This window comes from Paraburkholderia sp. A1RI-2L, from assembly GCF_048957375.1.
GTDB lineage: Bacteria > Pseudomonadota > Gammaproteobacteria > Burkholderiales > Burkholderiaceae > Paraburkholderia.
Window position 1 is genome coordinate 1 of record NZ_JARBTA010000008.1, and the last position, 57671, is coordinate 57671.

Annotated in this window: 50 protein-coding genes and 5 pseudogenes; 20 read left to right on the forward strand and 35 right to left on the reverse strand. The window is 61.2% G+C overall.

Annotated elements, in window-relative coordinates:
• From PWP93_RS36760 to tnpA, 7 genes are all read right to left on the reverse strand, one after another.
• Positions 1-418 (reverse strand): hypothetical protein (locus tag PWP93_RS36760; protein WP_421048391.1); only part of this gene is annotated, 418 nt, incomplete at its 3' end.
• Between the two features lie 2 nt (positions 419-420).
• On the reverse strand, positions 421-1614 hold the full coding sequence (locus PWP93_RS36765) for an FAD-binding domain (RefSeq protein ID WP_421029079.1): 1194 nt from the start codon (positions 1612-1614) through the stop codon (positions 421-423).
• 38 nt (positions 1615-1652) lie between these two features.
• On the reverse strand, positions 1653-3281 hold the full coding sequence (gene pgaB, locus PWP93_RS36770) for a poly-beta-1,6-N-acetyl-D-glucosamine N-deacetylase PgaB (protein WP_421029078.1): 1629 nt from the start codon (positions 3279-3281) through the stop codon (positions 1653-1655).
• A gap of 49 nt (positions 3282-3330) precedes the next feature.
• Positions 3331-3717: a hypothetical protein gene (locus PWP93_RS36775; RefSeq protein ID WP_421023123.1), complete on the reverse strand. Its 387-nt coding sequence runs from the start codon at positions 3715-3717 to the stop codon at positions 3331-3333.
• A 28-nt stretch (positions 3718-3745) separates the two neighbouring features.
• The gene (gene tnpC, locus PWP93_RS36780) at positions 3746-5467 is read right to left on the reverse strand and encodes an IS66 family transposase (protein ID WP_421023124.1); all 1722 of its coding nucleotides are present in this window, start codon (positions 5465-5467) and stop codon (positions 3746-3748) included.
• A 51-nt stretch (positions 5468-5518) separates the two neighbouring features.
• Positions 5519-5869, reverse strand: a complete 351-nt coding sequence (gene tnpB / locus PWP93_RS36785) for an IS66 family insertion sequence element accessory protein TnpB (RefSeq protein WP_421023125.1) — start codon at positions 5867-5869, stop codon at positions 5519-5521.
• Complete coding sequence (gene tnpA / locus PWP93_RS36790) at positions 5866-6300, reverse strand: IS66 family insertion sequence element accessory protein TnpA (RefSeq protein ID WP_421023126.1); 435 nt, start codon at positions 6298-6300, stop codon at positions 5866-5868. Before tnpA ends, tnpB begins: the two co-directional genes overlap by 4 nt.
• A 236-nt stretch (positions 6301-6536) precedes the next feature.
• On the opposite strand from tnpA, the gene PWP93_RS36795 reads away from it, so the two are divergent.
• A complete protein-coding gene (locus PWP93_RS36795) occupies positions 6537-6677 on the forward strand; it encodes a PEP-utilizing enzyme (protein WP_421042798.1) in 141 nt (46 codons plus the stop codon).
• A 162-nt stretch (positions 6678-6839) separates the two neighbouring features.
• Positions 6840-7529 carry a CBS domain-containing protein gene (locus PWP93_RS36800; RefSeq protein ID WP_421029077.1) on the forward strand — a complete coding sequence of 230 codons (690 nt, stop codon included), beginning with the start codon at positions 6840-6842 and terminating at the stop codon, positions 7527-7529.
• A 354-nt stretch (positions 7530-7883) separates the two neighbouring features.
• Here PWP93_RS36800 and PWP93_RS36805 read toward each other — a convergent pair whose 3' ends face one another.
• From PWP93_RS36805 to PWP93_RS36895, 19 genes and pseudogenes are all read right to left on the reverse strand, one after another.
• Positions 7884-8129 carry a F0F1 ATP synthase subunit C gene (locus PWP93_RS36805; protein ID WP_421029076.1) on the reverse strand — a complete coding sequence of 82 codons (246 nt, stop codon included), beginning with the start codon at positions 8127-8129 and terminating at the stop codon, positions 7884-7886.
• A gap of 626 nt (positions 8130-8755) precedes the next feature.
• Positions 8756-8956: a BON domain-containing protein gene (locus tag PWP93_RS36810; protein ID WP_421042789.1), complete on the reverse strand. Its 201-nt coding sequence runs from the start codon at positions 8954-8956 to the stop codon at positions 8756-8758.
• Between the two features lie 12 nt (positions 8957-8968).
• Entirely contained in the window at positions 8969-9310 is a 342-nt protein-coding gene (locus PWP93_RS36815; RefSeq protein WP_421029113.1) for a CBS domain-containing protein, read from the reverse strand.
• Positions 9293-9388, reverse strand: a pseudogene (locus PWP93_RS36820) (CBS domain-containing protein); the annotation flags it as partial. The pseudogene PWP93_RS36820 and the gene PWP93_RS36815, both read right to left, overlap by 18 nt.
• A 237-nt stretch (positions 9389-9625) precedes the next feature.
• Positions 9626-10681: a hydrogenase expression/formation protein HypE gene (gene hypE, locus PWP93_RS36825; RefSeq protein ID WP_421029075.1), complete on the reverse strand. Its 1056-nt coding sequence runs from the start codon at positions 10679-10681 to the stop codon at positions 9626-9628.
• Positions 10678-11823, reverse strand: coding sequence for a hydrogenase formation protein HypD (gene hypD, locus PWP93_RS36830; RefSeq protein ID WP_421029074.1), 1146 nt, complete (start codon positions 11821-11823; stop codon positions 10678-10680). Before hypD ends, hypE begins: the two co-directional genes overlap by 4 nt.
• Complete coding sequence (locus PWP93_RS36835) at positions 11820-12062, reverse strand: HypC/HybG/HupF family hydrogenase formation chaperone (protein WP_421029073.1); 243 nt, start codon at positions 12060-12062, stop codon at positions 11820-11822. The genes hypD and PWP93_RS36835 overlap by 4 nt, the downstream gene beginning before the upstream one ends.
• Positions 12062-14392 (reverse strand): carbamoyltransferase HypF, encoded by a 2331-nt coding sequence (gene hypF, locus PWP93_RS36840; RefSeq protein ID WP_421029072.1) that lies wholly within the window; start codon positions 14390-14392, stop codon positions 12062-12064. Before hypF ends, PWP93_RS36835 begins: the two co-directional genes overlap by 1 nt.
• On the reverse strand, positions 14389-14676 hold the full coding sequence (locus tag PWP93_RS36845) for a hydrogenase maturation nickel metallochaperone HypA (RefSeq protein WP_421029071.1): 288 nt from the start codon (positions 14674-14676) through the stop codon (positions 14389-14391). Before PWP93_RS36845 ends, hypF begins: the two co-directional genes overlap by 4 nt.
• Entirely contained in the window at positions 14669-15196 is a 528-nt protein-coding gene (locus tag PWP93_RS36850; RefSeq protein WP_421029070.1) for a hydrogenase maturation protease, read from the reverse strand. The genes PWP93_RS36845 and PWP93_RS36850 overlap by 8 nt, the downstream gene beginning before the upstream one ends.
• The gene (locus PWP93_RS36855) at positions 15193-16488 is read right to left on the reverse strand and encodes a Ni/Fe hydrogenase subunit alpha (RefSeq protein ID WP_421029069.1); all 1296 of its coding nucleotides are present in this window, start codon (positions 16486-16488) and stop codon (positions 15193-15195) included. The genes PWP93_RS36850 and PWP93_RS36855 overlap by 4 nt, the downstream gene beginning before the upstream one ends.
• Positions 16478-17254 (reverse strand): oxidoreductase, encoded by a 777-nt coding sequence (locus tag PWP93_RS36860; protein ID WP_421029068.1) that lies wholly within the window; start codon positions 17252-17254, stop codon positions 16478-16480. Before PWP93_RS36860 ends, PWP93_RS36855 begins: the two co-directional genes overlap by 11 nt.
• A 1-nt stretch (position 17255) precedes the next feature.
• A complete protein-coding gene (locus tag PWP93_RS36865) occupies positions 17256-18116 on the reverse strand; it encodes an FAD/NAD(P)-binding protein (protein WP_421029067.1) in 861 nt (286 codons plus the stop codon).
• Entirely contained in the window at positions 18097-18555 is a 459-nt protein-coding gene (locus PWP93_RS36870; RefSeq protein WP_421029066.1) for a cyclic nucleotide-binding domain-containing protein, read from the reverse strand. Before PWP93_RS36870 ends, PWP93_RS36865 begins: the two co-directional genes overlap by 20 nt.
• Positions 18542-19708 (reverse strand): 4Fe-4S dicluster domain-containing protein, encoded by a 1167-nt coding sequence (locus PWP93_RS36875; protein WP_421029065.1) that lies wholly within the window; start codon positions 19706-19708, stop codon positions 18542-18544. Before PWP93_RS36875 ends, PWP93_RS36870 begins: the two co-directional genes overlap by 14 nt.
• A gap of 97 nt (positions 19709-19805) precedes the next feature.
• Positions 19806-20177 carry an STAS/SEC14 domain-containing protein gene (locus tag PWP93_RS36880; RefSeq protein ID WP_421029064.1) on the reverse strand — a complete coding sequence of 124 codons (372 nt, stop codon included), beginning with the start codon at positions 20175-20177 and terminating at the stop codon, positions 19806-19808.
• 45 nt (positions 20178-20222) lie between these two features.
• A complete protein-coding gene (locus PWP93_RS36885; protein WP_421029063.1) occupies positions 20223-20660 on the reverse strand; it encodes a universal stress protein in 438 nt (145 codons plus the stop codon).
• A 19-nt stretch (positions 20661-20679) separates the two neighbouring features.
• On the reverse strand, positions 20680-21372 hold the full coding sequence (locus tag PWP93_RS36890; protein WP_421029062.1) for a CBS domain-containing protein: 693 nt from the start codon (positions 21370-21372) through the stop codon (positions 20680-20682).
• Positions 21373-21981: 609 nt separating this feature from the next.
• Positions 21982-23043, reverse strand: a pseudogene (locus tag PWP93_RS36895) (IS630 family transposase).
• Positions 23044-23537: 494 nt separating this feature from the next.
• Here PWP93_RS36895 and PWP93_RS36900 point away from each other — a divergent pair.
• Entirely contained in the window at positions 23538-23780 is a 243-nt protein-coding gene (locus PWP93_RS36900; RefSeq protein ID WP_421029061.1) for a hypothetical protein, read from the forward strand.
• 93 nt (positions 23781-23873) lie between these two features.
• Here PWP93_RS36900 and PWP93_RS36905 read toward each other — a convergent pair whose 3' ends face one another.
• A complete protein-coding gene (locus PWP93_RS36905; RefSeq protein WP_421029060.1) occupies positions 23874-24032 on the reverse strand; it encodes a hypothetical protein in 159 nt (52 codons plus the stop codon).
• Between the two features lie 81 nt (positions 24033-24113).
• Here PWP93_RS36905 and PWP93_RS36910 point away from each other — a divergent pair, with 81 nt between their 5' ends.
• From PWP93_RS36910 to PWP93_RS36925, 4 genes are all read left to right on the forward strand, one after another.
• The gene (locus PWP93_RS36910) at positions 24114-25508 is read left to right on the forward strand and encodes a bifunctional enoyl-CoA hydratase/phosphate acetyltransferase (protein ID WP_421029059.1); all 1395 of its coding nucleotides are present in this window, start codon (positions 24114-24116) and stop codon (positions 25506-25508) included.
• Positions 25505-26701 (forward strand): acetate/propionate family kinase, encoded by a 1197-nt coding sequence (locus PWP93_RS36915; RefSeq protein WP_421029058.1) that lies wholly within the window; start codon positions 25505-25507, stop codon positions 26699-26701. Before PWP93_RS36910 ends, PWP93_RS36915 begins: the two co-directional genes overlap by 4 nt.
• A gap of 101 nt (positions 26702-26802) precedes the next feature.
• The gene (locus PWP93_RS36920; protein ID WP_421029057.1) at positions 26803-29271 is read left to right on the forward strand and encodes a plasma-membrane proton-efflux P-type ATPase; all 2469 of its coding nucleotides are present in this window, start codon (positions 26803-26805) and stop codon (positions 29269-29271) included.
• A gap of 346 nt (positions 29272-29617) precedes the next feature.
• Positions 29618-31837 (forward strand): plasma-membrane proton-efflux P-type ATPase, encoded by a 2220-nt coding sequence (locus PWP93_RS36925; protein WP_421048392.1) that lies wholly within the window; start codon positions 29618-29620, stop codon positions 31835-31837.
• Positions 31838-31877: 40 nt separating this feature from the next.
• On the opposite strand, the gene PWP93_RS36930 is transcribed toward PWP93_RS36925, so the two are convergent.
• Positions 31878-33143: an IS256 family transposase gene (locus tag PWP93_RS36930; protein WP_421023143.1), complete on the reverse strand. Its 1266-nt coding sequence runs from the start codon at positions 33141-33143 to the stop codon at positions 31878-31880.
• A gap of 206 nt (positions 33144-33349) precedes the next feature.
• Here PWP93_RS36930 and PWP93_RS36935 point away from each other — a divergent pair, with 206 nt between their 5' ends.
• The 4 genes from PWP93_RS36935 to PWP93_RS36950 all read left to right on the forward strand — a co-directional run bounded on the left by PWP93_RS36935 (position 33350) and on the right by PWP93_RS36950 (position 36411).
• Positions 33350-33532, forward strand: a complete 183-nt coding sequence (locus PWP93_RS36935) for a hypothetical protein (protein ID WP_421048393.1) — start codon at positions 33350-33352, stop codon at positions 33530-33532.
• Positions 33533-33596: 64 nt separating this feature from the next.
• The gene (locus tag PWP93_RS36940) at positions 33597-34715 is read left to right on the forward strand and encodes an alpha/beta fold hydrolase (RefSeq protein ID WP_421029055.1); all 1119 of its coding nucleotides are present in this window, start codon (positions 33597-33599) and stop codon (positions 34713-34715) included.
• A gap of 81 nt (positions 34716-34796) precedes the next feature.
• Positions 34797-35678 (forward strand): ADP-polyphosphate phosphotransferase, encoded by an 882-nt coding sequence (locus tag PWP93_RS36945; RefSeq protein ID WP_421029054.1) that lies wholly within the window; start codon positions 34797-34799, stop codon positions 35676-35678.
• A gap of 181 nt (positions 35679-35859) precedes the next feature.
• Positions 35860-36411 carry a DUF1003 domain-containing protein gene (locus PWP93_RS36950; RefSeq protein ID WP_421029053.1) on the forward strand — a complete coding sequence of 184 codons (552 nt, stop codon included), beginning with the start codon at positions 35860-35862 and terminating at the stop codon, positions 36409-36411.
• Between the two features lie 375 nt (positions 36412-36786).
• On the opposite strand, the gene PWP93_RS36955 is transcribed toward PWP93_RS36950, so the two are convergent.
• Both PWP93_RS36955 and PWP93_RS36960 read right to left on the reverse strand, forming a co-directional pair.
• Positions 36787-37961 (reverse strand): IS3 family transposase gene (locus tag PWP93_RS36955; protein WP_421028881.1). Its coding sequence is split into 2 segments (ribosomal slippage): positions 36787-37712 and positions 37712-37961, totalling 1176 coding nucleotides; the frame shifts between segments, so codons are not numbered across the junction.
• A 247-nt stretch (positions 37962-38208) separates the two neighbouring features.
• Positions 38209-38622, reverse strand: a pseudogene (locus PWP93_RS36960) (transposase); the annotation flags it as partial.
• A gap of 685 nt (positions 38623-39307) precedes the next feature.
• Here PWP93_RS36960 and PWP93_RS36965 point away from each other — a divergent pair.
• Both PWP93_RS36965 and PWP93_RS36970 read left to right on the forward strand, forming a co-directional pair.
• Positions 39308-40300 carry a slipin family protein gene (locus tag PWP93_RS36965; protein WP_421029052.1) on the forward strand — a complete coding sequence of 331 codons (993 nt, stop codon included), beginning with the start codon at positions 39308-39310 and terminating at the stop codon, positions 40298-40300.
• Between the two features lie 45 nt (positions 40301-40345).
• Positions 40346-41359 (forward strand): CorA family divalent cation transporter, encoded by a 1014-nt coding sequence (locus PWP93_RS36970; RefSeq protein WP_421029051.1) that lies wholly within the window; start codon positions 40346-40348, stop codon positions 41357-41359.
• Between the two features lie 983 nt (positions 41360-42342).
• Here PWP93_RS36970 and PWP93_RS36975 read toward each other — a convergent pair.
• Both PWP93_RS36975 and PWP93_RS36980 read right to left on the reverse strand, forming a co-directional pair.
• Complete coding sequence (locus PWP93_RS36975; protein ID WP_421029050.1) at positions 42343-45447, reverse strand: transglycosylase domain-containing protein; 3105 nt, start codon at positions 45445-45447, stop codon at positions 42343-42345.
• Between the two features lie 535 nt (positions 45448-45982).
• Complete coding sequence (locus PWP93_RS36980) at positions 45983-46741, reverse strand: energy transducer TonB (RefSeq protein WP_421029049.1); 759 nt, start codon at positions 46739-46741, stop codon at positions 45983-45985.
• Between the two features lie 282 nt (positions 46742-47023).
• Between PWP93_RS36980 and uppS the strand changes: the two are divergent.
• The 4 genes and pseudogenes from uppS (at position 47024) to petA (ending at position 50373) form a co-directional block, all read left to right on the forward strand.
• Positions 47024-47763: pseudogene (uppS, locus tag PWP93_RS36985) on the forward strand (polyprenyl diphosphate synthase).
• A 222-nt stretch (positions 47764-47985) separates the two neighbouring features.
• Positions 47986-49434 carry a trypsin-like peptidase domain-containing protein gene (locus PWP93_RS36990; protein WP_421029048.1) on the forward strand — a complete coding sequence of 483 codons (1449 nt, stop codon included), beginning with the start codon at positions 47986-47988 and terminating at the stop codon, positions 49432-49434.
• Between the two features lie 51 nt (positions 49435-49485).
• Positions 49486-49677, forward strand: a complete 192-nt coding sequence (locus PWP93_RS36995) for a hypothetical protein (protein ID WP_421029047.1) — start codon at positions 49486-49488, stop codon at positions 49675-49677.
• 75 nt (positions 49678-49752) lie between these two features.
• Positions 49753-50373: a ubiquinol-cytochrome c reductase iron-sulfur subunit gene (petA, locus tag PWP93_RS37000; RefSeq protein WP_421029046.1), complete on the forward strand. Its 621-nt coding sequence runs from the start codon at positions 49753-49755 to the stop codon at positions 50371-50373.
• Positions 50374-50388: 15 nt separating this feature from the next.
• On the opposite strand, the pseudogene PWP93_RS37005 reads toward petA, so the two are convergent.
• The 3 genes and pseudogenes from PWP93_RS37005 to PWP93_RS37015 form a co-directional block, all read right to left on the reverse strand.
• A pseudogene (locus PWP93_RS37005) lies at positions 50389-50631 on the reverse strand (poly-beta-1,6 N-acetyl-D-glucosamine synthase); the annotation flags it as partial.
• A gap of 337 nt (positions 50632-50968) precedes the next feature.
• A complete protein-coding gene (locus PWP93_RS37010) occupies positions 50969-52117 on the reverse strand; it encodes a porin (protein WP_421029045.1) in 1149 nt (382 codons plus the stop codon).
• A 980-nt stretch (positions 52118-53097) separates the two neighbouring features.
• Positions 53098-53418, reverse strand: coding sequence for a hypothetical protein (locus PWP93_RS37015; RefSeq protein ID WP_421029044.1), 321 nt, complete (start codon positions 53416-53418; stop codon positions 53098-53100).
• A gap of 499 nt (positions 53419-53917) precedes the next feature.
• On the opposite strand from PWP93_RS37015, the gene PWP93_RS37020 reads away from it, so the two are divergent.
• Genes PWP93_RS37020 through PWP93_RS37030 form a run of 3 tightly spaced genes read left to right on the forward strand, consistent with a single transcriptional unit; the run spans position 53918 to position 56277 of the window.
• Positions 53918-54214, forward strand: a complete 297-nt coding sequence (locus tag PWP93_RS37020; protein ID WP_421029043.1) for a DUF4148 domain-containing protein — start codon at positions 53918-53920, stop codon at positions 54212-54214.
• 24 nt (positions 54215-54238) lie between these two features.
• A complete protein-coding gene (locus PWP93_RS37025; protein WP_421029042.1) occupies positions 54239-54901 on the forward strand; it encodes a response regulator in 663 nt (220 codons plus the stop codon).
• Complete coding sequence (locus PWP93_RS37030) at positions 54898-56277, forward strand: ATP-binding protein (protein ID WP_421029041.1); 1380 nt, start codon at positions 54898-54900, stop codon at positions 56275-56277. Before PWP93_RS37025 ends, PWP93_RS37030 begins: the two co-directional genes overlap by 4 nt.
• Positions 56278-57671 lie beyond the last annotated feature (1394 nt).

The following is a 57671-nucleotide window of genomic DNA, read 5'->3' on the forward strand; positions in this document are numbered from 1 at the left end:
TACCGCGCTCATCGCGAGCCGCGTCTCGCGTTTTTTTGCACCACCGCTGTACGAGGCATTGTCGGAGCGCTATCTGCGCGAGCCGTGAGTTCGATGCCAACGGCGCGCCTGGACCGATATCAACGGGATTGAAATGAAGCTTGCAGCAACGTGGGAATAAGACAATCGCGAGCGGTTCGTAGCGGCGGCGATGAACCAATACGCCCGCATCAAAATCGAGCGCATCGCCGCCGAACGTGCCCTCGAGGTCACGCACGACAGGAGGAGCGAGCAGTTCAGAAGCAACGTGAGGAATCCCGCCAGTGCACGCAGCGTTCCCAGCGAAGCCCTCGTTCTGATGTCGATCGAACGTAATACGCGCCATCTGCGCGTCGAACGGAAGGACAACGGTGACCGCCGGATGCCAGTCAATTACCAAGGCTAATCGCCAGGAAACAGGAAGCGCTCTCCCAGCATGCGCGGCGCAAGCCACGCGCCAATCTGCGGGACGTTCATCAGGTTCACGACACAATCGCGCAGGAGAAGTCCGATACGGCTGCGCGGCGTGAATGAGCCCGCGAAACGCGCAGCTGCATCCTGCTGGCGCAACATGAAGCCCCGCAGGCGCTGCTCATACGCCGCAAAGGCACGCGCGAAATCCCCGTTTGCGGCGTTCAATTCCTCCGCCAGAACATAGGCGCCAAGCATCGCAAAGGCTGCACCTGCCCCCGCCAACAACGAGGGCCTATGCGCGGCATCCCCCAGCAGCGCTACCCTGCCCCTCGTCCAACGCGGCATGCGAATCTGGCTGACTGCATCGAAATACAGGTCACGCGTGGTATCGAGTTGCGCCAGAATCTCACGTGTTTCCCAACCATCGCAGGCAAAACGCGCATGAAGCCGGGCCTTCTGCGCCGCCAAATCGTGAGCGGTAACGCCGGGCTTCGGGATCTCTGCAAGCACCAGCAGAAATGCGCTTCGGCCTTCGCGCATGGCATATCGGCTGATCTGGCGGCCCGGCCTCGCGAAACTCACATAGGTGGCCTCATCCCGATGCGGATAACCATCGACGATGAACGACGCGGCGATGTAGCCGAGATATCTTTCGAATTGCGCCTCCTTGCCGAACACCAGCTCGCGCACACGAGAATGCAAGCCGTCTGCTCCGATCAGCAGATCAAAGCATCGCTTCTGTCCGCTCGAGAGCTCGACCAGGACGCCTTGCGCGTTCTGGATCATCGAATGAATGGAGACCCCGTACAGCACCTCGACCCGCTCACTGATCGTGTCGTAGATCGTTCGCGCCAGGTCGCCGCGCGGAATGCTAAAAAACCTCCCGCTCAGTGCCTTGCGCAATACGGCCCCGCCAAATCCCGACACTTCGCGTCCCCGCCCGTCGACGAACTTCAGACTGTCAAACTGGTAGGCACGCTCCTGCACCGGTCGCAACAGACCATAGCGCTCGACGATGTCATATCCGGTACCCCACACATCGATCATGTAGCCACCATCGCGGAACGAATTGGCTCGCTCGATAATCGTGGGTTCAAAACCGTACCGCAATAGCCGGTGAGCCAGGGATGGTCCGGCAATTCCCGCGCCACAGATCAGGATTCGGCGGTTCGCTGTCGCCAAGGCTGGCTCTCCTCCTCGTGACTACCGCGTGTCGTACGTCAGTGGTAAAGCGTCCCGCTGGTGCTGGCCTGAAACAGCGCCTTGATGGAATCACGGTTGAGCTGCGATCGTGTTGACAGAACATCGTTGAGCGCAACAGCCTGCGGCAGATCGCGGGCGAAGTTGTCGGGATAGTACCCGTAGCTCACCATCCCGGTCATACGCAAATGACGCATCTGGTTCACGAGACGCCCCGTTGGTATGCGTGCGCCGGTATGGGCGTCGGTGGCTTCGAGCAGGAAGACCGTCCGGTGAGCGCCGTTCGGCACGGACCGCACGTTCTCGCTCAACGAATCGAGCCAATGATCCACCGAAGTGATGCCCTGGCGAGAAGGCATGGCGAGCAGCCCAACATAGTCATACGCGCGGAGGAACGCTTCATAGTTCTGCGCGTAGCGCCGTCCCGCAAGTGGATCGACCAGAGCATCGGGAAATATCGTCCGAACGGTCAGCACCTCGTCGCTGTTCTGGCTATCGAGCACGATTTTCCTGAGCTCCTTTGTGAAGTCGAGCAGATACCGGGTTTTCATGTCGCCCCAACGCTTCGCCAGGTCAGGGTTGAAGCGGATCTGGTCGATACTCTGCGGCAGATCCCAGCGGGCAAGCATCTGTCGCGCATGCTGCCCCGCGTCCTCGTAATCGGTAAGCATCGCGTCCTCGCCAAACAACACGCCGTTGAACGCGGAATACTTGCCCAGGTCCTCGTACAGTTCGCGCACATATGCCCGCGCAGCGGGATCGAAAGGACTGAGCCGCCGCACGCCGGAGGCACCGGGCGGCAGGCGGCTGCCGGTTGCCGCCGTGACGAATTCCACCCGCCTGTCAAGCTTGGCCGGGATCGCGAAGGCGAGCACCGGTAACCACGCGTAGACCTCCACGTGAGCACGCGTGTTCAACTGCCATGCTGCACGAGAGAATAGATCCGAGCGCATCGGCAGGTGCCGGTTTGGAAAGTACACGGCGCGTGCGAACCCGGAACGTCTGGGGTCCGAGTACGCCTGGAGGTATACGGAGCTTGGACGCAATGCGTACATTCGATCGATCAGCTCGCCAAGCTTCTTTTCCTGCACGGCAGGTGAGGGGTCGTACACGTCGTCCAGTGCAACGACGGCAACCCGTTCCACCGGGTTGATTTCCCCGCGGTTCTGCGCGGGTTCGCGCATCGAGCGCTCCAGACCGCCAACGTCGATATCGTACGTCGCCAGAATCCGGCGCAGCCGGTTGAGCGGCACATCACGCGTGTTCGGGCCGTCCTCGAGCGTGAACTGCGTGGGCATGCCAAGATCCGACGCAATAGTGCGCACGGCAAGGTTCTGTGCTCCATAAGGCCAAACCATCGCCCGCACGGAAGCGCCCGTCTGCGCCCTGATTTGCTGCATGCATGTGGCCAGGTCCGACTGCACGCGCGAACGGAATTCGGTGTCCGTTTCGTAGCGCTGCTGATCTTTCAGGTACAGATGCGATGTTGTTGCCGGCAACTCATTGCCTTGCGGATTGGCAATTGCGCCGTGGTGCAGGTCGTGCGTATGTATCCGCCCGAGAATACCCGTGGTAGAGAGTGCGGCCGATTTCGTGGAAACTCCAGTACCGTCGCGCAGAGTGTTTAGCGGCGGCGCCGATTCGTGCATACACGTCAACATCGCACACTGTTAGGAGAACAGTGCGCGCGAAGACGGATTACCGCCGCGGCGCTTCCCGGGCGTCGCAGAAAAAGCTCAGGGTGTCGTCATCCTTGATCTTGACATGCCATTCTCCAACACAGTATTTGGCGTCGGAGAACTTCTCCTGCCATCGGTGTGAGAGCTTGCCGATCCAGGCACGCGCTTGCGATGGCATCTGCGGCGAGGCCGCGATCTGCTGCAGCATCTGCAGATGACCAGGATCTCCCCAGCGAGGGGTGGCTGCAACATGCGCGTTCCAGACAAGCACCACCAATTTGTATATCTCGCGCACCACGGCGATCGGCGTGTCTTCTGTAATGGCCTCGGACAGAAGCGGTTCACCGAAGTCCAGAATCGTCTCGGAGATCTTGCGCTCGGCCTTGCCCGCGTTTGTCTTGTTCATCGTTTCGTTCCGTTGATGCGCGCGCAGTTCAGTGGCGGGTCGCCGGGCACGCAACCGGCAAGGACGATGTCGAGGCCACGCTCGATGTTGATCCGGCCGCTCCAGAGGGCTTCCAGTTGTACGGGGCCAATTCCTCGATCCGGTTAACCGGGTGGTCGTTAATCCGCCCGAGCACGTCGACCAAATAGTCGTACGGGTTCACATCGTTCGCCCGGCAGGTCGCCAGCACGCTGTAGAACACCGCTGCGGCCTTGCCCCCGGACTCGGAGCCGAAAAAGAGATGGTTCTTTCGAGAAATTGCGACCCTGCGGATGGCGCGCTCGATGAGGTTCGAGTCCATCGCCAGGTTGCCATCGTCGACGTAGCGCGTGAGCGCTTCCCAGTTCGACAGCGTATAGGCGATTGCCCGGCCCAGAGCCGATTTGGGCAAGACTTCGCCCGCCCGGGCCTGCAGCCAAAGCTGGTAATCGCGCAAGAGCGGAACCGATTCCTCCAGCCGCACCCGTCTTCGCTCTGACGGATCGGCATCGCGCAGCTTGCGCTCGATGTCGTAGAGCTTGCGGATCCACGCCAGCGCCTGCGCGGCCACGCTCTCGCGGGCTGTCTGGGGCGACTCCTTGCGAAGCTGCCGGTAAATCTTGTAGTACATCCTGCGTGCATGCGCATGACAGGCTACGTGCTGGATCTTGCCACCGCGGAACAGTGCCGCCCAGCCCGAGTAATCGTCGGCCTGCAGGTAGCCCTGGTAGTTTCGCAGCAGCGCCATGGGATGACAGCCAGCGCGGCTCGCCGTGTAGTCGTAGTACACCACCCTGGGAACCGGCACCCACTGGGCATCGCGCAACACCGCTCCCGCACTCGCATAGCCCCACAGCCGCACCGTGCGGGTGCGCTCCAGTTGTTTGCACAACTGTGGAAAGGGTGTGTCGTCGCCGAAAATCACCCGCGCGCTGAGCAATTGCCGCCTGAACGCCTCGTACAGGCACAGCATCAGCTTCGAGAGCCGGATCGTCCAGTCGCTCATCGTGTTGCGCGAAATCCGCAACCCGTGCATCGCGAACTCTTCCTCCAGCCGGTAAAACGGCATGCCCGAGTCGAAGTGCGCCACGATGATGCGCGCAAGCAGCTCCGGGCTTGCATTGCTCTTCATCAGCGGCGACGCCTGGAACGTCACGCCGCGCACCGTCGAGACCCCGTCCTTGACCAGCGCATAGCGCAGGCACGCATGCTCGACGACCGAAATCCGGGCCGGGGTGTACTTGAGCGTGCGCGTGAGCGTCTCGCCGATCACCGTCGCCTGGTCGTACTGCGCCAGTTCCTGTTCCGGCATCGCATGCACGACGCGCTCGCGCGGAAGATCGTCTGGCAGCGCCGGACGGCCCTTGCTGCGGCGCTTGCGCCGGTGCCCCTCCACGGGAATCGACAGATCCGGCTCCTGTGGCGGCAGTGGCGCTTCGTGCTCCTGATCGAAGATATCCAGTTGCCACTCGCTCATGCGCTCGCGGCTCGCCCCGAACATCTCCTGCCGCGCGTTGGCCAGTTTGGCCCGCAGCTCGAGCAGCACCTGCTGCGTCTTCGCCAGCAACTCGCTTTGCCCCTCGACTCGTTCGCGCAGCCGTTCGATCTCGCGCTGCTGCTGCTCGATCGTCGCATCGCGCACGGCAATCTCGCCGAGCAACTCCGGCAGGTTCCATGCCCCCAATGCCATCGGCAAGGGTTGTTTCGCGGCAGGGACGTTGAGCGGTTGCATAGGTCAGCATTATCGCCGCGATTGACCCGCTCATGAGCATATCTTCACGATTCATGCGACCACCGTTGCGTTCACCGCATGCACGCGCCGGCGCACACCGACATCGATTCCTTCAAGCCATGTCGTCAGTTCTGCAAGCGAGATTCCGCGCCGCGCGATCGCTGCGGGATCAGCGAGCGATCCGCTCTCGAAACGCTTGTACATCAGCCAAAAACCTGTGCGGTCGTAAACCAATACCTTGATCTTGTCCCTGCGCCGACCATAGAAGACGAACACGTGTCCACTGAGTGCGTCCTGATCGAACATCGGGCGCACCAGCATCGAAAGTGAATCGATTGACTTGCGCATGTCGATCGGCTCGGCCGCGATGTAAACCTTGACTGCCGTCGAGAGCATCATCATCGCGTTCCCCCGCCAATACGATCGATCATCGCCTGAAGCAAAGGCTCGATCGAATACACCGGAAGTCGCAGCCGAATCCCGTTGCCCAGAATCAACTCCGGTACGTCGCATGCGCTGCCGTTGGCGGTGGCGTTAACGCCGCCATCGACGATCCCAACGCGCACAAAACCTGTCATGGCCTGCGCTATCGCGCCCGTCGCACTTGCGGCGTGCGTGTCGCCGCTTCGCTCAGCTTCGCGCGCACGCACCAGATACCTCGACATCGAGGAACGGGAAATCCCGCTGCGTTTGCAATACGCCAGGATCGACAAGCCGCTCGCCCGATACTCGTCCACGAGCTCCTGCCATGGACGTGTACTCCGATTGGGCCGTTCTCTGCGGGGCAGTGCGTGCGCCGCTGCATCCCCAGACAACCTCTCCGTTTCCTGCATGAATGTTCTCCCGTCGTTGCAATGGGAGAATCGTCCGCCTTCCGCGCCACACACTCAATAATGGGGATTCTCGGGCGGATACTTCTCAACATCGTCAAGGTACGACAGAGCCCATCGCATCCCGGCGCGCGCCACCGGCCTTCGAGAGCTTCCGCCCGAACGATTCGGGACGGTGCTGAAAGCTGGGCGAGAAGATCGCCGTTGGGCTGGCGCACATCATCCGGCACAAGCACAAGCTGGCAGCCTTCCGGCCCGGCGAGGTGCAGGTGGCCGACGCCACGCTACCTGATTGCGAAACACTGATGAAGACTGCGGCAGCGATCGTGACCAGTCGCGGCGGACGCACCTTCCATGCAGTCGTCTGCGGGAAGACATGACCCAAGTCGGCACTCAATCTGATTTCTGTCAAGCTACTTATATCGGCCGGACCTATCATAAAAAATGAATTGGTTCTCATGGCGCGATACCACCGCTCCTCATGATCGATGGATGACAACGATTCATTCCACGCCATGACCTTTGTAAGAGAGGAGACAGCGATGCGTGCAATCGATGTAATGGCTACGGCAGTGGTACTGGCGCGGCCCGACATCACAGTTCAGGAAGCAGCGAAAATGCTGGCCGATCATCACATCAGTGGCATGCCCGTCGTTGACACAGACGGCAAACTGGTAGGCATAGTTACTGAGGGGGATCTGCTGCATCGCACTGAAATCGGCACGGAAATGAAGCGGCGCGGACGGTTGTCGGAATTCTTTGCCTCGACGCGAGAGCTGGCCAGCGAATACGTGAAGGAACACTCGCGGCTCTTAAGCGAGGTGATGACCACCGACGTCGTCACCGCGAAGGAGGAAACACCGCTCGCCGAGATCGCCGAGTTGATGAACCGGCACCGAATCAAGCGTGTCCCTGTGCTGCGGGATGGCAAAGTGACGGGGCTGGTCAGTCGTGCGAACCTCATTCGGGTACTGGCGAGCATTGGGCCCGATTTGCGCCACAGCGTCACCCAGAGTGATTCGGAAATACGCCGCGCGATCCTGAATGAATTGAGCAGGAGCCGCTGGGCACTACAGCCGCAAAACGTCATTGTCACCAATGGCGTTGCACACCTGTGGGGTGTGATTAGGAGTGAAGACGAACGAAACGCCATCCGCGTCGCTGCTGAGAACGTCTCAGGCGTCAAGGAGGTGCAATGTCACTTGGACTATGCGTCCGCGCCACTTTACTAAAGGACGTTTCCGAGGGGCATTGGCATGCGAGCGCAGGTGCACAGCTTCAGTCTGTGCCGCCGCGAGTTGCGTAGCCTTGTGTGCTTCCGTGTCCGCCTGTGCGGCCTGCACTGTTGCCTCGCGCGAAGCGGCAAGCCGCGCTTTTTCGTCGAGCGCGGCGGCCCGCCCAGCCCGCGCTGCGCGGTAGTTCGCCTCGGCATCCACAAGCTGCGCCAGCGTCGCTTTCTGTCTCGACGCAACGATGTCCGCCATGGGCCAGAGCAGGAAGCGCGCGAGGAGCCACACCAGCATAAGCGCATTGAAGGGCCGCGGGGCGCAGCGTCGACCAGTCGATATGCATGGCAAGGCGTTGCCTTACTTGACGAACGGATTGGCGAACAGCAGCAGGAGCGCGATCACGAGGCAGTAAATCGCCATGGTTTCGATCATCGCGAGGCCGACGAACAGTGTGCGCGAAATGGTGCCCGCGGAGTCCGGCTGGCACGCGATGGCGTCCATCGCGGCGGCGACGGCGCGGCCTTCGGCGAGCGCCGGTCCGATGGCGCCAAACGACACGGCGAGCACGGCGGCGGCAATGCTGACGATTTCGCGGAGGCTCATGGTTGTCCTTGTTCATGATGGCTGGGCTCGCCTGCACGCGATCCGCCGCGGCGCCGACGAACGCCATGGCAAGCGGCGCGCGCAAATGAATTGACACCGGTTGCCAGGCACTCAATGGAGCCACCTGGCACCGCCCATGCGGGGGAAAGTTCCCCCTTCGCATATGGCGCCTCATCGCAGTCGCCTCGCGGTGCGGCCGCCACGCGGAACACCCCACGCAATGGCAGATGGGCTATGAACATGTCAGGGAGCCTGAGTCCTGCTAAACAGCTCGTCCAACTCACGGCGTTGCTCATGATGTGCCGATGCGTCAACGCGGTTTCCAGTGTTAGCGATCCGAAAGGGCGAACTGCTGATGATGATCGACCTTCCGCATCGGCGCGTGGAAGAAATCGAGCACGCGGTCCAACTTCACCATTCCGACACAGATATCGGGGGGATGGCCCAAACCGCTCCGCATTCCCATGATGAGAGTTTGCCTCGAACTGCTGCCGGCGGCTACGGCGCGCATGAATTGTCTGGAGCGCGCTGTGGTAAGGGAACGCACCCGGCAAAAACGCACGTCCGCCGGCCACGAGGCAGTTCGCACTGCCTCAAGGCCAATACCGGCTACCACAATCCCCGTTTCATCTCCTCGAGCGGCGGCGTCCCACCAGTGTGGTCTTCTCTACCGACTTGACCCCCGGGATGCTTTCTGCCGCTACGCGCGCTGCCCGTACCTGCTCCGGCGACCACACGTAATAGCCCCAGAGGTGAACCACGCCATTGCGCACAATGATGTTGCGTCCCGGGAATGACAGATGTTGTCCCGACAATTCATCCATCATCCGGGCCCGAATCTACCGGTCGCTGTGCGTCTGGGCGAGCGGCGTCTCTGAAGGCGAAGTCGCGAGCGCCCGCACCAGATCTGCCCGGCTCAGAACCCCGACCACCCTGTTGTCGCGCATGACCGGCATACGCTTGACGTGATGTTTCTCGAGCATGTCAGCGACCTGGTCAAGCGGCGTCGACTCCCCGACCGTGAACAACTCTGTGCTCATCACGTCCCTGAACAAGTGGGTGTGCGCTTTCACATAGTCACTTATGTCGCAGTTCGAAACGAACAGTTCAAGCCACCATGAACGGCGCCGTTTTTGCGTTCCAAGTTCCTGTCGGTGCAGAAAGTCGCCCTCACTGATCATCCCCACCAACTCACCGTTTGAATCAATCACGGGTGCGCCGCTGATCCCATGCTCCATCAGCAATGTTGCCGCCTCCTCGTGCGTCGTGTCTCACCGTCTCACGTCGACAGTTAATCCACCCTTAGCGTAAGCGCCGGGGAACCTGGGGGGGTTGACATACGTCAACGTGGGCGCGTGGGTTATGGAGTGGATCGACGCGCGCATTGGTGCATGCTCCACGCCGTCGCAAATCTCGTCATGATCAACTGCACGACGTCCAGCCGCGAGCTGCGGCAGCGGCAGTGTGTGAATCCTAAGAAAATGGTTCGCTCCCAATCAGCAGATGCGGGGCAACTGCTCACCGCTGAGCATGTCCAGCGCTCGCACCGCGCCAATCGTGCGCAGGCGCACACCCGGATTGCCCTCACCGGCTTCGACGTGGCCGATGATGGTTGCCTGCTGGTCAAACCGCTGGAGGTGTTCGAGCGCGAGCGCTGCGTACTCAGGCGGCACGAGCGCAACAAACCGGCCTTCGTTAGCCACATAGAGCGGATCGAGGCCCAGTATTTCGCACGCGCCGCGTACCGAATCCGAGACCGGAATCACAGACTCGTCAAGTTCGATGGCGACATGTGCGGTATCCGCGATCTCGATCAGTCCGGTGGCGAGTCCTCCGCGGGTCAGGTCACGCAGGCAGTGGATTTCGATCCCGGCGTTGATCAACGCGAGCACGGCGGCGGCAAGCGGCGCGCAATCGCTCGTAATTTCCATCTCGAACCCCAACCCCTCGCGAACCGCCAGAATGGCGACACCATGCCGCCCGATGTCGCCGCTCAGGATCACGGCGTCACCCGGCTGCACCCGTTGCGGCGCAACCGGTGAGCGAGCGCGAATCAGCCCTACGCCGGAGGTGTTCACGTAGAGGCCATCGCCCTTACCCCGCTCGACAACCTTCGTATCCCCCGTTACGATTCGCACACCCGCGGCAACGGCAGCCGTTCGCATTGATTGGACAACGCTGCAAAGCAGGTCGATGCTCAAGCCTTCCTCGATCACGAGGCCCACGCTCAGATACTTCGGCTCGGCACCACACATCGCCAGATCATTGACGGTGCCGTTGATCGCCAGGGTGCCAATGTCTCCGCCCGGGAAGAACAACGGCCGCACCACGTAGGAATCGGTCGTGAACGCAAACTGCTGTCCATCGGCTTCCAGGCCGAGCACGGCACCATCATGCGTAAAATCGTCGGGCGACACAGCAAATGCAGGCCGAAAGATGTCGTCGATCAGACGGTGTGTGAGTCGTCCCCCGCCTCCATGCGCCAGTTCGATGATGCCGCTCGCGATGGCGGGCGCGGGACAGGCCAGCGACGCAAAGGATGGCCCGCTCATATCGATCTCTCCGTGTCGTGGCTTGCGCCGTGATCTGTTTCGCGACCTTCCATTGTCTCTGCACGGCGATAGCGGTAGTAGGCCGCACAAACACCTTCTGAGGACACCATGGTTGCGCCGAGCGGATGCTCCGGTGTGCAGCGCGTGCCGAACGCGGGGCAATCGGCAGGCTTCTTGCGGCCACGCAACAGTTCGGGCGCAATGCACTCCCCGCTGCGCTCGACCGGCATCGTCCGCTGCACGAAACGATCGAACGCATCGAAGCAGCGATAGGCGGGTGCTAGTCCGAGCCCGCTTCGCGCGATCTCGCCCATGCCGCGCCAGTGCTGCGCCTGCACCGCGAACACTTTCTCGATGGCTTCCCGTGCCAGCACATTGCCGTCGCGCCGCACGGCACGGCAGTACTGGTTTTCCACCTCTGCCTTGCCGGCCTCGAGCTGCCGGATGCACAGATACAGGCCCTGCAGCAGGTCAATCGGCTCGAAACCCGTCACGACTACAGGAGCGCGATACCGGCGCGCAATCGGCTCGTACTCGCGGTAGCCCATCACCGTGCATACATGCCCCGCTGCCAGGAATCCCTGCACGACACTCGCCGGATCGCCCAGAATGGCTTCGATTGCCGGTGGCACGAGCACATGGGACACGAGCAGGAAGAAGTTCCGTATCTGCTCACGCTCCGCCTGTAGCACCGCCATGGCGGTCGCAGGCGCCGTAGTCTCGAAGCCGATTGCGAAGAACACGACCGCGCGCTCCGGCTCGCTGCGGGCGATCGCCAACGCGTCGAGCGGCGAGTAAACGATCCGGACGTCGGCACCGCGTGCCCGGGCAGTCAGGAGACTGCCGTCCTCGCCCGGCACCCGGAGCATGTCGCCGAACGAGCAGAAGGTCACCTCCGGGCGACCCGCTATCCCAATGGCAGCATCGATCATCCCCGCAGGCGTCACGCAGACCGGACAGCCCGGGCCGTGCAGCAGCGTAACGCCATGGGGAAGCATGTGGTCAATGCCATAACGCACGATCGAATGCGTCTGGCCACCGCAAATCTCCATAATGGTCCAGGAGCGCGTTGTGATCCTGGCGATGGCATCAGCAATGCGATGGGCCTCAACGGCGTCGCGCCATTCGTCGAGATGCTTCATGTTGCATCTCCTGCCGTATCCATAGAAGCGAAGCATGCAAGTGTCTTCAGCGCCTCGTCTTCGTCGATCACGGCGATCGCAAGGCCCGCGTGCACGAGTACGTAGTCGCCGGGCTTTGCCTCCGGGACAAAGGCAAGATTCGCGTGTTTGACAATACCGCCGAAGGCGATACGCCCCTGCCGTGTGAGGAGATCGTCTCCGTCGATGCTCAGTATTTCTCCTGGAACGGCGAGGCACATCAGCTTGTCTCCTCGATCAATGGCCGGGCCGCGAATGCCGCCTGTCCAACGGCAAGGCCGCCGTCATTTGGCGGGACGCGATGATGACACCGGACTTCGAAACCCGCCGCGCGCAGCCGTGCAACGGCGCACCCCGTCAACCGCGCATTCTGGAAACAGCCGCCTGTCAGCAGCACGCGGCGAAGACCGATCTGCCGTGCCACAACGACGATGAGGTCCGCGAGCGCGCTGTGAAACGCGGCAGCGAGCGCCGCCACCGGAACATTCTCCTGGCTTGCAAGCGCGAGCGCGGCAAGCGTTGGCCGCCAGTCTGCGATCAGCCTGCCGCCCTCCTCGCGCAGCACCGGGCCGGCAAGCTCGCACACCTCAAGCGAACGCTCTGCGGCGCCTTCCAATGCCATGGCGGCTTCACCTTCGAAGCTTGCTCGCTGGCATACGCCTAGGATGGCCGCAGCGGCATCGAACAACCGTCCGGCGCTCGATGTCCAGGGTGAATGGATGCCGCCCGCGAGCATCGCCGAAAAGAGCTGCCGTTCGCGCGCCGTCAACACCCCGACCGGGCGCAACCCCGTCATCGTCAATGCGGAATCGCCATGGATCACATGCAGCGCGCCAAGGGCCGCACGGTATGGCGCCCGTGCCGCAGCCTCGCCTCCAGGCAGGCGAAATGGCTGCAATTGCGCCACGCGACGATAGCGGTCGCGCCCAAGCGCAAGAAACTCCCCGCCCCAGACGGTACCGTCGCCGCCGTATCCACTGCCGTCCCAGGCGACCCCGAGCAACAGCCCATCGAGATCGTTGTCAACCATCCCTGCCAGAACATGAGCGACGTGGTGCGGCACGCGCTTTACACATGCGGCGCTACGCTGCACATACTGTGTGCTGTAATAGTCGGGATGCGCGTCGCATGCGAAGCTCTGCGGCACCACGCCGTAGAGCGCTGTCATCGTGCAGACCAAGCGTGCAAACGCGGTGCGCGCCACGCTGCTGTCCAGGTCGCCGATATACGGTCCCAACACGAGTTGCGGTCCCGACGCCACCGCAATCGCGCTCTTTCCGTGCCCACCTGGCGCCAGGCAGGTCTCAGTATTACGCGCGTGGCCTGGCTTCAATGTCAGCGCAAGCGGAGCATAGCCCCGGGCATGCCGCAGGACCACGGGCTCCCCTGCGATCACACGGACAACGGAATCGTCTACCGGGCACGCAATTGGCCGGTCATGCACCAGAAAGAGGTCGGCCAGCCCGGCGAGCCTGTCGAGCGCTTCATGCTCGTCCGCAACGATCGGTTCACCTCCCCGGTTGCCGCTGGTCGCCACGATGGGAAAACCGAGATCGTGCATTAACAGATGATGCAGTGGCGTATAGGGCAGCATGATGCCGAGCCATGGGTTTGCCGGTGCGACGCTCGATGCGATCTGGTCTGATTGCGCCCGCGAGCGCAGGAGCACGATCGGCGCCGCCGGAGAGCCCAGCAGGTGCTGTTCCGCAGGACAGATATCCGCGAGTGCCCGCGCAGTGTCATAGCCAGGCACCATGATCGCGAAGGGCTTGGAAGGACGGTGTTTGCGCTCCCGCAAACGCCGCACCGCAAGGTCATTTCGTGCGTCGACGAGAAGCTGGAAGCCGCCAAGGCCCTTCATGGCGACAATCGAACCCCTGCGTAGCGCATCCGCCGCCTCCTTCAACGCGTGGCGCCCCGTCGCCTGTTCCCGTCCCGCTGCATCCCATAGCATCAACCGGGGCCCGCAAACCGGGCACGCATTGGTTTCAGAATGAAAACGTCGGGAGCCAGGGTCGTCGTACTCGGCCTGGCAGGCGGCGCACATCGCAAAGCGCCGCATCGTCGTGCGCACGCGATCGTAAGGGATGTCTTCGATGATGGAAAAGCGCGGCCCGCACCGTACGCATGTCGTGAATGGGTAACGGTAGCGCCGGTTAGACGGGTCGCTCACCTCTTCGAGGCATTGCGCACAGACCGCGAGGTCTGCCAGCACCACGGCAAGACTTCCCTCACTGCGTATGCTTGGCGCGATCTCGAACCCTTGCTCGCCTTTCAGCTCGACTTGACGTATACGCCGCTCCTGCACAAAAGCAGGCGGCGTCGTTTCGCTCTCGAGCCTTGCAACGAATCGCTTCAGTGCATCAAGCGGCCCTTCGACTTCGAGCGTCACGCCTTGCCCCGTGTTGCATACGAAGCCGGCGAGTCCTTCACTGACTGCGAGCCGGTGCACAAACGGGCGGAACCCGACGCCCTGCACGGCGCCGCTCGCCTCGATATGCAGCCGTTCGCGCGGTTCCCGCGCCGGCAGCGCAAGCAGGTGCGAGTTCATCCCGCATCGTCCTTGCTCTCAGGCACGTCGAGTTCGAGCCGCTCGAGAATCACATGCTGCGCCTGCGTGTGGCGCGTGTCGTCCGAAGGCTCGATGTGCAATGCTGCCCCTTCTGCAGCGGTACCGCGGGCCTCCTCCTCGAAGTGGTCACGGAAATGCTCCGGCGAGAAGGTCGTGAGCGCGCCAATCCACACATGCACGCCACTGACCCTGCTTGCACCGGCCTCATGGGCCGCGCGCACGATGCGGCTGATGAGATCGCGTACGATTCCTGTTTCATGCATTGTCAGTCCCCTCCCGCACGTTTCGCCGAAGCCTGTTCGCTTCCGCGACGACCTGCCCGACAACCTCGTCAGCGGCGGCCATGACTTCGGGTGTCATCGGTGCGCCAGCGTCGAACGAAGCGCCCTCGATTGCATAGACGACGATGTCCCGCGGGGCGGTGCCGAGCGCCTCGGCAAGCGCAATCACCTCCGCCAGTCCGAGTGCATGGCTGGACGCGAACGACATGGTCCGATCGAGTTGGCCGGTTGCCAGATCGACCCGCCTGACGCGCCCCGGCGATCCAGCGGGCACGGCAGCATCGATGCAGATCAGCGCGTCGACAGCCTCCATGTCGTCGCCAAGATCCATCATGTCGCCGCTGCGGGTCAGTACCGAGACATCGGCCGGCAGGCGACTGGCGAGCCGGTGCGCGACGAGACAGCCAATGCCGTCGTCACCGCGATCCGGATTGCCGATCCCGATTACGCGAACACAGCGCGCTCCAGGTTGAAAAGCTTGTTCTCCGGTCGCCTTTGTCATGGTCGATCCACCGTCAACTTGAGAAAATGTGCGGAGCAGGAAATGCACGGGTCGTAATTCCTCACGCTGCGCTCGCAACGATCCCGGATCACGTCATCAGGCTCATCGACAAGCGGTGCTGCAATCGCTGCAAGGTCGGTCTCCATGCTCGCCTGATTTTGCGATGTCGGCGGCACGATCCGCGCGCTCCGGATGGCGCCGTCCGCGGCAATGTCATACCGATGCCAGCATATGCCGCGCGGCGCCTCCGTACAGCCATAGCCGACTGCCGCACGGGGCTCGACAGGCATTGCTGTCAGCTCCGGCGGCTCATAGGCCGCAATCAGCCTGAGCGCCTCATCGCACGCAAAGACGATCTCCAGCGCGCGCACGACAATGCTGCGAAACGGGTTGTGACAGACCGGGCCCAGGCCGACCTCACCGGCAAGCGCGCGCACATGCGCCGGCAGACGCTCGAAGTTAAGCGCATAGCGCGCCAGCGGACCGACGAGATACGCACCGCGCCGTCTGACGAACGCATGCAGCGCAGTCGAATGACGAACGTGACGCTCCTCGAACTCGGATTCGTAGGCGCAAGTCTCGATGTCGATACCGCGACTCGAAACGAGGCGCCCCTCGTTGAAAGGGTACTCTTCGGCTTGGCGTAACGCGACAAACTCGTAGTCGCGCTCGAACTCGGGAAACGGGAAGGTGGCGACCCACCGCACGAGTCCGACTGCCATATCGCGTGCGCGCTCGAGGCTGGCAGCAAGCGGTGCGAGCTCTGCCCGTTCAGGCAGGCGGTAGAAGCCCCCCACCTTGACGTTGACCGGGTGAATTTCACGGCCGCCGAGCGTGCGCATCACCTCGTTGCCGGCTTTCTTGATCGCAAGTCCGCGCCGGACCGCATCGCCGTGTTCGACGGCCATTGAGACGGCATCCGGAAACCCCAAAAAATCCGGCGCGTGCAGCATGACGACGTGCAGCGCATGGCTCTCGATCCATTCGCCGCAATAGAGTAGCCGCCTCAGCGCTCGAAGCTGTCCGTCGACTCGCACGCCGAAGGCGTTTTCAATCGCGTGAACGGCGCTCATCTGATAGGCGACCGGACAAATACCGCAAATACGCGCCACGATGTCGGGAACCTCCGCATAGCCGCGCCCTCGCAACATGGCTTCGAACAGACGCGGCGGTTCGAAGATATTGAGCCGGGCCGAACTCACCCGGCCGTTTCGAATGCGCAGCTCGAGCGCCCCTTCTCCTTCGACACGAGCAAGGTAGTCGACGCTAATCGTCCTCGTTCTAGTCGCCATGGATCTCACTCTCCTTCCGGAACGGCTCTGCTGCGGCGTTAAATGTCCGGAAAGCCCTGTGTATCTCGCCTGGACTGGCGCCCAGGGCCTGCCATTCACGCGCGAGCGCAGCCGTGTTGGGTGTCTCCATCGGGCCGTAGCAACCGTAGCAGCCGCGCCGGAACGACGGGCAGATCGCGCCGCAGCCGGCATGCGTCACCGGTCCGAGGCAAGGCGTGCCCTGCACCATGACGCATACGGTGCCGCGTCGCTTGCATTCGACGCACACGCTGTGTGCCGCAATCGCTGGCTTGCGGCCAATGAGAAACGCGGAAATCACCTCGAGCAGCTGGACCTTGTTGACCGGACAGCCCTGCAATTCATAATCGACCGGAACGTGAGCGGAAACAGGCGTGGACGTCGCAAGCGTCCTGATGTATTGCGGCGAGGCATAGACTGCGGCAACCCATTCCTTCACGTCGGCAAAATTGCGCAACGCCTGAATGCCGCCTGCCGTCGCGCACGCGCCAATCGTGACCAGGTGCCGCGATTGCCGGCGGATCTGACGGATGCGCCTCGCATCGTGGGCGGTCGTGATCGAACCTTCCACGAGCGACAGATCGTAGGGGCCACCGCCCATCACACTCGATGCTTCGGGAAAGTTCGCGATCTCGATCGCTCCGGCGAGTGCAAGCAGTTCGTCCTCACAGTCGAGTAACGAAAGCTGGCACCCATCGCAGGAGGCGAACTTCCAGACAGCGAGCCGTGGCCGCCGCAGGTCTCCCATGTCATATCTCGCGTACAGTGAGAAAATTCGCGATGGCGTCGTAGCGCATCACCGGCCCATCCCTGCAAATGAAGGCCGGGCCGAACTGGCAGTGACCGCACAGGCCGATCGCACACTTCATGTTGCGCTCCATCGACAGATAGATCCGCCCGGCCGGGAACCCTTTCTCGCGCAGCGCGCTGATGCAGAAGCGCATCATCACTTCCGGTCCGCAGATGAGTGCCGTCGCCGCACTGCTGTCGAATGTCGTGCGGGCGACCAGTGAAGGCACGACGCCAACGTGGCCACGCCAGCCGGCATCCGCGTGATCAACGGTGACGTCGACCTCGATGTCGAGCTGCCGACGCCATCGCTCCAGCTGGGCGCGATAGAGAATCTCCCTGGGGTGGCGGCAGCCGAACAGGATGGCGACCCGGCCGTAGCGTTCCCGATTGGCAAGAATGTCGTGGATGGCGGGGCGCAGCGGTGCAAGACCGAGCCCGCCCGCCACAATGACGATGTCCGTCCCGGTTGCGGCCTCCATCGGCCAGCCCTTGCCGAATGGCCCGCGCAAGCCGATGACCGCGCCTTCCGTCATCCTCGCGAGCGCGCCGCTGACCGCCCCGACGTCGCGAACGGTGTGGACGAACGTGTCGTGCGCGGCCGGATTGCCGCTCACGCTGATCGCCGCCTCGCCGATCCCGAAAGCGTAAAGCATGTTGAACTGCCCGGGCGCGAAGGCAGGGCGCACACCCGATAAAGGCACGAGATCCAGAGTGACGGTATCCGCGAGTTCCCGTCGCCTGCGCATCACGCGATAGCTGCGGGGTACAAAGGGATTGTCGGGCCCCACTTCGACGGCCTCAGCGTTTTCCATAGACATCGAGAATCTGCAGGCGGGTAGCGTGAAGGCGCTGCGTGAGGATCGGCAAAAAGCGCTTCATCATTTCGTAGCCAAGATGGTGATCGCTTTCGCATTTGCCACGCAGGCAGGCGGCATCGATGCCGATCGCCCGCGTCAGCTCCATCGCCCGTACGTCGAACAACCATCGATACGGCGGAACGAGCCACGATGCGCCGACGATCTCGCCCTCGCCCAGCGTCTCGAACACGACCGGCTTTCGCCCGGGTTCGACGATCTCCAGCGCGACGCGTCCATGGCGGATCAGAAAGAACTCCTCAGCGGGCTCGCCCTCGTGGAAAAGGTACTGCCCCTCGTCGAACCGGCAGTTTCGCGCGCAGCCCTGAACGAGCCGCAGATGCCCGGCCTCGAAGCCAGCAAAAAACGGGTGCCCGGCCAGGATGCGCTCAAGCCCCTCCATGGTCCTCTCCATGACGGGCGGTATCCGGCGCCGCCCGCAATGCCGCGACTTCTGCCGTAATATCGATCCCCACCGGGCACCACGTAATGCACCGTCCGCAACCGACACAGCCGGAGGTGCCAAACTGATCGATCCAGCTGGCGAGCTTGTGCGTCAGCCACTGGCGATAGCGCGACTGCCTCGTCTGGCGCACGCTGCCCCCGTGGATATACGAAAAATCGAGGGTGAAGCACGAATCCCAGATGCGGATGCGCCCGGCGGTTTCTCCTGAGAGATCAGAATGGTCCTCCACCGTCGTGCAAAAACAGGTCGGACAGACCATCGTGCAATTGCCGCAACTCAGGCACCTGTCGGCGACTTCAGCCCAACGCGGATGGTGCGGGTTATCCTGAAGGAGATTCCTGATTCCCTCCGTTTGCATCGAGCGGCCCATCTGGCCTGCCGTGCGCGCCACCACCGCCCGTGCCGCTGCCACCTGCGCGTCTGTTGCCGGCCGATGGGGAATGCGCTCGAGGAGCGCCGCGCCCGCCAGGCTGCCGGCTTCGACGACAAGGTCACCCCCGCAATCCTGAGGCAACTCGGTCAGCGCGAGATCAAATCCGGATTCGACAGCCGGTCCCGTTTGCATGGACACGCAGAAACACGTTCCGCCCGCCTGTCCGCAATTGACCGCGACGATGAACGTATCCTGCCGGCGCGACGCATAACCTCGATCAACGCAGGGTCCACTGCTGAAGACGCGATCCTGTACCTGGATCGCGTGTAGTTCGCAGGCTCGTACGCCGATAAACGCGAGTTTCCGGGGCGTTTCTGCTACGGGCGCGAAGGTCAGGCCGTCATCGCCCTCATGCGCGGTAAAGAGGCGCTCGACGGGTGGATGCAGAAAGCGCTTCCATGAGTGCGGGCCGACAGCAAAACCGAAGAGCGCCGCATCCCCGCGTCGTTCGAGCTGGTAGCGCCCCGCGTCCTGCCGGTCCGTCCAACCTGCGGGAAAATCGTCGACGCTGGCCACATCGTCGTAGACGATCGCACCGTCTTTCACTGTCGGCCCCAGCACACGATAGCCCTGCGCGGCGAGTGCGTCGACCAGCGTCTGGATCCCCTCGCGGGCGCCGATCACCGACAGCTCCCGGGTTGGCGAATGCTTGATCATGTCTGTCCCCACATCCTCAACGGCTCGTGGTGCTCATGACGTGCCGTATCCGGACTACGAGAAGAACCGCATCACCAGTGCTGCGGCGCCACGCTAGTCACTCCTTGTCCTCGATGAGCCACCCGCGCGCCTGCGCCGACTGGCAGACGCCGAAGATGCGCAGTTCCCCGGGGATCAGGAAGCGGAAGACGCTAAGTGCAATCCGCATCCACTCGATGTCCGTCACGACCGCCATGCGTTCCCATTGCGTCAGATGCTGCACACCAAGCTTGAAGTCTTCCCAGGCGGCGCCGGGATCCATGCCGGAAAACTCCGGCCCCACTTCGAAATAGCACCGCACCTTCCGGTGAGTCTTGAGCATCCTCTCCATCGCGGGAATCAGGACGTTTTCGTAGTCCTTTCTTGTCACGCGCCCCTTTGCCACAAATCCTGCAACCCCGTCTGGCAGGTTTGCCACGATCTCTATCATCTCGACTCCTTTTTACGCCTCTGGCAAACCTGGAGAAATCCCGGTTCATGGGACAACGACCACCGGCACGGGTGCGAGACTCACAAGCGCCTGCGAGACACTGCCCAGCAGCAGACCGGCAACGCGTCCCGTCCCGCGCTTGCCGACGACAATCGCCTGGGCGTTCTTTTGCGCGGCAATTTCGATCAGCGTTGGGGCGACCTCTCCGGCTCTCGATTCCAGTTCAACCGATTTAGCCCCGATGGACCATGCGCGGTCTCGCGCGTCCTTGAGAGTTTCGGCGGAAAGTGCCGTCAACATTTCGTCAAACCAGGCATTGCGCGCCTGCGTCAGGTTTCTGAGCGCTTTTTCCGGGAGGCCATATCCGCCGATGGCATTGACGATCAGAAGTCCCAGGTGCTCGCGACTGGCCCAACGGGCCGCATATTCGACCGCCCTGTTGGCCCCCTCGGAACCATCCGTCGCCGCGACAATCCAGTTCATGATCGTCCTGCCCTGTCAGTTATATTCCCACCGTGGCCGGTGTGGCGCACGTATGATCCTCGACCGCTTTCACACCAGGGACGCTTTCAGCCGCGACCCGCAATGCCTGCACCTGAGCGGGGGACCACACGTAGTAACCAAACAGGTGGACGACGCCGTTCCTGACAATGATGTTACGGCCAGACAGGGCCCAGTTATGGCTGGCAATCTCCCCCATCAACATGGCCCGGATCTCGCGATCACTCACGGCCTGAAGCGTGTTGGGCTCAAGAGGCGCAATGGCCAGCGCCTGGACAAGATTGGCCCGGCTGACAACGCCGACTACCTGGTCTCCGCGCATCACCGGCACGCGTCTGATGTGATGGCTTTCAAGAAGATTGGCAACTTCATCTAGCGGCGTCGACTCGTCGACGGTGACTACGCCCCCCGTCATGACGTCTTTCACCAGCCGCGCATGCGCCTTGACATAGGCTGCGGCATCATGACTGGCTGAGAAGATTTCGAGCCACCGCGAACGGCGGGGCTCTCCCGTGCCGAGTTCAACCCGATGCAGCAGATCACCGTCGCTGATCATGCCGAGCAAATGTCCCTGAGAGTCAAGGACCGGCGCTCCACTAATTTCATGTTCGACGAGAAGTGCTGCGGCTTCCCGCACGGTCATGTCCGGCTTGACGGACACGACTTTCCGAGTCATGACATCGACAGCTTGCATGGCCATCTCCTTTCACCCTGAACGCTCGCACACCGCTGCTTGTTACCGTAGGAGCAGCCTATGCTGGCCCGACACCGGAAAGTTGACCTGCATCAATTGGTTTCAAGGTGGATCGCCATCGCTTTTCCGTCCGCCCGGCGCGCAGCCGCCTGTGACGGGACGGTCGAGCCCCCACGCTTCTGCACGGGGTTTGCGCGCGCGTGCTGTTCGCCCCAGCGGGCAATCTCAGGGCCGGGATGCCCCGCAACGTATGTGATTTCCGAAGTCAGCGGTTTCATCCCGGTGGTGCGCGGGCTACGGCCATGTGATGGGAAAACCTGCTCGCCAGGGCAGGACGCCCTGTCATGATTCAGGTCAATCCGCTGTTCCGCCGAAGCACTAGCCTGCAAATTATCGTGAACCGGTTTCGATTCGCGACGGTACGCCGTGCCGGCTTACTGGAGGCATATGATGAAACGATTCAACGGCTTAATTATGTCTTTGCTGGCGTCAGGCGCGTTAGCGGTGGCGCCAGGAATATTGGCGCGAGAACCGTCGCCGTTGTCACCCGCCACGCAGGGCGGCGTGGTCTACATCAGCGGCGGAATTGGCGCAGGCTAGTCCGCTGCGTCATTGAATTGGCACCGCTCGAATCCGACGCGAAGGTTCGGCATATTTCCACTTGATTGGCTTCGGGTTCTTGTTGTGCTCGCGAATGTAATGCATCAGTTTGCGATCCAGATCCTTCACTGAACTGAAGATGCCGCGCGCGATCACATCGCGCTGGATGCGCGAGAACCAGTTCTCCACCTGGTTGAGCCACGACGAGTAGGTCGGCGTGAAGTGCAGGCGCACGTTGCGATGGGCATCGAGGAACTCGGCGACCCGCTGCGTCTTATGGCTGCTGACGTTGTCGCAGATGACATGGATTTCGCGGCGTTTGGGCTAGCTGGCAACGACGTCGGTCAGGAAGGCCACGAACTGTTCGCTGGTGTGGCGTGCCGCCGTTTTGCCCAACACCTCGCCAGTGGCAGTGTTGAATGCCGCGAACAGACTGAGCGTGCCGTTGCGCTTGTACTCGAAGCCGTGGCTCTCAGCGCGCCCCGGCGACAGCGGCAGCATTCGGTCCTTGCGGTCGAGCGCCTGGATCGCCGTCTTCTCGTCCACGCAGAACACCGCTGCGTGTGCCGGCGGGTTCAGGTACAGCCCAATCACGTCGGCCGCCTTGGCCTCGAAGTCCGGGTCGTTGGAGACCATGTGCCGCTCGAGCTGCTGCGGCTTGATACCGTGCTTGCGCCAGATGCGCTGCACGCTCGAGACCGACACGTCGCCGAGTTCTGCCGCGAGCTTGTAGCTGCTCCAGTGTGTCGAGCCGTCCGGGGGTTTGTGCTTGAGGGTGCGATTGAGCACCCGCGCTTCCAGTCTCGCGGGTGGCACCCTGGGCGCTCGCCCGGGGTGCCGGGCATACATGCCGGCCAGCCGCTCACTGAGGAATCGCGCCGACCAGCGCGCGATGAAGCGAGAGTCACAACCGAGTGTGCGCATGATGCTGTCGCGCGACTCGCCGTCCTCGAGCATCAAGATCAACTTCGCACGTCGCACGTCCGCCGCCCGCACGGTTCGGCTACGCGCGGCCGACTGCAGTTGCTCCCGTTCGATATCTGTCAGATTCATTTTTCCCATGACCTGTATCTGAACACACATGGGGTGCCAATTCAATGACGCAATCGACTAGCAGCAGGCCATTCGCGCGGCAAGCAAGGACTATAACCTCCGTATGACGTTTGCAACGAAAGGTACCGGCGCGTACCTCTCCGATGTACGCGTGTCCATCCAGGACGCGCAGGGCAAGACACTCATGAGTGCCGTTTCCAGCGGACCGTTCTTCCTCGCGAAGGTACCGGCGGGGCACGGTGAGCGCAGCCAATGGTGGGCAGGTCCAGACCCGCGTGGTCAGGCTCAGCAAGACCACTCCCGCGGACCTGTACTTCTATTGGGTAGAAAAATAATCGAAGTGCCTGCTACGCAACTGTGGATGCACACGCGGTGAAAGCCGTTGATGCGTGACGCGGGACGAAAATCCGTTCGCCTCGCACGGCCCGGGCACCGCCGAGAGCAACATTGCCCGGAAGTATTGAGCGCGTGTCGCGTTGCCTGCGGAGAACGCACCTGAAGTGGAGTCTGAGGTGAAACACTTTCGCTGGTTGGACGCGGCGGGTCAGTGGATTGGCACTGCAGTGCACTGGAGCGATCTGCAGTCGGCGCTGCGTGCCGGTCTCCACGATAACCCGGAGTGGGTCATCGTCTACGAAACGGCATTCGGATTTTGCTGCGTCTATCATGACCGGGAGATCGAATTTGCTCATATCGACGACTTCCGGGCGTGGGCCGAGCAAGCCGGTGTACAGCTTTATTTCATCGGCCTGTGAACGAGCGTATCGCCCGATCCGCGCGCGGAACACACATGCGCCCCTGGCGGCGAGAACCACGCTTATATAAAAACCTGACGTACCCACGTCGCGTCATCGCGCCCTGTCGAGCACTTTGAACTGCGCGCCGATCTCCACGCGGGTCCCGGTTGGGGCACGAAAACCGCGGGCTTTGATCACCGCGCCTTCCCTTTCCATCACCTTGCAGGGTCCCGCCTCGTTGACGTCGATCAATTCGACATCCAGATTCATCGACGATAGTCTTCAGGTCAAGCGCGTTGTGCGACTGATCCCCCCTCACGACCGCTATGGAGTCGGGTCAGAGGACACACCATGGAACGAATCGAAAACCGCACATACGCGGAGTTAAACGTTGGCGACTCGGCGAGCCTGGTGCGAACGCTCACACACCGCGACCTCGAACTGTATTCCGCCATGGCTGGGGATGCGACCACCATGAGCCTGGAGCAGGGCATCGCACGAAGTGCCCCTTTGCCGAATAACGTGGCACACGGCATGTGGGCCGGCGCCCTGCTCTCGACCGTAATCGGCACGCGCCTTCCCGGTCCCGGCACTGTCTGCGTGGACCAGTCCCTTCACTTCGCGAAACCGCTCGCACTCGGCGACACGATTACCGTGTCGGTACGCGTCACCGGCAAGGACGACGCCAGCCATCGGGTCACACTGGAGTGCCGTGCTGTTAACCAGCGTGGCGGGGACGTCATCACGGGCATTACAGAAGTCGTTGCTCCAACAGAAAAAATCCTGCGTCCGGCCGAAGCGCTTCCCGAATTCGAACTATTCGAGAAAGGTCGACGCTACACGCGTCTCATCGCAATGACGCGCGGACTCAAGCCGTTACGAACCGCCGTCGTGCATCCAGTGGATTCGGCATCACTCGCGGGTGCTATCGAGGCCGCGCGTGCGAACCTCATCGTCCCGATACTTGTCGGACCAGATGCAAGCATTCGCGCGGCTGCGGATCGGGCCCAGCTTGATCTCACGCCCTGTGAGATCGTGGCCACCACGGATAGCGAAGCTGCGGCCGCGCAAGCCGTGGCGATGGCTCGAGCCGGCAGGGTCCAGGCGCTCATGAAAGGCGCGCTTCACACCGATGAACTGATGCACGCCGTGGTCGACGACGAGCGCGGCTTGCGCACCGCGCGACGTATCAGCCACGTCTTTGCGATCGACGCGCCCGCCTATCCAAGGCCGTTGTTCGTCACGGACGCAGCCATTAACGTTTCTCCCACGCTCGACGACAAGCGCGACATCATTCAGAACGCGATCGATCTCGCACATGCGCTGGGCATTGCCGAGCCTCGTGTCGCAATACTCTCCGCCGTCGAGACTGTCACCGCGAAATTGCGCTCCACGCTCGATGCCGCGGCGCTCTGCAAGATGGCCGATCGCGGCCAGATCACCGGTGGCATCCTGGACGGGCCGCTCGCATTCGACAATGCGGTATCCGAAGAAGCTGCGAGGACCAAAGGTATCAAATCCCCGGTAGCGGGCCGCGCCGATATCTTCGTTGTGCCGGATCTCGAAGCCGGCAACATGCTTGCCAAACAACTCGAGTATCTCGCCGGCGCGGAGATCGCAGGCATCGTGCTAGGCGCCCGCGTACCCATCATCCTGACGAGCCGTGCCGATAAAACGCTTGCACGGCTCGCCTCCTGCGCGGTCGCGTTGCTGCTCGCGCGCCATCAGGGCGGAACGAAGCCGTGAGCGATACCATCCTTGTGCTGAACGCCGGCTCGTCAAGTATGAAGTTCTCGGTTTTTCCAGGCCACAGGCTACCGAGTCGCCAGGATCTCGTCTGTGAAGGCGAGTTCGAAGGCATTGGACATCAACTGCATTTCATCGTGAAAGATCGTGCAGGTACGTTTCTGGCCGATGATTACCCTCCCGGAACGACGCATGAGGACGCTCTCTCCGTGCTACGACTGTGGCTCGATCGTCGCTATCCAGACCAATGCGTGATGGCGGCCGGGCATCGCATCGTGCACGGTGGCCTGCGCTATACGGCGCCCGTTCGCATTGACGCGACCGTCATGACCGAACTCCAGCGTCTCATCCCGCTGGCGCCGCTTCATCAGCCACATCACATTGCCGCAATTCAGGGCGTCTCAAAGCTGCACCCTGCGCTGCCGCAAGTCGCCTGCTTTGATACCGCCTTCCATCATACGCAATCTGCGGTGACGACTGCCTTCGCCTTACCGCGAAAAATGGGTGACGAAGGCATTCGGCGTTATGGATTTCACGGGCTTTCCTACGAATACATTGCGAGTGTGCTCCCGCAGTTCATTGGGCGCGAGGCCGCTGATGGTCGCGTGATCGTTGCACACCTGGGACGCGGCGCAAGCATGTGCGCGATGCGGCGTCGAAAAAGCGTGGCAACGACAATGGGGTTTACCGCGCTCGATGGCCTGCCGATGAGTCGCCGCTGCGGAACCCTTGACCCGGGCGTCGTCCTCTATCTGATGCAGGAGAAGGGTATGTCGGTCGACACCGTCAGCCACCTCCTCTATCAGGAATCAGGCCTACTTGGCGTTTCGGGCCTGAGCGACGACATGCGTGTCCTGCTGGCGAGCGACGAGCCTGGCGCGCGAGACGCCGTCGATCTGTTCGTCTACCGCATTGGAAGGGAACTGGGTTCCCTGGCTGCAGCCCTGGGCGGCCTCGATGCGCTGGTTTTCACTGCAGGCATCGGAGAACACGCAAGCGAAATTCGACGCCGGGTCTGCGAGCAGGCAACGTGGCTCGGTGTGGATCTGAACGACATTGCAAACCGGTCCGGCGGCCCGCGCATCACCCGCGACGAGAGCCAGGTGCGAGCCCTGGTCATTCCGACGGATGAAGACCTGATGATCGCACAGCACGTCTGGACGCTTCTCGGGCGTCAGGCGCAAGGCGTTTGAACCCCGGCAGCAATACGGGACGCAATCGGCAATGGCGGTGTGTCGCCTATGGCGCTGAACCGTACATCGGTTTGGATCAAACGCGCAGGAAGGAGGTAGGCATGAACCAGGATCAGCTGTCCTATGAGGCGGGCCAGCCAGCAGTCGAGCAGGCCGCTATCCAGTGCGGACTCACGGAGGCCGAGGCGGCTCGGCGCCTCGACCAATTCGGCGAAAATGCGCTGGTCGAGCATCACGTTACCGTGCTCGAGCGGCTCGCTCACTTCTTCTGGGGGCCGATCCCCTGGATGATCGAAATAGCGGCAGTGCTCTCGGCCACGCTAAAGCATTGGGCAGACCTTGCGATCATCCTGACAATGCTTCTGGTCAATGCTGGCGTCGGGTTCTGGCAGGAATTCAAGGCCGACAATGCCATTGCGTTGCTGAAGAAGCGCCTCGCACTGAAGGCACGCGTGCGACGCGATGGTGTCTGGAAAGACATCGAAGCCCGGTTTCTCGTCCCGGGCGATCTCGTCCTCGTCAAACTTGGCAATGTCATCCCGGCCGACCTGAAGCTCGTCGATGGCGCTTACCTGAGCGTTGACCAGGCGGCATTGACCGGAGAGTCACTGCCGGTCGACAAGAAGATCGGCGACGAGGCTTACTCCGGATCGGTGGCCAAGCAGGGCGAAATGCGCGGCATCGTGACTGCAACCGGCATGAACACCTATTTTGGCAAGACCGCCCATCTTGTGGAACAGGCTAGAACCGTCTCCCACTTTCAGCGCGCCGTACTGCGTATTGGCAACTTCCTGATCATGGTGACAGTCGGGCTCGTGTTGCTCATTGGGCTCGCCGCCCTGTTCCGCCACGATCCGCTGGTCGAGACAATCCAGTTCGCGCTGATCCTGACCATCGCCTCCATTCCCGTTGCGCTGCCCGCTGTCCTCTCGGTCACAATGGCCGTCGGTGCCGAACGCCTCGCCGCGCTCAAGGCGATCGTCTCGCGTCTGGTTGCCATCGAAGAGATGGCAGGCATGGATCTGCTATGCAGCGACAAGACCGGGACGCTTACCAGGAACGAGCTCACGCTCGGAGACATCGAGCCCGCACAAGGCGTGCGACGCGACGATCTCATGCTGGCAGCTGTCCTCGCCTCGCGCCGCGACGCGCCCGACGCGATCGATGCAGCCATCCTCGCCGCGATGCCATCAGATCAGTCGTCAAATCGCTACGCGATCACAGATTTTCATCCCTTCGACCCGGTCGCAAAACGGGCCGAGGCCGACGTGACATACGAGGGCAGGCACTTCAAGGTCACCAAAGGGGCGCCCCAGATCATCGCCGACCTCTGTGACCCCGACGAGGATGCAAGGCGCGCAATTGCTGCGAGCGTCGAACGCGCCGCTGCGCGAGGCTTCCGTACCCTCGGTGTCGCCCGGACCGACGAGACGGGCAAGTGGAGCTACCTTGGGCTGATGCCGCTATTCGATCCGCCGCGCGAGGATTGCGCACAGACAATTGCTGCGACCCGTGAGATGGGCGTCGACATCAAGATGGTGACGGGTGATCACGAAGCGATCGCCAAAGAGATCGCGGGCCAGCTGAAACTCGGACAGAACATCGTTGTGGCTGAATCCGTGTTCGGACACGACAACGAAGGCGAGCAGCTCGCGCGCATCATTGCCGCAGACGGCTTTGCCCGGGTCTTCCCCGAGCACAAGTTCAAGATCGTCAAGACGCTGCAAACTGCAGGCCATATCGTCGGCATGACTGGCGACGGGGTCAATGACGCCCCCGCATTGAAGCAGGCCGACGTTGGAATCGCGGTAAGCGGGGCGACCGATGCCGCGCGCGCAGCCGCCGATCTTGTGCTAACGGCGCCTGGCCTTTCTGTTATCACAAAGGCCATCGAAGAGGCCCGGCGCATCTTTGAGCGGATGACCGGCTATGCAATCTACCGGATCGCCGAAACCATTCGATTGCTGCTGTTCATGACCGCGAGCATCCTCGTCTTCAATTTTTATCCAGTCACGGCGATCATGGTCGTGCTGCTCGCATTGCTGAACGACCTGCCCATCATGATGATCGCCTACGATAACGCTCCGCTTGCGATGAACCCTGTGCGATGGGATATGACGCGGGTGCTGACGATCGCTTCTGTACTCGGCGTGTTCGGGGTCCTGAGCAGCTTTGGCCTGTTCTGGTTCGTTCGTGACCACCTGAAGCTCGCGCTGCCGCTCGTGCAGGCCCTGATCTTCCTGAAGCTGCTGGTTGCCGGGCATATGACGATCTATCTCACGCGCAACAAGGGGGCGGTCTGGCATCGTCCCTGGCCAAACTGGCGGCTGGTGGTGTCGTGCGAGACAACACAGGTGATCGGGACGTTGGCGGTCGTCTACGGCTGGTTCATGGCGCCGACGGGCTGGACCTACGCGCTCATGGTCTGGGGCTATGCGCTTGTGATGTTCGCGCTCGCAAGTGTGGTCAAGATCAGCGTATACAGGCTGCTTGACCACCGCGCGGCTCGCCAGTCACGTCATCTCGCGCGGGTCGAGCAACACCTTGCGCCGTTACCGAAAGGAACCTGAAGGCGCGGCTTTAACAAGCTGCCCATTCGGCTTGACATAAATCAACGTGAAGGTCGTTCATGGGCAATAGTCTGACAATCGTCATGACAGTCCTGTACTACAGGCTATGCCGGGTAACGGGCGCGCCTCTATTTGGTTGACGTTACATGACAGGCGGCGACCAGACATCGGCGTGGCGCTACGGACGGGCGAAACGTATTCCGCATGTGCCACAACCGGATCTGGGCGGGCAGACATCGCCAGTATGCCAATGGCGGTCGCCGCTGCAGTGACGAGGAGCGCAATTGCAGTTCACGGGCCAGACAAGGCGCGACTGGAATTCGGATGGAGCGGGAGTTGGATCGATATGAGCCCGGATCAGCGGACACAGGATAAATCTCAGGTCGAGGCCGGTGAGACTCCGGTGAGTGGAAGCCAGGGCCTGACCGAGGACGAGGCGGCCAGGCGACTGGCGAGGTTTGGCGAGAATGTCCTGAGCGAGCACCACATTACCGCATTCGAGCGCCTGGCGCGTTTCTTCTGGGGGCCGATACCCTGGATGATCGAAATCGCCGCCGTCCTGTCTGCAGTGCTTGAGCACTGGGACGATTTCGCCATTATCGTAACCATGCTGCTTGTCAATGCGGGCGTGGGGTTCTGGCAGGAATTCAAGGCCGACAATGCGATTGCGCTCCTGAAGCAGCGGCTCGCGCTCAAGGCGAGGGTGCGCCGCGACGGCCAGTGGAAGGACATCGAAGCTCGCCTGCTCGTTCCGGGGGATCTCGTGCACGTGAAGCTCGGCAATGTGATACCCGCTGACCTGAAACTCGTGGACGGAGAGTATCTGAGCGTTGATCAGGCAGCATTGACGGGCGAATCGCTGCCCGTCGACAAGAAGGCTGGCGACGATGCCTATTCCGGTTCGATCGCGAAGCAGGGAGAAATGAGCGGTGTCGTGACCGCAACCGGCATGCAAACGTATTTTGGCAAGACAGCGCACCTGGTCGAACAGGCGAGCACCGTCTCGCACTTTCAGCGCGCCGTGCTGCGCATTGGCAATTTCCTGATCCTGGTTACGATCGGCCTTGTCCTGCTCATCGGTCTGGCCGCTTTGTTTCGCCGCGATCCTGTGGTCGAGACGATCCAGTTTGCTCTCATACTGACGGTCGCATCGATTCCCGTTGCGCTGCCTGCGGTCCTGTCCGTCACTATGGCTATTGGAGCGGAGCGTCTGGCGAAGCTGAAAGCCATCGTTTCGCGGCTGGTGGCGATCGAGGAAATGGCGGGCATGGACCTGCTGTGCAGCGATAAAACCGGAACGCTCACCAAAAACGAGTTGACGCTGGGCCAGATCGAGCCCGCGGCATCGGTCAAGCCTGAAGAACTCATGCTGGCCGCGGCACTGGCCTCTCGCCGCGAGGCGCCGGATGCGATCGACGCCGCCATCCTCGCCGGCATGCCGTCCGGCGCGACGAATCGCTACACGATCAAAAGCTTTCGCCCGTTCGACCCGGTCGCCAAGCGCGCAGAGGCGGACGTCCAGGGCGAGGGCCGCGGCTTCAAGGTGACCAAAGGCGCCCCGCAGGTTGTCGTCGATCTCTGCGCACCGGACGAGCACACGCGCCGCACGATCGCTGATAGCGTCGAGCAGGCGGCGTCGAGAGGGTTTCGCACGCTCGGTGTCGCGCAAACCGACGAAACGGGGAAGTGGCACTACCTGGGACTTCTCCCGCTTTTCGACCCGCCGCGCGACGACTGTGCGCAGACGATCGCGGCCACCCGCGAGATGGGCGTCGGGATCAAGATGGTAACGGGCGATCACGAGGCGATCGCGAAGGAAATCGCGGGGCAACTCAAGCTTGGCCAGAACATTGTCGTCGCGGAATCGGTTTTCGAACATGACAACGAGGGCGAGCAGCTAGGGCGCATTCTCGCCGCAGATGGTTTTGCGCGGGTGTTCCCGGAACACAAGTTCCGGATCGTCAAGACGCTGCAGGATGCCGGGCATATCGTCGGCATGACGGGCGACGGTGTGAACGATGCTCCAGCGCTCAAGCAGGCCGACGTCGGCATCGCGGTGAGCGGCGCGACCGACGCAGCACGCGCCGCGGCCGACCTCGTGCTGACCGCGCCGGGTCTGTCGGTGATTACGACGGCGATCGAGGAGGCGCGGCGGATCTTCGAGCGCATGACGAGCTACGCGATCTACCGGATCGCCGAGACGATCCGTCTGCTGCTGTTCATGACGGCGAGCATTCTTGTCTTCAACTTCTATCCAGTGACTGCCATCATGGTCGTGCTGCTGGCCCTGCTCAATGATCTGCCGATCATGATGATCGCGTATGACAATGCACCGATGGCCACGAAGCCCGTAAGGTGGGACATGGCGCGCGTGCTCACCGTCGCGTCCGTACTCGGCGTTTATGGTGTGATCGAAAGCTTTGGCCTGTTCTGGCTCGTACGGGATTACCTCGCCTTGCCACTGCCGGTCGTGCAGGCACTCATCTTCTTGAAGCTGCTCGTTTCCGGTCACATGACGATCTACCTCACGCGCAACAGGGGCGCCGTGTGGCAGCGCCCGAGCTAACGTCAATAGTGGTGTATGAGCTTTTTGATGGCGGTCGATTTCAAGCGGCGAGTTTCTGCTGAACCGGCCGATCGTCTTGCACCGGTTCGCCGTCCTTGAAGGCAACGCCCTCGAGCAACAGCTTGATCTTCTCCGGGCCGTTGATACGGCGCCAGGTTTTCTCAGCTTCCTCGATCAGCTTGAATGCCAGTCCGAGGAAGGTTGGTCGCGACACGCAGTTACGCGTGCGCGTCGTACGGTGGCGCACCGTCGCGAACGTCGATTCAATCGCGTTGGTCGTGCGCAGATGCTGCCAGTGCTCGGCAGGGAATTCGTAAAACGCGAGCAAGCTCTCCCGGTCCTTCTTCAACGTCTCGCTCGCCTTCGGATATTTGGCTGCATAGATCGACACGAAACGATCGAACGCGGCGTGCGCATCGGCGCGGGTCGCGGCCATCCAGATCGATTGCATGTCGGCCTTCGCGCGTGCCTGTTGCGACTTGGGCAGCGCGTTCAGTACGTTGCCCATCTTGTGAAACCAACAGCGCTGGCCACGCGTCGCCGGAAACACCTCTTCCAGCGCCGCCCAGAAGCCCATTGCGCCGTCGCCGACAGCCAGCCGTGGACCTGCCGTCAGACCGCGCTTTTTCAGGTCGAGCAGAAGCTCCAGCCACGACGCTTTCGTCTCGCGATACCCATCGCCGATCGCCACACGCTCTTTGCTCCCGTCCGGTTTCACACCAATGATGACCAGCAAGCATTGCCCGTCGGAGTTCTCACTGCGCAGCCCCGTGTGAATGCCGTCGACCCACCAATAGACGTAGTGCGACCCGGACATGTCACGCCGGCTCCAGGCCACATGCTCGTCGGCCCATTGCGCCTTCAGCCGGCTCACCACGTTGGCCGACAAGCCCTTGGCGTCATCGCCCAGCAGCACGCGCAACGCTTCGCCCATATCGCCCGTCGAGATGCCCTTCAGATACAGCCAGGGCAGCGCTGCGCTCACGCGAGGCGACTTCCTCACATACGGCGGCACGATCGTCGAATTGAACTTCACGCCCGACCCCGATCGATCGCGCACCTTCGGCACCTTTACCGCAATCGGCCCGGCGGCCGTCAACACCTCGCGCTCTGGCAAGTAGCCGTTACGCACCACGGCGCGTTGCCCGTGCAAAGTCTTGACGTTCGCGAACCGCTCCATCAGCTCCGCCAACTCCGCTTCGATCGCTTGCTGAATCACCTGCCGCGCTCCCTGGCGAACCAATTCGTCCAGGCCAAGCCCGACTCCCGATAGACCGACGACTGCTTTTTCCGTATCCTTGCTCATGGTGGATGGTTTGATGTTTGCTGGATTCCGACTTCGACAATCAGATTCTCAGCTGAAACCTCCACCGCCTTCAACTTCCCGCCTCAACTCCCCCGTACACCACTTCCGACTTTAGCTCGCAGCGCCCCTGGCCCAACCTTAAGCTCGTTGTACCGTGTGAACTGACCCAGCTTGCCGGCACGCTGGTGGTCGTCTACGGCCTGTTCATGGCCCCGACCGGCTGGCGTTACGCGCTGCTGGTCTGGGCCTACGCGCTGCTGTCGTTCGGTGTGGCAAGCATGATCAAGATCGCTGTGTACCGTCTGCTCGATCACCGCGAAGCGAGACAGGAGCGTCATCTGTCACGTGTGGAAGGCAATCTGATGCCGCACGCAACGAAGTTTCGTTGACCACGGGGCCGGTCGTGCGCAAGCCCTCACGGCCCCGTTGCCCATTCACATCATGGAAATGTATATGCCGAAAGAACCCTCGATCAAAACATCCGGGCTGTCGTTGCTGAGCGTACCCGCATTCTGGCCCGTGGCCATGGCGCAGGCACTTCTCGAGGAAGGTGGTGAGCTTTACGCAAGGAACCTCAAGTTCATCGACGAAGAGATCAGGATCCGCGAGGAGTCAAGGCCAAAGCTCGCAACGGCGAACCAGATCCGTCTGGACCTGCGCACGATGCTGCTGCGGGACTATGGCAAGCCGGATGGCCACGTACCGACTCTGGTCGTCGCGCCCTATGCCGGACACACCGCGGTGATCGCCGACTACCGCCAGGGGCAGAGCCTCGTCGAAACCTTGCTTGCGAACGGCATAGGCCATGTGGCGCTAACCGACTGGAAGTCGGCCACGCCCGACATGAAGGACCTGGAAATCGACAACTATCTGGCAGAACTGGTGGTGGCCATCGACGACCTGGGCGGGCGCGTGAACCTCGTCGGGCTTTGCCAGGGCGGCTGGACGTCGGCCATGATTGCGGCGCGCTTTCCCCAGAAGGTGGCCAAACTCGTGCTCGCGGGCTCACCGATCGACACCGATGCCGGAAACGGAGCGATCAAACGGATGGTGCACACGTCGCCGCTGTCGTTCTACGAGGAACTGGTCGAACTGGGCGGCGGCCTGATGAAAGGTAAATTCATGCTGCAGGGCTGGAAGAACATGCACCCGGACCAGCACTACATCCAGCAGCATGTCGATCTGTACGAACATATCGACGATCCCTCGTACCTCGCGAAGGAGGAAGCGTTCGAGAGCTGGTACGAAAACCCGATCGACCTGCCGGGACGCTGGTACCTCCAGGCGATCACGCAGCTTTTCAAGGAGAATCGGCTCGCGAAAGGCACGTTCGTCGGGCTGGGCCGCAGGCTCGACCTCCACGACATCGTCTGCCCCGCGTTTTTGCTCGCGGGTGCCGCGGACGACATTACCACGCCCGAGCAGGTCCTCGATGCCAGCCGGTATCTCGGTACAGCAAAAGACCTGATTGTCCGGAAGACCGTCGCGGGCGGGCACATTGGTCTATTCATGGGGGCGAGAACGCTGTCGGAACACTGGCCGCAGATCGCCCGATGGATCGCGGGGCAGTGAGGCCGATGATCGACGAGGGCGCGTCGACCGTGCCATGTTCATGGCGCCAGGGGGCATGACGCGCAGGCTGGGAGAGGCAGGATGAAAATCGATTCCGGTGACTTTCGGGTACGCGAGGGCGCGCTGGTTCAACTCGGGAAGTGGCCCACGCGCGTGGCCCCGGTCTACAAGTCGAAGAGCCAGTATCACGCCATGCTGGACGAACACATCCGGCACTTGAGCGAGCAGCAAAGCCTGCTCTATGCCGATGATCGTTACGCGGTCCTGTTCATCTTCCAGGCGATGGACGCCGCGGGAAAGGATGGAGTGATCAAGCACGTCATGTCGGGTGTCAATCCACAGGGCTGCCAGGTGTTCAGCTTCAAGCATCCGAGCGCGCAGGAGCTTCAGCACGATTTCCTCTGGCGTACCACGCGCGACCTGCCTGAGCGCGGCCGCATCGGCATCTTCAACCGCTCGTATTACGAGGAAGTACTGATCCTGCGGGTGCATCCGGAGATACTGGCCGGTGAGGGCGTGGCCTCCCACGCGGGCACCGGCGAGAACCTGTGGCAGGGCCGATATCGCTCGATCAACGATCTCGAGCGTCACCTGCATCGCAATGGCACGTGTATCGTAAAATTCTTTCTGCACCTCTCGAAGGAGGAGCAGCGCAAGCGCTTCCTCGCGCGCATCGACGAACCCGACAAGAACTGGAAATTCAGCACGGCGGACATCGAAGAGCGCAAGTTCTGGGCGCAGTACATGAGTGCCTATGAGCAATGCCTGAGTGCGACGAGCACAGATGCAGCCCCCTGGTACATCGTGCCTGCCGACGACAAGGAGAACGCGCGGCTCGTCGTGTCGCAGATCATTCTGGATACGTTCGAGCGCCTGAAGCTGCGCTATCCCGAGACAACGCAGGCGCGACGAAGGGAACTGGCCGGGATTCGCAGCCAGCTCGCGGGAGATGAGGGCGGTTAAGCGCCGCCGGAAAGCGAGACACACTGAACGCCGGAGTCGCTCGGCGCTGCGCCGCGGATTTCGCCAGCGCATTGATGACCTGCACCTTTGCATGAAGGGATAGTCTGCGAAAGCCGGCCGCAGGTGAGGGTCATGCACGTGCAAGGCATCATAACGGATTCCCGACAGACAGGCCATTACCATGAGTGAAGCAAGTGACAACGAAGTGTTGATCTCCGATAACGCGGGGGCTGTCAACCATCATTACCGGTTTCACATGCAGCACCTTCATCTCAGTTCGGTGTTCGGCGACGACTGGTTCGGGCGCAAGGCCGAGCACTTCGCGCGTTTCTTTGGGACACCGACCTTTCTCGTGGCGCAAACCGCGATAGTTGGCGTGTGGATTGTCGTGAACGTACTGGGATGGACAAAATTCGACGTCTACCCGTTTATTCTGCTCAATCTTGCGTTCAGCCTCCAGGCTGCGTACGCCGCACCGATGATTCTGCTTGCACAAACGCGCCAGGCGGACCGTGACAAGGCACATGCGGACGCCGACGCTCGTCACCGCGAAGACCTCGCCAAGGCGAGTGAGCAGCGGCAGGCGTTAGCTGCCCAGCAAACGGAGCAGCTCGTTGCCCTGCTTGAACAGAATACCCGTCTCACCGAAATGACAAAGGCACTGAGCGAGCGTATTGAGGCCCTGACACTCGAAGTGCACGGCAAGCTGACGAAACACAAGGGAGATGCGTAGCGCCGTCTGACCAGCCAACGAGACACTGCAGGAGGCGTGACCGACCTGCAGTGTGAGTGAGCCACGTGTGCGCCAGGCCCAGACAGCCCCGGCTTCGTGCGCTTTCTGTGCCTCTGCGCGCAGCCGGCGTCGGAGTTCGCGCACGAGCATCCACGCGCCCATCGCAATCGCCACCGTAAAGAGAGCCGTCAACGACGTCAGCCATGCGGCGCGCACACGCCAGTCCGCATAGACCTCATTCAGCGCGGGCGCCACATCGACGATGGACGGCAAATCGCCTACTTGAACTTGTTCTCGTACGACCAGTCCTCACCCTGCGGAGCCATATCGGACTGACGTTGCCCGCGATTTTCGCATCCGCTAACCGAGCACTTATTATGCCGCTTCCTTTCGCTGTGCGGCGTGCCAGTCTTGTTCAAATTGCATCGGACTGACGTAATTCAACGTCGAGTGCAAGCGCGAATGATTGTAGAAGCTCAACCAGTCGATTACCTCGTCCATCGCTTCGCGACGCGTCGCAAAGCGTTTGCCGTGGATGCGCGCCTGCTTCAGCGATCCCCACAGGCTTTCGGTCGGTGCGTTGTCCCAACAATTTGCTCGGCGACTCATCGAGCTTTGCATGCCGTAGCTCTTGAGCAGGTCCTGAAACTCGGCGCTGCAATATTGGCTCCCACGGTCGCTGTGCACGATCAGACCGGTCTCGGGGCGACGACGGAACCACGCCATACGCAACGCGTCAGAAACCAGCTCCGTGCGCATGTGCGGCTTGAGCGACCAGCCCACGACCTGGCGGCTAAACAGATCCAGGATGACCGTCAGGTACAGCCAGCCCTCGTCGGTCCACAGATACGTGATGTCTGTCGTCCAGACCTGATCGGGCTTCGCCGGCGAGAAGTCGCGTTGCAGCAGGTTCGGTGCGACCGGAAGGTTGTGGCTGCTGTCTGTCGTGGCCTTGAAGCGGCGTTTGGTCCGCGCCTTGATGCCATGCAGCTTCATCAGCCGTTGAACCCGGTCCTTGCTCACGCGAATGCCTTGCGCAAGCAGCTTTTTCCACACGCGCGGCCAGCCGTACTCGCCTTTGGATTCGGCGTGCACGGCCTTGATGTGGACCAGCAACGCATCGTTGCTGATACGTCGGCGCGGCCGATCAGGATCAACGTCTCGGGCCTTGCGGTTGTGATAACCACTGGGGCTGACACCCAGCGCCTCACAGGCCACGGATACCGGCCATTGTCGGCTGTGCCGCTCAATCCAGGCATACTTCACGCCGACCTCTTCGCGAAGTATGCCGTCGCTTTTCCCAGGATGTCGCGCTCCATGCGCAGCTTCGCGTTCTCTGCCCTGAGTCGCGCAATTTCCATCTGTTCGGCCGATACCTGTTTGCCTGCGCCAGCGAGCTTGCCAGCCTCGTCAGCCTTGAGCCAGCTGTTTAGCGTCTGCGTACTGATGCCCAGAATCTTTGCCACCGCCGCCTGGCTCTGGCCGTTACGCACCATGCGAACCGCCTCAACCTTGAATTCCAGCGTGTACCGCGCCCTCGGGTTACCCATTGCTCAATCCTCCGTCACTGAAGTTTTACACACTCTCAATAACGGATACGTTTTTCGAGGGCAAGGTCAGACCAGTGTGGTGAGTTGCGGCTTAACAGGTCGCTGAAATACACCACTGACGCGGCCTCGCTCCAATTACGCGGCTCTCGCGGCAAGATCTTTCGCATTGCGCAAATTCAATGCGAATTCAACGTCCTCTTAAGCGCTTTGAGGCCAATTCCTGGCCTCATGTGCGCGTTTACCGTCACTATGGACGGACCTGTGCTAAGGATCGCAGACGCACGAGGTTGTAGGTGGCCATATTCAACACAAACATCTGATCCACCTTCTTCAACCCGCGCACCATCGCTTGGCGCATGCGCCCCGCGGTCTTCGCCCAGCCGAAGCCTTGTTCGATCAGCTTGCGCTTTTGCTGAGAAATGGCGTAGCCCACGCTCGAGGCAATCGTGTCGCCCACCGCCGAACGTCGCCCCGCAGTATTTTGCGCTACGTGCGGTGTGACCTTCATCTCGTGGCAGGCCTCGATGAATTCCTGTGCGTCGTAACCCTTGTCCGCACCCAGCGTGATCTCCGCGCTCGCATCCTGTACCGCTTGCCGCGCGTCGTTGATCATGATCTTGGCCGCTTTGCCACGCAATGGGAAGCGCCCAGCATGCGCATCATCCCTCAAGTTCCGCAACATGCCTCAGGAAGGCTTGCCCGGACCAGCATCCGGGCAGGGAATCAAGACGTCATCGACATTGTCAGTGACGTCGAGTGCGACCTTGAGCGACGGAATCGCCAAAGCCCAAAGATCGCGAGGTGACCGGCAAGCGCGAGGGAGCATGGCTCAGCCGCGTATCAGACATGATCAATCGCTTGAGCCGCGAATTTGACCATGGCGACGCGTTCGTTCCCCAATGCGGGTGCTTTCTCATTCCGCTTGTGCTCGCGCAGGTGGTAGGGCCGTTGGGGTGTTTGCCGATGCGCAGATCCGCCATCCAGTTCTTCCCCCTGAAGGAGAAGCCGACATATCAAGTCGCCACTCCGGGCTCACGTGATGTGGTCTTTTGATCCAGGTCAGTTGCACCAGGCTATTCAGCGAATAGGCTGGTTTTCAGGTTGCCATCACCTGACCTGCGCTGATGCGGCACGCTGTTGATCTGCCAGTTACTGTGCACGCGGTGGCCGACTGAGAAAAGGAGACGGCTGAGCCATTTCGCCTGCCTGCTTCCTTTGGCTAGGTGGTGGGGTGCGGGCTTAGCTGTCATAGCGTCGCCCTTGAGGCGGTTAGAAATCCGTCAATTGCGGCGCCCCACTAGCGGAAGGCCCGTTGTAGTCGGGGATATTCCGGAAGAGAGGATGCCATGAGGCAAAGTAATGCGCTCCGCGGTCTCATATTTGTCATTGTTTTATGCGCAGGTTTTCTTCTTTCGTACCACGAAATCGTTATCGGTTCGTACACGGAAAGCTTGCTTATCATTCCCGCGACATTGGTCATTTCCTTTCTGCTCAGTTCATCGCTCAGAATCGCCAATCAGTGGGAAAAAGCCATTGTTTTGCGATTGGGTCGCATTCGTTCAGTCAATGGCCCGGGAGTATTTTTTATCATCCCTATTATCGAGACGATTCCGTACTGGATAGACACCCGTGTGATTACGAGTGCCTTCAAGGCCGAAAAGACGCTTACGAAAGACACCGTGCCGGTCGACGTCGACGCGGTACTCTTCTGGAAAGTTATTGACCCCCGAAAGGCCGCCCTGGACGTTGCAGACTATTGGAGTGCCATCACGTGGGCCGCACAAACGGCCTTGCGCGACGTCATCGGAAAAACGGTACTTGCGGACATGCTCGAAGGCAGAGAGAAAATCAGCGATGAGCTTGGTCGGATTATCGACCAGCGCACCGAACCATGGGGTATCACTGTTATCTCTGTTGAAGTCAAGGACGTTTTGATCCCTTCGTCACTCGAGGACGCGATGTCGATGCAGGCGCAGGCAGAACGGGAAAGGCAGGCACGCATAATTCTGGGTGATTCGGAGCGGCAAGTCGCAGAAAAATTTGGCGAAGCCGCAAAGCGCTATGTCGAGGACCCAGTCGCGCTGCATCTCAGGGCAATGAACATGCTCTATGAGGGATTGAAGCAGAATTCTACGATCGTTGTCGTCCCAAGTTCAGCGGTGGAGACAATGCAACTGGGCTCCATCGCCGGACTTGCTGCACTCACAAAGCAACTGAATCAGGCTTCGACGATGGGCCATAGGGCGTCAGGCGCAGAGCGCGGGGAGCCGTCGGAGAGCGAGGTTGACAGGACGAGTGAAAATAACCGGCAACTCGAAACATCGGAGCAATTGACCTAATTTACGTATACATCCGGTTATCGGACGGGCGGGAAGGAAGTTGGAATGAGTACCGAACCATTACTCGTAGAAGAAGCAGAGTCCCTGACGATCAGCCGCGGTTACCTGTTTTCCGCAAACGGAGTCGGCCGGAAGATCAACGTGAATGAGGCTGTCGAGTGGCTGACGCACGATGATAGCGAGAAAGGATTCCTCTGGCTGCATTTCCCTGACGTCCCGAGTATCCTGAGCGGCTGGCCGAGGCGGCTTTTGAATTTGCCTCCGGGGTTCGGCGATACGCTTCGCGAAAGCTTGCGCTCGACCCGCATCGAGCACGTCAATCAAAACCTCATTGCCGTCGTCAATGACATCGACTATGACTTTGAGCGAAAAGGCCCGCTCAAGGTCGCAACGCTGTGGGTAAGCGTTGGGGCGCGCTGCCTTCTGAGCGTTCGAAGTCTTCCTCTGCGTTCAGTCGATCAATTGGCGCACGAAGTCGAGGCCGGGGTCACGTTCCCTAGTACGATGGCGCTCCTGATAGGGCTTCTTCAGCGACAGGCAGATCTCCTGTTCGGCATCGTGCGCAGTTCGACCCGAACAGCCAACGAGGTCGAAATAGCCTTGCGTGCCGGAAAACTGCCAAAGCGATCGAGTCTGGGTGGTGTTCGTCCCGACCTTGTGCGACTGCGGCGCCTGTTAGTGCCGGAGCCAGCGGCCCTGTTTCGACTCATCAACCGACCGCCCCTTTGGGTGCGGGAGGAGGACGTACAGTCATTGAGGCAGTCTGCTGAAGAATTTTCGGTGGCATCCCGTGACATGGCAAGTCTTCGGGAGCGTGTTCAGTTGCTCGAAGAGGAAATCGCAGCCAACGTTGCCGAGCATACCAATCGGAGCGTGCTGATACTGACTGCCGTGACGGTCATCGCTTTGCCTGTCAATCTGATTTCTGGCCTGCTAGGCATGAACATAGGCGGCCTTCCCTTTCGGCACTCGGATAACGGCTTCCTGTTCGTTGTTCTGCTGTCGTCGATCCTGACGAGTTTGAGCGCATGGCTGATTTTCCGGGGAAGACGGGACTGAATTTGCGATCGTGAGTCTCACTTCGGTCGTGCGCTACATGTGGCGTCCGTCACCAGTAAGCCTTGCGGGATCAGATCAGGTTCCGGATTAGCCTTCGAAGTCCCGCAAGTGCAAACCTCGCAATTGCCGCCAAACTCTGGAAAAGTCATTTGGCCGTCCAGACGACAGCTCCGCATCGCAATCCGCCGCTCGCCTGCCGAAAGCGCATATCACATCATCAAACGACACAAACGCACTGGCGGTCTCAAACAGGTGGGTGCTTTCGCCTGCCGACTCTGCTCGTCGGACGAGATCGCTCAGGAGCAACTTCGCGACCAGTTCAGGTCGGCTAATGCCAAGCGAAGCGAATTTGACCTCTCCGCCGCAGTAGACGATGGCCGATCCGGTCATTACCCGATATGTGCCGCTGTGCGTGGTGCCATCCCGGGATCATTCGGACATTGCGTCGCCAATTGTCGACGAGGCAGTTGAACAGGCGAAAGGGAGTCGCCAGCGACCCTTGCGCCGAAGGACCTCATCGTTGTCCATACACTCAGAAAAGCATACCTTCCGGTCAACAGCCATTCCACCGATGGCGGTGAAGGTACCGCTTTCAGTGATTACGTGAATATTTACCTGTCCGCCAAATCGCTCTGAACTGAGCGATCGGCCATTACTTCCTGGCATTTTATAACTTTTGGCCGAACTCAATGAGCCAGTAAAGAACTGGCGCCTTTTCTATGCTCCGATCAATCTCTTGCAATGTGACTCCAGTGGCGCAGAATGGCTTGCGCTGAACGGTCATCGGCAGCAGAGACGTCGCACGACCACACAGAATAATCCACTCGGGAACGTGCCTCACGCACCGCACTTTGTTACTCCCCGTGCCGCTTCACCTGAGATAATTTGGCAACCGGATTATATGCCTGCACCGAACTGGGTCCACTCGCAGTCACAGGCAGCTGCCCGACTTGCATCATGGGAAATCTCACGCTGCGCACGCTTTACGAATCGATCTGCGTTATCTCCTGCGCGTCGGTGCCAGCCTTGAGCTTGCCGTTTGGCGCATCCTTGTCCTCCAGCAACGGCTGCAGCACCGGCGCCATCGACTTGAGCAACTGTACCGCCATCGCACTCGTGAACGTGTAACGTGCCGCGTACGGCTCGTGCACCCACGCGGTGATCGCGCCATAGAAGCGGTCGCCGATCACGAACACAAAGGTCGCACAGCGGTTCACCTTGCGCGACTCAATCAGGTGCGCGCCCTTTGCGTAGACGTTGAAGCGCTGGTCGCCCGTGCCGGTCTTGCCGTAGACCGTCAGCGTCTTGCCATCCGGGAGCGTCATGCCAGCGGCGAGGCGCGTCGCCGTGCCGCCCTCCACCACTGATGTGAGCAGCTCGCGCACCACCTGCGAGATCTCCGGCGAGATGAGCGGCTGCGGTGGCGTAGTCGCATGCAGGAAGCGCGTTTCGTAAGGCGTGCCGCGCGCGAAGTCAAGCGATTCGAAGCTATGCGTCGGCAGCTTTGCGCCGTTGTCGGAGACGAGGCCGATCAGATACGCGAGCGCCGACGGCCGGTCGCCCGCCGCGCCGATCGCCGAGGCATACGAAGGCGTGATGTTGTCAAAGGGATAGCCAAGCGCGCGCCACGACCTGCCGATCGCGGTATAGGCCTTCAGCTCGATCATGTGGCGGATGCGCCGGTCCTGGGTGGCGTGATAGCGCGTCTTGAAGAGCCACCTGTAGGTATAGAGGCGTGCGTCGCGGCTTTGTTGCTGGACCTGATCGAGCGTCGCATTGGGATGGGCGCGCCGATCGTTCAGCAGCCACAGTTCGAGCGGATGGATACCCGCGATATAGCCGCGGTCGTTGAGGTTGAACTTGTCGATCGCGTACTTGCTGTAGTACTTCGCGAGGTCTTCGTCGTCGAGCCCCTGGAACCGGGTGTTCTTGAGCTGCGCACGCATCTGCGCGTTGAACCACGCCTGGTCGCCGTTCGGGTTCACGCTGCGCAACACCGTCGCGATCCGCGCCGGGCCCTTGCGCGTATGCTGCAGCAGGACTTGCAGCGACTCGTCGCTGTTCATGCCCTGGTAGCGCGTGTAGAAACGCTTCATATAAACCTGGCTTTCGGCGTCGGCGAACTGCGTGAGATAGTGGTTGCGCACCGCCGGATCGTCGAGGTATTTCGCGGGCGGCCCCGCGACCTGGAACATCTCGTAGTGGACGATGTCGCGCATGAGCCGCACGAACACAAGATTCACCGAATGCTGGAACGCGCGCTGCACGGTGAGGATCTGCGCGTTGTCGCTCGATTCGAAATTATTGAAGGTCTGCGCGCCGCCGCCCGTGTAGAAGACCTCGCCCGGATTCGCCGAATACTTGCGCTGCACGGCCGCTTCGAGCATGGCAGGCAGCGACCGGTCGGGCGTCGTCGAGAGATAGTCGAGCGCCCAGCGCGTGAGCGCATCGCCCGGGTCGACCTGCGGAATCATCGCGCGCAGCGTCTTCGCATCGTCATTCGCGTACTTCGCGTGCAGCACGCTCACGATCTGCAGATACGTAATGAGCGTGCGCAGCTTGGCCGTCGAGCCGAGATTCAGGCGCGCACCGGAATTGATGTCGAACGGCTCGTTCACGCTGTCGGTCTGCACGCGCATGAGATTCTCGCCTCCGCGGCGCTCGAACAGCGTGAAGCTGTATGCGATCTTCGAGGGATCGTCGGCAGGCTTCAGCATCTCGAAGCCCACGAGGCCTGCTGCGCGCGCGCCCTCCCTGGTCGCGGCATCGGTGAGCCGGTCGCTTACGGCCTGCTGCACGGCGTCGTCGAGGGTGGACGCCGCCGAAAGATCGAGGCGGTCGATATCGTAGATCGTCTTGAGACCCAGCGCCTGCATCAACTGCGTGCGCATCGTGAGCACCGCCTTGCGCTCCACGTAAGGGACGGCCGGGCGCGGCGCGGGCTTCGAGCGGCTGAGCGTGAGCTGCGTCTCGAGCGCGGCGTCGCGCAGCGTGGGCGAGATCACGCCGCCGTTTGCGAGCAGACGCAGATAGCTGTCGGTGAGCTTCGCCAGCGCGTCGTTGTTCTTTTGCAGGAAATACGAGGGCGCACGCTGGGCGATCAGCAGCGACAGCACCTGGCGGAACGCGAGCGCCTGCTCATCGAGCGTCGAGTTCGAAATGGGCTCGCGCAGGATGCGATTGACGTCGCCGAAGTCGCGCCCGTACCAGGCCGCGAGGCCGTCGCCGATGCCGTTGATCTCGCCTACGCCCGGCCTCGCCGAGAGCGGCACGGAATTCAGGTAGTGCACGAGGATCTGCTGGCGCGCGGGCATCGTCTGCGGGCCGTCCAGATAGGCGCGCACCGAGGCCGACGCGATCTGGCGCAGCTTTTCCGGCGGCGTGGCGGTGCGCCCGCCCGTGGAGTGGCGAAACTTTTCGATCTGCGTGGCGAGCGTGCTGCCGCCCGGCGTGTGCTGATGCCTGTTCACGAGGCGCAAGCCCTGATCGACGAGCGCGCGCGAAAAGCGCCCCCAGTCGATGGCCGGATTGCGGTTCGGCTGGTCGGCGGCAAGCAGATATTTGTCCTCGATGAAGAGCAGCGAATCGCGCACCAGCGGCGGCACAGCCTCGAAGCTTTCGTAGACGCGCTGCGGATAGCGTGTACGGAACAGCAGCGAGCCGTTCGCGTCGCGCAGCACAATTCCCGCCTGGTCCTTTTCCTCATAGGGGAGGAAGAGTCCCTCGTCGGCGAGCGAAATCATGCGTGCCGAATCGCGCGCCTGCGCCGCGACGGTGAAGCCGCGCTTTTCGAGCCGGTCGGTGAACGCTGGCAGCTCCGCATAGCCAAGCCGCACATCGTACGGACCATTCGTTGTGGGAAAGCGGATGCTGTGGCTCTGCCCCGGCTCGACCGCGAAGCCGATGTCGCGTGTGAGTTCTGAGAGGTAGTGCGCCTGCAGTCTAGAGGTGTCGATTTCGATCTGGACAATGCGCACCACGATGGCGATGGCAGCCAGCATAGCGACGACCAAAGCCCACTTGATCCACCGCCAGACTGAACCGGCATGGGTGGCAGGAAGAGGAGAACGGACCGACGGGCGATTCATGATTGTTCTCCTGGACGTCGCGTCAGATCGACCAATACACCTCCCAGATAGTCTAACTTGCTGGTTGATTCATGTGTGGCCATGTCGCACGATGGCGGCGTCAGTCGCATGGCTATGACCAACAGGTCCACCGGGCAGGTACGACCCGGGCTCGATGATGCCATGCCCGATCTCGGGAGGCTGAGTTCGCCAGAGCGCCCACCAAAAGCCAGGCGGCCTGGCGCCCGGGAGGCGACGCACGTGAGGTTTCACCGCACCTCTGTGGCCTGGGCGCCGCCTGCACCAGCCCGTCCGCGCGCTGACCTATCCACCGATGCCAGGTCCACGGTACCGCGAAAGCGCGGCGGCCACCGCGGTCACAACACGCGCAGGATCTCCCGAAAAGGCTCACCGATCTGTTCCGGTATCATCCACTCATCCAATACGCTCGGGCGCACCGCCGCGATGTATAGCCTGATCGGCCCAGCACGTCTCGACGGTCCCGATCCCGAGCCGTACCTGCGTCAGGTATTCAAGCGCGTCGCTGATTCTCTGGTCATCCCTTCGGTCGAAACGTCATGACAAAGCTCGTCGGCGTGTTGCCATTGAGATCCGCCGGCATCGGATCAGAGTTCTCGACGGCGGCGACCACAGCACGATCCCACCGCGGATCTCCACTCGAACGTTGGACCGTGACACTAAGCAGCGCCCCGCTGGGGGTGCACGTGACCGCGATTACCGCTGACGGATTGCCCTCGATATCGAAAGGTGCGAGAACGTTGGCGCGCACCCGACGTGCCACTCGCGAAGCATACGCCGCCGACGCCACCTCCCCACTATCCGGTAGCGGCCTGCCAGCGATTGCCTGGAGTGCGGCGAGCCGTGCTGCGCGCTCCCGGTCCACCGACCGATTTCGCTGCTGCGCGACGCTCAGTTCCTCCGTCAGTGGCGCCCGGAGTGTCGCACCAGCGCGCGCGATCTGCGAGTCGAGTCCACGTCGTTGCTGGGGCTTGACCGTCTTGTTGCTATGCCGCGTAAGCGGCGTCTGGTTGTTCGCAGCAACGAGCCGGGCTGGCACTGTCAACCGTGATGCCCAGTCCCGCTTGACCATGCGCGGGACCGGGACAGCAAGCGGCAAAGGCGTCACCAACCCGGAGACGGTCGTGTGCGGCCCGGCGGATGCAGTCTGCTGGCCCCTCGTGCCGGCAAACAAAAGCGCCAGTAGCACGACGTGCAGGGACACCGCGAGCCCAAACGCACGCCCCATGCCCCGCTCGCGCGGCGGTCGTAGCTGCAGGCTGGATTTCGTGCTCATGGCGGATTGACGCCGGCCCGCCCGTGCACTCTGGTGACGCGGCGAACCGGTGCCCGGTTTGCTGCCACTTCCAGTGTAGTCCCTTTACGGCGTAAAAACCCAGCCAGTGATCCCCTGATGCGTCGCCGCGGCCGCAAACCAAGTTTGTGGGCGGTCGGATGGGCGCTACGCGCTCAAGCCCTTGAGGTGGCTCCCCTCCGAGCCGTTAAGCAAATCTTAAGGATCCCGAGCTTGTTTCGTCGGCTGCGGACGAACTCGCTCGTTCGCGCCTGGGGGGCTGGCATGCGCTACGTCAGTTCAACTGTTCATGTACCTGATGTGAGGGCCGTGCCCCGGCACATCGCCATCATCATGGATGGAAACGGGCGGTGGGCGACGCAACGCAAACTGCCTCGGATGGCGGGCCACACGAAAGGTGTCGACGCGGTACGCACGACTGTCGAAAGCTGCTCAAACCGTGGCATTGGCTACCTGACGCTGTTCGCATCCAGCTCGGAGAACTGGCGTCGCCGCCGCGCAGAAGTATCGTTTCTGATGCGCCTCTTCGCCTCGGTGCTCATACGTGAGACGGCGCGGCTCGACGAGTACGGCATCCGGCTGCGAATCGTGGGTGATCTGTCGATGTTTGGCGCGGGCCTCCGGGCCCTCATTCAGCGCGCTGAAGCGAAAACCGCCCACAACTCCCATATGACGCTGACGATTGCGGCGAACTCGGGGGGCGCGGGGACATCCTCCGGGCCATCCGGCGGCTTCTAGAGCAGACTGCGGCCGACGAGCGGTCAGCTCTGATCGACGAGGCCAGCTTTGCGCAACATCTCGCACTGGCTTACGCGCCGGAACCCGATCTCTTCATCCGTACCGGCCGCGAGCGGCGCATCAGCAACTTTCTGCTGTGGCAACTGGCCTACACCGAACTGTACTTCACCGATACCTTCTGGCCGGACTTTGATGATGCGACGCTCGAGGCCGCTCTGGCATCCTATCGGACGCGGGAGCGTCGCTTTGGCCGCGCGAATGCGTGACACAGGTGCGAAGCTTGGCGGTCCCGACTGGCGGCGCGAGTTTTTCGACATTTGCCAGATTCTCAATTCTCAGTCCCGGCGAAACGGCGAAGCAAATGTGATTTTAAGTTTCTTTTAACGATATCCGCCTATATTGCAAACGCTGTCATTTTGAGCATGGCGCCTGCCGGCCCTTTTTAGCGGCCCAAAGCGCGCTGCAGCTCCGAGGATCGGAGTGGTGTGATGGAATACGCCCATCCCAGGGGGCTGGCGGCCCTCTTACTGGCGGCGCTTTCTTCAGGCTGCGTGGCACAACCATCGTCAACGCAAGCCTATTTCGGCGCGTCGGGCGGCAACGGCAAACCTGAGTCGCATGGTCATGCACCGGTCATCGTGACGGACTTCTCTACACTCGTTCGCAGGAACGGGCCGGCGGTGGTCAATATCAGCACGACGACCCCGAAACCCACCCCCGAAATGCCTCGCCTCTGGCCCCCTGCGGGCAGCGACCACGATCCGTTCTTTCGCTTCTTTGAACAGTTTTCGTCCGCCTTCCCCAGCATCACGGGAGGCCCTTCGCAGGACCTTGGGTCAGGCTTTATCGTGAATTCCAGCGGCTACGTTCTCACGGCTTCCCAGGTCATCACCGGCGCGACGAAGATCAAGGTCACCCTCGCAGATGGACGTGAATTCAAAGCCACGGTCCTCGGGAATGATCCTGCAAGTGGCATCGCGCTGCTGAAGATTCCGGCAACGAAGCTGCCCACACTCAGGATTGGAACGGTGGCCGAAGAAAAGGCCGGCAACTGGATTGCATCGATCGGCAATCCATATGGTTTGAGCAACACCGTAACCGCTGGCATCATCAGCAACATGGCGAGGGAACTGCCCCGCAGTTCATATATCCCCCTGATTCAAACCGATATGACGGAGAGCGCGGGCGACGCCGGCAGCCCTGTCCTCGATCCTGGCGGTGACGTTATCGGGATTGAGACGCCGGTCATCAGCACCCTTGGCGGCGTAGACGGGCTGGCATTTGCGATTCCGATTCACGAGGCCATGAAGATTGAACAGCAGTTGCAGCGACATCATGAGGTCCAGCACGGACGGCTTGGCATCACTGTCCAGGACGTGAGTGGGCCGCTCGCACAGGCGTTCGGCCTGACCAAGGCACAAGGCGCGCTTGTCAGCTTCGTCAACCCGGGCGGCCCGACGGCAAAGGCGGGTCTACGCTCGGGTGACGTCATCCTTCAGATCGACGGTGCCGCTACTGATTCCGCGCGATTGCCCGTAACCGTGGCGGATCTCAAACCCGGCACGAGCGTCCAGCTCGTGTCCTGGCGCGACAACGCGGCGCACAATGCGTCGATCATACTGGGCAAGCGCGGCAACGGTGCACAGGAATCCACCGCTTCCGCTCATGCCATCGCAACAGATGGACTCACCGTGCGTGGTCTGATGGCCGAAGAGCAACATGACGCAGGAGTCAAAAGCGGCGTCCGCGTCGAGAAGAGCGTCGGTCCCGCCGCATTCGCCGGCATCGAACCCGGTGATATTATCCTGATGGTCAATTACACGCCCATATCAAGCCCAATGCAGTTCCGCGACAAGGTCGAGAGCAGCGGGCATTCGCTTGCGCTACTCGTCGAGCGCAACGGTGAACAGATGTTCGTGACCATCGACGTGGTGTAGCCTAAATGGGTGCGCACGCAGGCCATCGCATGATCAATCAAGGAAACCGAAATGAAACTTGCAGCAACGCCGCGATCGGGCTTCACTGAAGAAAAAGGCCATGATTGTCCAACGCCGCCTGACAAGCGGCACGGATCCCATCGGCGCCTCTGGGTGCTCGTTCTCACGCTTCCCACGCTGATCATTGCGCTGGTCATCGGTCTCGAAATTTTTGGCCTGCTCGTACGATTGTTCAGCGTCTGAAATCAATTGACCTCTCGCGAGAACCAGCCTGCACATCGTGAATCCGATATCGACAGTCGAAGTGCGGAGATTATGATGAAAGCCGTTCTCGATGAACCTGTTGACCCTCAACGTCGCATCTGGCTGATCGCAACCTCGACTGCAGGCGGCATCGCCGGCGTCGCGACGCTCATTCCCTTCATCGACTCCTTTGCGCCGCCCGCGAGCGCCAGGGCCGCCGGCGCACCCGTGCATGCGGACCTCACGAATCTCATGCCCGGCTCGATGATGACCGTCGCGTGGCGCGGCAAGCCGGTCTTCATCGTCAATCGCATGCCGGAAATGCTTGCCGCCGTGGTGAAAGCGAATCCGATGGTTGCCGATCCATACACTGAGCATCCGTTCTCCATGCCGCTGCCAGCCTATTGCCGCAACCAGTACCGCTCGCGCCCGGAACACCGTAATTTTCTCGTGGCGGTCGGCGTGTGCACGCATCTGGGCTGCACGCCAATTCCCCGCTTCCAGGCCGGCGCGCAAGCGAATCTTCCAGATGATTGGCCTGGCGGCTTTCTCTGCCCTTGCCATGGCTCCACGTACGACCTCGCTGTACGCGTCTTCAAGGACAAGCCCGCGCCACAGAATCTCGACGTGCCACGCTTCATGTTCGTCTCACCCACGAACGTTGTCATCGGACGCGACGAGCACGAAGAAAGCTGAGCACATCGAAAAATATCAATGACCAGCGCTCTGTTCGTGCTGAATACCACGGTCTGGACTCGTCCAGACTGCGCGCTTGCCGCGGCGTCTCAAGGCGTCGGACGGCAGCGCGACAACCGTGGTCACCATGTTGATCAACCAGAACGCGATCGGATACGAGACGGTATCGAGCAAACAGAGCAGCAGCTTTTCGTCGTAGCGCTGGTCAATCAGGCAGCCCACGAAGATCTGCAGCACGCAAGTCGCAACCAGCAGCATCCAAGCCTGTTAGTCCGCAAGGTCCAGCAGGTCAAGCTACCGGACGGCGCAACGTCTGAGGGCTGTGCCGTCCGTCTCGAGATTGAACACGTGTCACGTCGACTCCATACTCCGTCTCCGTTCGGTCGGTGAGCCGACCTGTCAATTGCGCAGATCGCAATCCGGCACTTTCCGCGGCAACTGCGCGGAACAAGAACCGCAAGAAAGAGGCGCGCCGACGTCGTCGGCTACGACACGCCGCTCGCTCGTGGACGCCAGGAGCCGGTCGCAGACAACCATCGAAGTGCGCCGGCACCGCGTGCCGGCCGTCTTTCCCGTTCGCGTTGGGGGGCTCGCGTCAGAAACGATGCATCATCGCAACGCGATAGACCATCTGATTGCAGCTTGACGATGGCGCTGCCGAACCGAAGATGTACGCGTTGTCGAAGTCGGTTCCGGTCTTCCCCGTCGCGTGCTGGTACGCTCCCTGGACATAGAGGGACGTCCGCTTGCTCAGGTCGTAGTCGAGCATCAGCGAGACCTGGTGCCAGTTCGGCGATGCACTGCCCGTGGTCGTCGAGATATGCGCGTGCGTGAATGTGTACGCAGCGCCGAGCCAGAAGTTGGGCTGGAAGAAGTACTGGCCGTTGACTTCGAAGTTGTCGAACTTCCAGGAATTCTGGGTTCCCGCTGCCGGCTGATTGACGAAGTAGGCGTTCGACGTCGGGTTGTACACGTCAACGTGCGAGTAAGCAAAGGCGACTGTCGCCTTGTCACCAAACTTGTACGAGACGCCAGCATCAATGTTCTGCTGCGAGCTGCCCGTGAACACGGCTTCGTTGCTCGACATCGCACCGCCAAAGGTCGAGCCGCCGTTGTTCGTCTTCATGTAGGCAACCGCCGCCGCGAGCGGTCCCATCTGGTACTGGACAGCTGCGCTATAGACACGATTCTGCGCAAACCCTCCGGCCTGATTGCTGAAGCCGTAAAGCAGTTCGCCCGTCAGGCCCGCGTAGGTCGGCGTCACGTATTTGACGCTGTTCTGGATCCGGAAGTCGTAATCTGCGTTATCGGTGTCGTACGGGTGGGCGCCAAGATCTCCTTCCCAATTTCCCGCCGCCGTGAATCCGCTCCACATGTCGATCGTGGGGTCATACTGGCGCCCCATCGTCAGTTTGCCGTAGTAATCGGAAGCGAGACCCACATATGCCTGGCGGCCGAACATGCGAGATCCCTGCCCCAGCCTGCCGGTATTCGTGTCGAAACCGTTCTCGAGCTGGAAGATCGCCTTCATCCCGCCGCCGAGATCCTCCGCACCTTTCAAGCCCCAGCGGCTGCCAGCCGTATCGCCGCTCACCATCTGATAGCCCCTGTCGCCCGCCGCATTCGTCGTGAAGTTAAAACCCTCGTCAATCAGGCCATACAGTGTTACGGAACTCTGGGCGTGACTCGTCAACGTGAATCCCATTGCACCCATGGCTGTCATGGCCAGAATCGTCTTTTTCATTGCCGATCTCCTGTTGTTGGAATTCGAAACTTGAATATCTGCTGGTAAAGAGACGACCGGGTGCGGGGCTAGCAAACACACGAGGCAGATCTGCATGAACCTCGAGCCGCACAAGCGGCGCACTCAAGCCGTCCTGAATCAGCTGTACCGCGTTGTGCCGTCCATGCAATTTGTCGTTTTGCAGAACATTTTCTGATCGAGCTCAACGCGAAACTCCGCGCGCGTCGCTACGCGCCAAAAGAAGGGTTGCACATCGCTCGCATCCAGTAATCGGTGGGTAGCACTTCGGCGAACTCAGAGGACGTTTGTGGCATCTGTGCGTTCCCGATTCGGTTCATACGATCCCGGTCCCGAACCGCTGGGCTGCAGCTGTACTGGATACAACATGGAATTCGCACGTTCCGCCTTACTCATTTCCATTTGGAATCCTTACTGCATCAAGTGGTCATCGCTGAGCTCTTTTTGCATTCTATCGCTAACGAAGGACTGAATTTTTATAAGACTGCATCGTACCGTGGCAAAAGCGCGAACAAGGCGACTGTTGCTTTAAGACCAAAGATCTTGACACTCGTCGAGGACCAGGTCACTGGCGACTTTCGAGTCCGGCAGCAACTGGTCCGAAAAGATTCGCGCAAGCGTGTGACCGGCGACACGCAGCAACTCCCGATATGATCGCCAGGTTCTACTGTGTCGCGACTGCTATCGACGACAATCCAGTCATCGACCGGCTGCGAGCATTGCAAACGAACAGCAGGTCACCGCCCATCGCATTCGAGTTACGATCATGCCCAACGGCTAACGCTGTCGCTCAAGTCTGATCTCGCAGGCTGACTCAACAAGTCGCTGGATCGCTGGAACAATTTGACACTGATCAGCGAAGATGAGCGGCATGACCTGTCAACACGAAAATGCGATGGTTTCCTATTGCAAGGTAAGCGCAAGCTGGTAACGCAACCGCCATGTTGCCGCCGCGGATGCCATCATTTCGCCGCGTCGACTACCAGCGTGGCTCGCATGGCGTCACGGTAGTGTCCTGGCTCGTTACAGAAGGCAATATAACGACGCGGTTTGAGTACGAGCCGTGCAGTGACCGTCTCACGAGGATTGAGATCCTCGACGCCTTGAAGATCACCCAGGCGCGCTTCCTTTACCTGTTGTGTTTTCTGATCGTAAGGCAGCGCGGTGCTGGCACCGGACCACGGCAAAATCATGAAATCGTGCTTCAGCGCGCGAGACTCATTCGTAATCGTAAACTCGACCGGCCCAGCCCGTATCGTTGACGGCGCGAGAGTCAATGACATCCCCTTAGCTTCCCCCGTCTGACAGATGAACCGCGACGGTGGACGGCTCAGCGGATAGGGCTCCTGTCGAGACCGCGAAGAGGCCTGCTGTCATCGCAGCCTGCAATGCATTCGCCTTCATGACTACCCTCCCGTGCGACAGGAATCATCCACGCCGTCACCCGCTGCTGGGACGCAAACCCCTTCTATGTAAAGGTGCTGCAACCGCCTCGGGGATTCGACGCCCAATGTAATGCCCGTTGCCTTAAGATCAACTTAAGGATTCGCCTGAGATCGCGCAGGCGTTCCTCTGCACACGGGACCAAAGCCCCTATCGTCCAGTTCGTGATCGGGGCACATTTATTGCCAAGCCCGCACGCTTTCGGGTCCAGCCTTCCAATATTCACGAATTCACGACAAGCATCCCGTTAACCGTGTCTTAAGTCTGGCGTTTCAAACTGCAATTGCTGGAACACGAAGGCCAGCATGCCCCGACGGGCTAACCACGGAGGTACTTGTCATGAACACCATCATCAAGGCGCTTGCCCTGTTGCTTGCCGTCGCCACGCCGATCATGGCGTTTGCACAAGACGCAAACGATTCATTGACCCGCGCGCAGGTCGAAGGGCAACTGATCCAGCTCGAGCACGCCGGCTACACGCCGAGCAGAACACAATATCCTGCCGACGTTCAAGCGGCCGAGGCTCGAGTGGCGGCACAATCAGGCACAGGTTACGGTGGCACGGCAACCGGTACCTCGCAGTCCGGTAACACCATCTCGCATCACAGGTGGAATTCGGAATACGGCCACCACTGACGACAAGCCGAACAGAACGACAGCATGCGGATACTTCTGGTAGAAGACGATGAACTGATTGGCAGCGGCTTGCAGCAGGGACTGCAGGGCGAGGGCTTCGCGGTGGATTGGGCCCGGGATGGCAACGAGGCCGCCCTCGCCTTGCGTACGACCTCATACGGGCTCCTGCTACTTGATCTCGGCCTGCCGAAACAGGACGGGCTGACTTTGCTCGCCCGGCTACGGGAGCGGGACGACGACACGTCCGTCATCATCGTGACGGCCCGCGATGCCGTTCCGGATCGTGTGGCAGGACTCGACGGCGGCGCCGACGACTATATCGTCAAGCCCTTTGCACTCGATGAACTGCTCGCGCGAATGCGTGTCGTGCATCGTCGGCAGGCTGGTCGCGCACAGACAACGTTACACGCAGGCCCGCTGCGGCTCGACCCCGCCCAGCGTCGGGTCTGGCTGCACGATGAAGAGATATCACTCACCACGCGCGAGTTCGCGCTGCTTCACGAGTTGATGCACAAACCGGACACGATCGTTTCCCGGGAGCAGCTTGAAGAGCGTCTCTACGGCTGGAATGAAGAAGTCGAGAGCAACACGATCCAGGTGCATATCCACAACTTGCGCCGCAAGCTGGGCACAAAGGCGATTCGCAATGTTCGGGGTGTGGGTTACCAGATCGGAGAGATTGTTTGAGATCCCTGCGCCGGCGTTTGCTGATCTGGTTGCTGCCTGCCGCGTTGCTCACCGGGTTGCTGGCGAGCGCGGCGACCTACCGGGGGGCGCTATCTGAACTGAACGAGGTACTCAACGACCAGCTCAAGGGCATCGCACAGCACGTCGTGGTCGAACCCGACGGTCACCTCGCACTGCGGGACATGCAGGGCGCAAACGAGGACCGCCTCTCGGGCGAGCAATCGCACACCGTGCTGCTTCAGGTCTGGCGGGGCTCAACGCGCGTGTTCAGCACCGACCGTGACTCGTCCTTGCCGCCGCCACAGAACGCGGGGTTTTCGGACATCGAAGTCAACGGGCAGCTCTGGCATACGTATGTCGAGCGCAACGGCGACCTGCTCGTCCGTATTGCCCAGGCGCGCCGCGCGCGCTGGGAAGCGGTGGCGGAGATCGCCACGGCCCTGCTCTGGCCTGTGCTATCGCTGGTACCGGTGCTCGCCCTCTTTGTCTGGTTTGGTATCGGCTACGGTTTGAGGCCGCTGCGCCAGATCGCGGCCAACCTGAAACGGCGCGACATGGACAACATGCAGGCAATCGACACGACGGCCATGCCGGCGGAAGTCAAACCGCTGGTCGATGCCATCAACGATCTCTTGTCGCGACTCGATCACGCGTTCACCGCCCAGCGTCAGTTCATCGCCGACGCCGCGCACGAGCTGCGCACGCCGATCATGGGGCTCGGACTTCAGGCTGATCTGCTGCAAAAGGCGTCAGGCCCACGTGAACGCGAAGCGGTCACGGCGCAGATTCGCACCGGCACCGCACGCCTCGCTCATCTCGCTGAGCAGTTGCTGACACTCGCGAGACTGGGGCCCGAGTCGCCGGCCCCGGTCTTTAGCGAGGTAGACCTGAGCGCGCTCGCACGGGCCGTAGTCGGCGACAGGGTACGCCACGCAGAAGCCAGTGAAATCGACCTGGGCCTGATTGCTACGGGCGTTGTCGCCACGATGGGCAATGCCGATGGCCTTCGCATCCTGCTCAACAACCTCGTCGACAATGCCATCCGCTACGCAGGAGCCGAGGCACGCGTTGATGTCATCGTGCGCCGCGAGGACGGCTGCGCCGTGCTTGAGGTCCGCGACACCGGCCCCGGTATTCCGGAGGAAGACCGCACGCGGGTATGGGAGCGTTTTTACCGCGGCGAGGGGCACAGTGCGTCGGGCAGCGGGCTGGGGCTGTCGATTGTCAGGCGCATCGCCGAACAGCATCACGCGCCCATTTCGCTTGGCAGCGGTGAAGGTAATTGCGGTTTGGCGGTAACTTTGCGCTTTCCGCGTGGCGAACCCCATCTTGTTGGCGTGGAAAAGGAAGAAACCAGCCGTACGGCAACCGTCTAGACCCACAGGCAGCGGCCAGCTGTTCACGCGGGAAGCGACGCATTACCAGCTCATCACAAGGCACGACCACGGACACCATGTCATCCAGACGCATCGAAATTCCGTATAACGCCCGGGCTCCCGCCTTACTTAATCCTTTTCATGAGCGCGACTTCATCCTCGTGCTGCTGGCTACAGGACCACTATCACCCGGCACCTCCAGACGACATCTTCTACCGATGCCGGGTTCACGCCCCGGGGACGCTTCTCGCGCGCTCAAACGCGCGGCAACCAGTGCCTCCGGTGTTCTTGCTGAGAAACGTCACCAACCCGAGCGCATGAATGCAGGGATGAATTAAGGCTAACTTAAGTATTGTCACCCTACAGTTAGCGCGAAGTTGATGACGAACGTCATCTTGACGCCGATCCTGCCCGCTTCACGCAGGTGATTGATAGGCCAATATGCAGCGGAATCCGGTGCTGCGGCTGACATCACCTTTCAGGAGCCCCGGCCAGCAGGCCGGGGCCGCTTTTTCAGGGACGGGTGAATCCCCCGCTTGATACACCATCTTCAGTCATTAGCATTCCCCATCAAACTGAGCAGGCAAACCATACGAACGGCGCCGCCACCGGCGAAAGCGCGCACGGCATGCACACCGTCTGTTTGACCAACCAACCCCACTGTCTCGACATTGAACAAAAGTCACTTCGGTTCCAACGTCCATCTCTGCCCCGTCAGTGAGCCGATGTTGGCAATTGCGCGAATCGTAATTCGATGTTGGAATGCATGATAGAAAGATGTAAGGGAAACGGGATTCATGCTAATCCTTACGCAATCCTTAAGCCTACGGAATATAACGAAAAAATAATATCCAAGGATCGCAACGCCGATGCCGTCAGGCTATATGCCGTGTTTCGGCAAACTTTTTCGGGAATTTTTTCATGGCAATTCAAGCGGTTTCCGCGCAGCCCACTAGTCTAGCAGCCACGACACATGCACGTGGCCAATCCCAGAAGGCAACCGAAGCGGGCAGCGCAAGCAACGCATCCCAATCCCAGAATGGTACGGTGACACAGCAATCGGCATCTTCAGCTTCATACACTGTCAAGATCTCGCCCGGCTGGATGGACGACAGGGACTGTCCTGCGCGCCCACTGCTCAAGCGTTCAGAGCCCACATTCGCGCAACAATCCGGCGGGGGCGACCCGCATGGAGAGCTGCGCGGCATGACCGCGACGAATCTCCTGGCGGATACGCTCAATGGATCTGAAAGGCATGTATTTCCCGCGTGCCCAACGGCTCCCAATTGCCGACTCTTCCAGAACGGCGTCGCGCCGCAAATTCGTAACGTACTTCCTACCGGAAGTCGAGCAATGTCCCAGCCTGACGGAAACACGTCATCGAGCACCCATGC

Bases quoted from the DNA above. Each gene is read 5' to 3' on its own strand.
- pgaB (WP_421029078.1), bottom strand. From the start codon at position 3,281: ATGCACGAATCGGCGCCGCCGCTAAACACTCTGCGCGACGGTACTGGA.
- PWP93_RS36775 (WP_421023123.1), bottom strand. From the start codon at position 3,717: ATGAACAAGACAAACGCGGGCAAGGCCGAGCGCAAGATCTCCGAGACG.
- tnpC (WP_421023124.1), bottom strand. From the start codon at position 5,467: ATGCAACCGCTCAACGTCCCTGCCGCGAAACAACCCTTGCCGATGGCA.
- tnpB (WP_421023125.1), bottom strand. From the start codon at position 5,869: ATGATGATGCTCTCGACGGCAGTCAAGGTTTACATCGCGGCCGAGCCG.
- tnpA (WP_421023126.1), bottom strand. From the start codon at position 6,300: ATGCAGGAAACGGAGAGGTTGTCTGGGGATGCAGCGGCGCACGCACTG.
- PWP93_RS36800 (WP_421029077.1), top strand. From the start codon at position 6,840: ATGCGTGCAATCGATGTAATGGCTACGGCAGTGGTACTGGCGCGGCCC.
- PWP93_RS36805 (WP_421029076.1), bottom strand. From the start codon at position 8,129: ATGAGCCTCCGCGAAATCGTCAGCATTGCCGCCGCCGTGCTCGCCGTG.
- PWP93_RS36810 (WP_421042789.1), bottom strand. From the start codon at position 8,956: ATGATGGATGAATTGTCGGGACAACATCTGTCATTCCCGGGACGCAAC.
- PWP93_RS36815 (WP_421029113.1), bottom strand. From the start codon at position 9,310: ATGATCAGTGAGGGCGACTTTCTGCACCGACAGGAACTTGGAACGCAA.
- hypE (WP_421029075.1), bottom strand. From the start codon at position 10,681: ATGAGCGGGCCATCCTTTGCGTCGCTGGCCTGTCCCGCGCCCGCCATC.
- hypD (WP_421029074.1), bottom strand. From the start codon at position 11,823: ATGAAGCATCTCGACGAATGGCGCGACGCCGTTGAGGCCCATCGCATT.
- PWP93_RS36835 (WP_421029073.1), bottom strand. From the start codon at position 12,062: ATGTGCCTCGCCGTTCCAGGAGAAATACTGAGCATCGACGGAGACGAT.
- hypF (WP_421029072.1), bottom strand. From the start codon at position 14,392: ATGAACTCGCACCTGCTTGCGCTGCCGGCGCGGGAACCGCGCGAACGG.
- PWP93_RS36845 (WP_421029071.1), bottom strand. From the start codon at position 14,676: ATGCATGAAACAGGAATCGTACGCGATCTCATCAGCCGCATCGTGCGC.
- PWP93_RS36850 (WP_421029070.1), bottom strand. From the start codon at position 15,196: ATGACAAAGGCGACCGGAGAACAAGCTTTTCAACCTGGAGCGCGCTGT.
- PWP93_RS36855 (WP_421029069.1), bottom strand. From the start codon at position 16,488: ATGGCGACTAGAACGAGGACGATTAGCGTCGACTACCTTGCTCGTGTC.
- PWP93_RS36860 (WP_421029068.1), bottom strand. From the start codon at position 17,254: ATGGGAGACCTGCGGCGGCCACGGCTCGCTGTCTGGAAGTTCGCCTCC.
- PWP93_RS36865 (WP_421029067.1), bottom strand. From the start codon at position 18,116: ATGTCTATGGAAAACGCTGAGGCCGTCGAAGTGGGGCCCGACAATCCC.
- PWP93_RS36870 (WP_421029066.1), bottom strand. From the start codon at position 18,555: ATGGAGGGGCTTGAGCGCATCCTGGCCGGGCACCCGTTTTTTGCTGGC.
- PWP93_RS36875 (WP_421029065.1), bottom strand. From the start codon at position 19,708: ATGATCAAGCATTCGCCAACCCGGGAGCTGTCGGTGATCGGCGCCCGC.
- PWP93_RS36880 (WP_421029064.1), bottom strand. From the start codon at position 20,177: ATGATAGAGATCGTGGCAAACCTGCCAGACGGGGTTGCAGGATTTGTG.
- PWP93_RS36885 (WP_421029063.1), bottom strand. From the start codon at position 20,660: ATGAACTGGATTGTCGCGGCGACGGATGGTTCCGAGGGGGCCAACAGG.
- PWP93_RS36890 (WP_421029062.1), bottom strand. From the start codon at position 21,372: ATGCAAGCTGTCGATGTCATGACTCGGAAAGTCGTGTCCGTCAAGCCG.
- PWP93_RS36905 (WP_421029060.1), bottom strand. From the start codon at position 24,032: ATGAATCTGGATGTCGAATTGATCGACGTCAACGAGGCGGGACCCTGC.
- PWP93_RS36910 (WP_421029059.1), top strand. From the start codon at position 24,114: ATGGAACGAATCGAAAACCGCACATACGCGGAGTTAAACGTTGGCGAC.
- PWP93_RS36920 (WP_421029057.1), top strand. From the start codon at position 26,803: ATGAACCAGGATCAGCTGTCCTATGAGGCGGGCCAGCCAGCAGTCGAG.
- PWP93_RS36925 (WP_421048392.1), top strand. From the start codon at position 29,618: ATGAGCCCGGATCAGCGGACACAGGATAAATCTCAGGTCGAGGCCGGT.
- PWP93_RS36930 (WP_421023143.1), bottom strand. From the start codon at position 33,143: ATGAGCAAGGATACGGAAAAAGCAGTCGTCGGTCTATCGGGAGTCGGG.
- PWP93_RS36935 (WP_421048393.1), top strand. From the start codon at position 33,350: ATGGCCCCGACCGGCTGGCGTTACGCGCTGCTGGTCTGGGCCTACGCG.
- PWP93_RS36940 (WP_421029055.1), top strand. From the start codon at position 33,597: ATGCCGAAAGAACCCTCGATCAAAACATCCGGGCTGTCGTTGCTGAGC.
- PWP93_RS36945 (WP_421029054.1), top strand. From the start codon at position 34,797: ATGAAAATCGATTCCGGTGACTTTCGGGTACGCGAGGGCGCGCTGGTT.
- PWP93_RS36950 (WP_421029053.1), top strand. From the start codon at position 35,860: ATGAGTGAAGCAAGTGACAACGAAGTGTTGATCTCCGATAACGCGGGG.
- PWP93_RS36965 (WP_421029052.1), top strand. From the start codon at position 39,308: ATGAGGCAAAGTAATGCGCTCCGCGGTCTCATATTTGTCATTGTTTTA.
- PWP93_RS36970 (WP_421029051.1), top strand. From the start codon at position 40,346: ATGAGTACCGAACCATTACTCGTAGAAGAAGCAGAGTCCCTGACGATC.
- PWP93_RS36975 (WP_421029050.1), bottom strand. From the start codon at position 45,447: ATGAATCGCCCGTCGGTCCGTTCTCCTCTTCCTGCCACCCATGCCGGT.
- PWP93_RS36980 (WP_421029049.1), bottom strand. From the start codon at position 46,741: ATGAGCACGAAATCCAGCCTGCAGCTACGACCGCCGCGCGAGCGGGGC.
- PWP93_RS36990 (WP_421029048.1), top strand. From the start codon at position 47,986: ATGGAATACGCCCATCCCAGGGGGCTGGCGGCCCTCTTACTGGCGGCG.
- PWP93_RS36995 (WP_421029047.1), top strand. From the start codon at position 49,486: ATGAAACTTGCAGCAACGCCGCGATCGGGCTTCACTGAAGAAAAAGGC.
- petA (WP_421029046.1), top strand. From the start codon at position 49,753: ATGAAAGCCGTTCTCGATGAACCTGTTGACCCTCAACGTCGCATCTGG.
- PWP93_RS37010 (WP_421029045.1), bottom strand. From the start codon at position 52,117: ATGAAAAAGACGATTCTGGCCATGACAGCCATGGGTGCAATGGGATTC.
- PWP93_RS37015 (WP_421029044.1), bottom strand. From the start codon at position 53,418: ATGTCATTGACTCTCGCGCCGTCAACGATACGGGCTGGGCCGGTCGAG.
- PWP93_RS37020 (WP_421029043.1), top strand. From the start codon at position 53,918: ATGAACACCATCATCAAGGCGCTTGCCCTGTTGCTTGCCGTCGCCACG.
- PWP93_RS37025 (WP_421029042.1), top strand. From the start codon at position 54,239: ATGCGGATACTTCTGGTAGAAGACGATGAACTGATTGGCAGCGGCTTG.